The following is a 46,286-nucleotide window of genomic DNA, read 5'->3' as shown; positions in this document are numbered from 1 at the left end:
GATCGGCAGGCCGGGAAGGCGTCGGGATTCGACGCGGGAAAGTGGGGGTCTTGCTGGAAGGTCGTTTTGCTGGGTTGCCGCGGCTTCGGCGCGGGCGGGAGTTCGTGGCCGTGTCGCGATGACGCTTGGGGTTCGGGCATCCGCGGCGATGAGGTCAGGGGAGAGTTGCGAGCGAATCCGCAGGCCGCGGCGTCGTCCCGCGACCCATGCGCGTCGCTCAGCCGACGCACGCGGCCGCGGCGCCTGACTCGCCGCCGCGCTGCGCGCGGGCGCGGCCTTTCGCATCCAGGCGCGCCGCCAGCAGCGCCAGCATCAGTCCCGACACCGTCACCAGCGCCGCGACCCAGGTCACCGCGCCGAGCCCCGGGCCGCGTTCGATCACCGCGCCGCCGAGCCAGGCGCCCAGCGCATTGCCGAGGTTGAACGCGCCGATGTTGAGGCTCGACGCCAGGTTCTGTCCGGCCGCATCGGTCTTCTGCAGCACCCACAGCTGCAGCGGCGGCACCGTCGCGAACGCGGCCACGCCGAGCAGGCCGACGAACGCGACCGCGGCGATCGGCTCGCGCAACGCGAAGGTCATGACCCCCAGCACCGCCGCCAGCGCGGCCAGGGTGCCGATCAGCGCCGGCGCCAGGCGCTGGTCGGCGAAGCGTCCGCCGACCAGGTTGCCGAGGATCATGCCGCCGCCGAACACCAGCAGGATCGGCGACACCGCGGCCTCGCCGAATCCGCTGAGGCGGGTCAGAATCGGCTGGATGAAGGTGTAGACGGTGAACACGCCGGCGAAACCCAGCACCGTCATCGCCAGGCCCAGCAGCACCTGCGGATGCAGCACCGCGCGCAGTTCGCGGCGCAGCGCCACCGGCTCGGGCCTGCCGCGGTCGCGCGGCACCAGCGCGGCGATCACCGCGGTCGCGATCACGCCGATCGCGGCCACCGCCCAGAACGTCGAGCGCCAGCCGAAGTGCAGGCCCAGCCACGCGCCGGCCGGCACGCCGAGCAGGGTCGCCACGGTCAGGCCGGTGAACATGATCGAGATCGCCGAGGCCTTGCGGTCCTGCGGCACCAGCCCGGTGGCGACCACCGCGCCGACGCCGAAGAAGGTGCCGTGGGCGAGCGAGGTGATCACCCGCGCGATCATCAGCACCGTGTAGTTCGGCGCGATCGCGCAGACGATGTTGCCGACGGTGAAGATCAGCATCAGCGCCACCAGCACCGCCTTGCGCGGCATGCGCCCGGTGGCGACGGTCAGCACCGGCGCGCCGACGAACACGCCCAGCGCGTAGCCGGAGATCAGCAGCCCGGCCGCGGCCAGCCCGACCTGCAAGTCGGCGGCGACCTGCAGCAGCAGGCCCATGATCACGAACTCGGTGGTGCCGATGCCGAACGCGCCGACGGTCAGCGCGTACAGCGCCACCGGCAGGCGCGCGCGGCCGCCCGCGGCGGGCACGGCGGCGGAGGACGGGGAGGGGGCGTGCATGGGACGCATCCGGGAAGAAAGATGCGCCAGTCTGGGCCGTTGCATCTTGTCGAAAAACCAGCAGGATGGCGAATCACTTTCAATTGAAAATTGAAAATCCCATGGACCGGATCGCCGACCTGAACCTGTTCCTGCGCGTCCTCGACCTGGGCTCGATCAGCGCCGCCGCGCGCAGCCTGGACCTGTCGGCGGCGGTGGCCAGCCAGCGCCTCAAGCGCCTGGAGCGCGACCTCGGCGTGCGCCTGCTGCACCGGACCACGCGCCAGCTGCACGCCACCGCCGAGGGCCTGGCCCTGGCCGAGCGCGGCCGCGCCCTGATCGAGGAACTCGAAGGCCTGACCGACGACCTGCGCCGCGCCGGCAGCGAGCCGGCCGGGCAACTGCGGGTGACCACCTCGGCCGCGTTCGGCCGCCTGTACCTGTCGCCGTTGCTGCCCGAATTCCAGCGCCGTTATCCGCTGGTGCGGCTGAGCGTGAACCTCAGCGACGAAAACCTGGACCTGATCGCCGCCGGCATGGACCTGGCGATCCGCATCGGCAGGCTCGACGACTCCAACCTGGTCGCGCGCAAACTCGCCAACAACCGCCGGGTGCTGGCCTGCTCGCCCGACTACCTGCGCCGCCACGGCGCCCCGCGCGCGCCGCAGGACCTGACCGGGCACGAATGCCTGCTGCTGGTCGGCGCGCAAGGGCGGATGGAGAACTGGCGCGTGCTCGACGCCGCCGGGCGCGAGAGCCTGGTGCGGGTCAACGGGCGGCTGGAAAGCAATTTCGGCGAAGTCCTGCGCGACGCCGCGATCGCCGGCCTCGGCATCGCCCACTTCTCGGTCTGGCACGTGCACGAGGACTTGCGCGCCGGTCGGTTGGTGCAGATCCTGCCCAAGCACCGCCTGCCCGATACCGCGATCCACGCGGTGATGCCCCAGCGGCGTTACGTCCCGTTGCGCGTGCGCGCGTTCATCGACTTCATGGCTGAGTCTTTCGGCGAGGTGCCGCCGTGGGAGCGCGAGGTTTGAGCGCAAGTTGCGGTCGCCAATTGCGGCATGGGTATCGCTGCTGCGTGGGTCTTCGCTTTTCTGTGGAAGTTGCGGAAGCAGCGGCTGCGCATTTCCCTTCGCGCTGAAACCACCCAGCTGCCGTCATTCCAGCGAAAGCTGGAATCCATTTTGCCTTTGCCTTTGCCTTTGGCTTTGGCTTTGGCTTTGGCTTGGACGTAACTTCGCCGAAGCTCACTGTTCCGCAGACCCGGAGGGCGCGCGCATGGATGCGCGCGTGCGCCGTAGGGGCATGGATGCCCCTTACGGCGCATCCCCGCGCAAGGTGCTGGACCTAGTGGCTTGTGACCTTAAACAAGCGTTTTTCTTTGGCTGGCGGAGTCAATGTCCAAGTGCATCACCCTGCGCCCGCGGGTTTTTGAGTTCCTCATAGAGCACCTCGACGGGCGAGCGCCTGCCCAGGCTACGACGGGGGCGGTTGTTCATTTCCCACGCCACCTCCTTGAGGCGCTGCGCAGAATGCACCGACAGATCGGTGCCCTTGGGAAAGTATTGCCGCAACAAGCCGTTGGTGTTTTCGCAGGTTCCGCGTTGCCACGGGCTATGGGGGTCGGCGAAGTAGATCGCTAAACCAGTGCGTTCGCTCAACTGCCGATGCGATGCCATTTCCTTGCCCTGGTCGTAGGTCAAGGTCTTCTTCAAACTTTCCGGCACACCTTCGAACGCCGAGCTGAAGGCCTCCAGCACCGTGTGCGCGGTCGCGTCGGCGAGCTTGACCAGCTTGACGTACAAGGTGCGGCGGCAGACCAATACCCCAATCGCCGAGCGATTGTGCGCGCCCACGATCAGGTCGCCCTCCCAATGCCCCGGCATCAGGCGCTCATGCGCGGCCGGCGGCCGCAGGCGGATGTTGGGTAGATCCGGCAGATGGCCGCGGGCGTCGCTTCCCTGGCGCGTGCGGCGGCCGGACTTGCGCCCCTGCCGCAGCAGACGGGTCACCTGGCGGCGCAATTCGCCGCGCGGCATCGCATAAATCGCGGTATAGATCGTTTCGTGCGACACGCGCAGCCAGGGCCGGTCCGGGTACAGATCCCGCAGTTTGTCGGCAATCTGTTGCGGCGACCAGCACCGTTCCAGCCAATAGCGCACGCGTCGCCACAGCACGGTGTCGCGTCGCAGCTTGCGGCGCACCCGCGCCCGTCGCCGCAGCCGTTGGGCCCGCCGGCCCGCCCGGGTCGCATCGTAGCCAGGGTCGAAACGGGGGCGTCCGCGTAGCGGCGGCCCCGAATGGGACCGAAACCCATTACGGCGCAACTCGCGAGCAATGGTGCTTTGCGCCCGACCCAACGTCTGGGCGATTTGCCGTCCGCTCGCCCCTTGGGCGATCAAGACCATGATGGCCCCGCGCTCTTCTGCGCTCAGATGTGAATACTGCTGGCCCATTCACAGTGCCTCACTGAGGTGATGCACTTGAGGTTAGAGACCAGCGCTACTTTCTTTTGTCGCGCTGACAAAAGAAAGTAGCTCGGCCGCTTGCGGACGAAAGCTGTTGATGGTGGCTTGTCGTCGCGCGAGACATCAATAAGAGCGTAAACAACAGATCAAAATGGGTTCCGGCTTTCGCCGGAATGACGATCGTGAGGTTGGGTGTCCGACTGTAGGAGCGGCGCGAGCCGCGACCGCGGCAACGCAACTACGCCGAAGCTTTCGCAATCGTCACGATAGCGCGGTCGCGGCTTGCGCCGCTCCTACAGGGGGCGTGCCGCGGTGGGGTCTGCGTTTGCGTGTTTGCACGCGTGACGACAAGCGAAGATCAAGGGCTTCCGTCCGCAAGCGGCCGGGTCACTTTCTTTGTCTTAAGCCACAAAGAAAGTAACCAAAGAAAAGGCCTTATCTTTTTCGGATCAAGAGCCACTAGGGCTCGAAAGGGGCGCGGGGCCGCGCCATAAGGGGCATCCTGCCCCATGGCGCGCGTGCGCATCCATGCGCACGCCCTCCGGGGCTGCGGGACGACTGCGTCGGGCTCAGAGGCGAGCACAAGCAACAGCTACAGCAGGATCAAAATGGATTCCGGCTTTCGCCGGAATGACGAGGTGTGGTGGCGTCGTGCTCGTCTTGTCGTAGGCGCAGCTCGCGCATCGCCCAGCCGGCGACCGCAACCGCGCGGCGAACGGATGGCACGCCGGAAGCGACGCGACGCCCGCCCTCAGTCGAACGCGAACGCGTCCAGCGCCAACGAACCCATCTCGTGCGAGCGATGGATCGTGCGCACTGTCGGCTCGGCGCCGGCCGCGCCGAGGGCGACGAACAGCGGCATCAGGTGCTCCACTGTCGGATGCGCGCGGCGCGCGTGCGGCGCCTGCGCTTGCCAGTCGAGCAGGGCCTCGCGGTCGCCCGCGGCCAGCTTGGCGTGCATCCAGCCGGCGAACTCCGCCGCCCAGTCCGGCATCGGCGCGTCGCGGTGGCTCCAGTCCAGGTCGCCCAGGTTGTGCACGAAGCCGCCCGAGCCGATCACCAGCACGCCTTCGTCGCGCAACGCCGACAGCGCCCGGCCGACGGCGTAATGCTGCGCCGCCGTGCCGTAGGGCTGCACCGACAACGGCACCACCGCGATGTCGGCCTGCGGGTACATGCGCCGCAACGGCACCCACACGCCGTGGTCGAGGCCGTGGTTGTCGCGCAGCTTGGGGTTGAGCCCGGCGTCGGCCAGGCGCGCGGTCACCTGCTCGGCCAGGCGCGGCTGGCCGGGAGCGGCGTACTGGATCTGGTACAGCGGCTGCGGGAACCCGCCGAAGTCGTGCACGGTGTGCGGCCGCTCGTGGCCGCCGACCATCGGCCGGTCGGTCATGAAGTGGGCCGAGGCGATCACGATCGCGCGCGGCCACGGCAGTTGCTGGCCGAGCGCGTCGAGGAAGCGCCCGGCGGGCGAATCCTCCAGCGCCAGCATCGGCGAGCCGTGCGAAAGGAATAGGGTCGGCAGGCGGGTGGGAATGTCCATGGCGCAAGGGTGATCCTCGCTCCGGCGATTTCCAAGCCGCGCCTGCGCGCCTGATCGTTCCGCAGCCGTCGGCAATCGCGGCTGGGAAGGTCGATTGTTGACTCACGCCACATCGGAGCCGCCTCGTCGCTTCCATACCCCGGCGGTCCGCCGCGTCTTCGCGGTCTGGCAAAATAGCGGGCTCTCTCACCGCAGGCCTTTCGCCCATGAGCCACTTCGACATCCGTTCGACCGTCCGCCCCGACCCCGACAAGCCGATGGTCGACATCGCCGACTACGTCGCCGACTACCAGATCGACTCGAAGGAAGCCTACGACACCGCCCGCTACATGCTGCTGGACTCGCTGGCCTGCGCGGCGCTGGCGATGGACCACAAGGAATGCCTCAAGCACCTCGGCCCGCTGGTCCCCGGCGGCGAGATGCAGGGCGGCGCGCGGGTGCCGTTCACCGCCTACCAGCTCGACCCGGTCCAGGCCGCCTACAACATCGGCGTGCAGATCCGCTGGCTCGACTTCAACGACACCTGGCTGGCGGCCGAGTGGGGCCACCCGTCCGACAACCTCGGCGCGATCCTCGGCGTGGCCGACTACCTGGGCCGCAAGGCCGAGGCCGAAGGCGGCAAGGCCATGACCGTGCGCGACGTGCTCGGCCACGCGATCAAGGCGCATGAGATCCAGGGCGGCTACGCGCTCAAGAATTCGTTCAACCGGGTCGGCCTCGACCACGTGATCCTGGTCCGCCTGGCCTCGACCGCGGTCACCACCCAGATGCTCGGCGGCGGCAAGGACGAGATCGTCACCGCGGTCTCGCATTCGTGGATCGACAACGGCGTGCTGCGCACCTACCGCCACGCTCCGAACACCGGCCCGCGCAAGAGCTGGGCCGCCGGCGACGCCTGCCGCCGCGCCGTGACCCACGCGCTCAACGCCAACAAGGGCGTGGTCGGCTACCCGAGCGCGCTGTCGGTCAAGACCTGGGGCTTCTACGACATCGCCTTCAAGGGCAAGCAGTTCGAGTTCGAGCGTCCGTTCGGCAGCTACGTGATGGAGAACGTGCTGTTCAAGATCTCGTTCCCGGCCGAGTTCCACGCCCAGACCGCGGTCGAGTGCGCGATGAAGCTGCACGAGCAGGTCAAGGACAAGCTCGACCAGATCGAACGCGTCGAACTGGAAACCCAGGAAGCCGGCGTGCGCATCATCGACAAGACCGGCCCGCTGGCCAATTACGCCGACCGCGACCACTGCCTGCAGTACATGGTCGCCGTGCCGCTGATCTTCGGCCGCCTGACCGCCGACGACTACGTCGACGCCGTCGCCGCCGATCCGCGCATCGACGCCCTGCGCGACAAGATGGTGGTGAAGGAGAACGAGCAGTTCACCAAGGACTACTTCGACCCCGACAAGCGCTACATCGGCAACTCGGTGCAGGTGTTCTTCAAGGACGGCACCTCGACCGACAAGGTGTCGATCGACTTCCCGATCGGCCACCGCAAGCGCCGCGCCGAGGGCATCCCGGTGCTGATGGCCAAGTTCGAGGCCGCGATCCGCGCCAAGCTGCCGGCCGCCCAGGCCGAGCGCCTGCTGGCCCTGGCCAACAACCCGGCCGAGCTCGAAGCCCTGCCGGTGACCGAGTTCATGGGCCTGTTCGTGCGCCAGGGCGAGTGATCGCCGCGGGCTGATCCGGACGCCCGCCATCGGGCGCCGGATTAGCACTTCATAAGTGCAGTTCCAGCTGAATGGAACTGCACTTCTTTTATGAACGAATTGCGACCGGGTCCCGGTATTCATGGAACCGGCTCGAATGTTAGACGGTTGTTAACACCGCTTTCACGTTGGCAAACCTAACCTGCGCGGGTCGGCGTCGTCCAGGCGGCCGTCCTGAACGGTAGAAACCTCGCAGACGCGGTTTCCTTTCTAAAGAAACAGGAGCTAGAAGATGAATAAGAAACTCCTCTGCGCCGCCCTGCTGGGTGGCCTGAGCCTCGCGCAAGTCGCCAGCGCCCAGGACTTCGACGACCGTTGGTACCTCACCGGCGCTGCCGGCATGAACATCCAGGACAACGACCGCGGCACCCGCAACGCGCCGTTCGGCGCGATCGGCCTCGGCAAGTTCCTGAACAAGAATTGGTCGCTGGACGGCGAACTGAACTATCAGAACCCGAAGTTCGACGCCAACCAGGACGCCAACTGGAGCCAGTACGGCCTCTCGCTGGACCTGCGCCGCCACTTCGTCACCGACGGCCGCAACTGGAACCCGTACATCCTGATGGGCCTGGGTTACCAGCGCTCGGAAGAGGAGTACTTCATTCCGTCGCCGCTGTCGCCGGGCAACCGCAAGGACGGCAACTTCGCCGCCAAGGTCGGCGTCGGTATCCAGGGCGACCTGGGCCGCGTCGGCATCCGCACCGAGCTGGCCTACCGCGCCGACTTCGACGACCAGAGCGTCAATGCGCCGCAGGAAGACTGGTTCGGCGACGTGCTGGCCTCGGTCGGCATCGTGGTGCCGCTGGGTCCGGAACCGGCCGCTCCGGTCGTCGCGCCGCCGCCGGTGCAGGCCGGCTGCGCCGACAAGGACGACGACGGCGACGGCGTGAACAACTGCGACGACAAGTGCCCGAACTCGCAGGCTGGCCAGACCATCGGTCCGGACGGCTGCCCGGTTCCGGTCACCATCGACCTGAAGGGCGTGAACTTCGACTTCGACAAGGCGACCCTGCGTCCGGACGCCGTGGCCATCCTCAACGAGGCCACCGAAATCCTGAAGCGCTATCCCGAGCTGAAGGTCGAAGTCGCCGGCCACACCGACCTGTGCGGCAAGGACGCTTACAACCAGAAGCTGTCCGAGCGCCGCGCCAAGGCCGCCTACGACTACCTGACCAGCAACGGCGTCGATGCCGGCCGCCTCAACGGCCCGATCGGCTACGGCGAGAGCCGCCCGCTGGAGCAGACCTCGCAGACGCTGCCGGGCTGCAAGAGTGAGAAGAACCGCCGCACCGAGCTCAACGTCCAGAACTGATCGGACGCGAGTTCCGCCACGGGCCTTCCGGCCCGCGGCAGGCGATATCCGGGAGCCCGGCCCCGCGCCGGGCTCCTTATTTATGTAAGGACTGGTTTGCCGATGAGCGGCGCGAATCAGGAACTGCGCCGCAGTTTCCCCGCAATGCTCGACCGTTCGTCGGCCCGGCCACTCCGATGTGTGCGCAATAACTGTGGACGCGTTAAATCACGCACTGGTTCTGGCCCGCCTGAACTACGTTAAGTGGTATTAACAATCTTCTTGACAGTGTATGATCCCCCCGCCAGTGACCGCGGCCCTTGGCTCGTGCCAGTGCTGAAAGTGTCTCTGCCATAGAGTCAGCGCCGCAGAAGACTGTCCCGATCACACAGTCCCGATCTACCCCCCGTTCCGATCGATCTGAAGGAGTTACAAATGAAGATCCGTATGTTGAGCACCGCTTTGCTGGCGGGCTTGGCTTTCTCGCAGGTGGCCAGCGCGCAGGATTTCGATGACCGTTGGTACCTGACCGGCGCCGCCGGCATGAACATCCAGGACAACGACCGCGGCACCCGCAACGCTCCGTTCGGTGCGATCGGCCTGGGCAAGTTCCTCAACAAGAACTGGTCGCTCGACGGCGAGCTGAACTACCAGAACCCGAAGTTCGACGCCAACCAGGACGCCAACTGGAGCCAGTACGGCATCTCGCTGGACCTGCGCCGCCACTTCGTCACCGACGGCCGCAACTGGAACCCCTACCTGCTGGCCGGCATCGGCTACCAGCGTTCGGAAGAGGAATACTTCATTCCGTCGCCGAACTCGCCGGCCGACCGCAAGGACGGCAACTTCGCCGCCAAGGTCGGCGTCGGCATTCAGGGCGACCTGGGCCGCGTCGGCATCCGCACCGAGCTGGCCTACCGCGCCGACTTCGACGACCAGAGCGTCAACGCTTCGAAGGAAGACTGGTTCGGCGACGTGCTGGCTTCGGTCGGCATCGTGGTCCCGCTGGGTCCGGAGCCCGTCGCTGCGGTCGCCCCGGCTCCGGTCGTGGAGCAGGGCTGCGCCGATAAGGACGACGACGGCGACGGCGTGAACAACTGCGACGACAAGTGCCCGAACTCGCAGGCTGGCCAGACCATCGGTCCGGACGGCTGCCCGGTTCCGGTCTCGATCGACCTGAAGGGCGTGAACTTCGATTTCGACAAGGCGACCCTGCGTCCGGACGCCGTGGCCATCCTCAACGAGGCCGCCGAGATCCTGAAGCGCAACCCGAGCCTGCGCGTCGAAGTCGCCGGTCACACCGACCTGTGCGGTAAGGACGCTTACAACCAGAAGCTGTCCGAGCGCCGCGCCAAGGCCGTGTACGACTTCCTGACCAGCAACGGCGTCGACGCCGGTCGCCTGGCGGGTCCGGTCGGCTACGGCGAGAGCCGTCCGCTGGAGAACACCGCGCAGACGCTGCCGGGCTGCAAGAGCGAGAAGAATCGCCGCACCGAGCTCAACGCTCAGAACTAAGCGGCGTAGCGCGGGCCGTTCGCGGCCCGCGTAGCGATACGAAGAAGCCCGGCCTCGTGCCGGGCTTCTTTTTTGTCTGTGGGACGGGCCCTAGGTGATGGGGCCCATGAGAACGGCTTTTGTGGGAGGGGCTTCAGCCCCGATGCTCTTCGCTCTGATCGCGGCGATCTGGAACAAGAGCGTCGGGGCTGAAGCCCCTCCCACAAAAGCAGCGAGCGCCGCCGGCTCCGCGACGTTTCGCCTTAGCGACAGACGGTCCCCCCGTTGCGCCGCGCGAGCTTGCGCGCCGCAGTTCGGCCCGTTCATAAGAAAAGCCGATAAATGCCTGATTTTGCGGGTTGTCCGATCCCGCACGGCCGCCTACACTGGCGCGCACCGACGACCGCGCGGCGAGGCATTGCCTTCGCGCCGATCCCGTCCCGCGCCGACCTGGAGAGAGCCCCTCATGCGCCGACTGCTTGCCGCCACGTCCTTGATCCTGATCGCTGCGTCCGCGCAGGCCCAGACCAGCGCCGCCAACTGCGCCGCGTTGACCGCCTCGCGCGCGCAGCCGGTGCAGCCGACCCTGATCGCGCCGGTGGCGCCGGAACTGGTCGCGCCCTCGCACCAGCTCGGCGCGCCGACCGGCGTGTTGTCGCAGGCCCTGGACGAAGCGCTCTCGGTCGATCAAGTGCTGCTGCGGATGAAGCTCGACGCCTGCACCGTGGCCAAGGCCACCCCGGCCTCGACCGGCATGCCCTCGGCCAACGATCCGGCCGCGTACAAGCCGCAGACCCAGTTCGACAACACCCCGTGGCGCTTCGACATGAGCCAGGGCGGCAAGCGCATGACCGCCGACGAGTTCAGCGCGTGGATGAAGGCCAAGGGCGTGCGCGTGGCCAAGGGTGCGCCCGGCGCCGCCGCCGCCGCGGCGCCCGCGCCGGTCGCCGAAGCCGAAGCGCCGAAGGCCGAGGAAGGCAAGAAAAAGAAGTAAGCCGCGCCTCGCGCAGCGACCCACGGCCGCGGCTTCGTCCGCGGCCGTTCGTTTTGGCGCAGGCGAAGCGTTCGGCGGCTCGCGATGGGAGCTGGTCCATCGGCGGCGCCGGTAGGTAGTTGGCGCGTCGTTGTGGGAGGGGCTTTCAGCTACGACGCGGTTGTGTCGGATCGCCGCGCATGTCCGATCGCGGAGACTCGCAGCGAAGCATCGATCCACGTGGTTGGGTTTCGCGGTTGCGGAAGAGGCTTCGGCCTCGGCGTCTTGGGTCCGGTTCGCGGCGGTCTGCGACGAAAGCGTCGGGACTGAAGTCCCTCCCACAAAGCGTGCGCGGCCTGCCGGACGCGAGTGCGCGGACAAGGCCGCCGCTCCGGCGACGGCTGCGATAATGCGCGCCGCTGCCCTTCGAATCCCGGACCCGCCTTGAACAAGACCCCGCCCCGTCACGGCCTGGCCCGCGTGCTGTCCAAGCAGGGCGTGTGCTCGCGCAGCGAGGCGGCGCGCTGGGTCGCCGCCGGGCGGGTGACGGTGGACGGGCGGGTGGTGCGCGATCCCGAGTTTCCGATCGTGCAGGGCCGCCATCGCATCCTCGTCGATGGCGAGCGGTCCGGCGACGCGCGCCGGCTCTATCTGATGCTCAACAAGCCGCGCGGGCTGGTCACCACGGCCCACGACGAGCGCGGCCGCGACACCGTCTACCGCTGCTTCGACGGCGCCGAACTCGACGGCGCGCCGCTGCCGTGGCTGGCCCCGGTCGGGCGCCTGGACAAGGCCAGCGAAGGCTTGCTGCTGTTCTGCAACGACCCGCAATGGGCCGCGCGCATCACCGATCCCGAACACGGGCCGGACAAGACCTACCACGTGCAGATCGACGCGATTCCCGACGAGGCGCTGCTGCGCGCGCTGGGCGAAGGCGTCGATGCCGACGGCGAGCGCCTGCGCGCGAAGTCGGCGCGGCTGCTGCGCGCCGGCGAGAAGAACGCATGGTTGGAGATCGTGCTCGACGAAGGCCGCAATCGGCAGATCCGCCGCTTGCTGGCGGAGTTCGATCTGGAAACGCTGCGGCTGATCCGGGTCGCGATCGGCTCGCTGGCCCTGGGCGACTTGGGCAAGGGGCAGTGGCGCAGCCTCGACGAGGCGGATCTGCGCAGCTTGTCGTGAACCTTCGCGGGCCGCGCACGCGGCGCGTCTTGCGCATGCCGCGGACTGCGCCGCGCCGCGAAGAGCGCCGGTTGTGGCGGGCCCGCGGCGTGGCCGAAATCCGACTCAAGTAACAGTCGCCGCGCCGCTCTCGGGCTACAGTCGAGCAGGAGCGTCGCAAGCGCCGGTGTGTACGATCCGCCGGCGCTGCGGGAAGCGGCGCAGCCACAAGGAGGTGCCATGACGGCCCGGCCGCGCTCAGGGGACAGGCCGGACGCCACGAATCATCGCTACGCGCCCAGTGCGGACTCGGAGCCGGCGCATCGCCGTCCGTTGCCGGCGCAGGCGCGCTCGCGCGCATCGGTTCGATATGCACATGCGCCGACGCGCGCGCGCAACCTGCGCGGCCCCGCGGCCGCCCTGCGCAAGCGCTACGGCATCGCCCGGTCCGGTCCGGCCTGCCGCACCCAATCCGACGAACGAAACTCCCCGCGGCCCGGCTGCGGGCGTCCGCTACGACGTCCGCAGGCCGGGCCTGCGCCCCGCAGCACCTCAACCTTCATGGAGAACGCCATGTCCCACGCCACGCTTGCCCCCGCCACGTCCGTCCAGCGCAAACGCGCCGGCGCCCTGATTTCCAGCCTGCGCGGTGCCGCGCTGGCGACGGTGCTGTTGTTCAGCGCCGGCGCGCAGGCCGACCCCGCCGTCGCCGCGCAGATCCTGCAGACCATCCGCTACGAGCGGCAGGTGTTCGACGTGCAGATGCAACAGGTCAACTGGTATCTCGACCACGATCCGAGCCACGCCCAGACCGCGCTGATCATGGCGCGGATCGAGGCGGTCAAGATCGACGCGAAGCTGAAGCGCCTGGTGCAGGAAAACCTGGCCTCGCGCGACGCCGGCCAATACAACGACCTGCAGGCGCTGGAGCGCGCGATCGAATACGGCCGCACCGCCAGCCAGCGGATCAAGTTCGTCGAGGTCTATCTGCAGACGCTGGAGATCGAGCGGCCGCCGAGCGCGATCACCCGGCAGATGCTCAACACCCAGATCCTGTTGTTCAACATGAGCATGCAGCAACTCGAACAGGCGATGGCGCAGGCCTGAGCCGCGTCCGCGCGGCGGGGCCCTGGTGCGGCCCCGTCGCTGCGTGGACTCAATGATGCTTACCAGGAGCAAGACCATGTTCGGAACATCCCTGTCCCTGCGCGCGCCCGCGCGCGCCGGCGCGTTCGTAGCCGCCTTGCGCGCCGTCGCGCTGATGGCGGTGCTGTCGTTTTGCGCCGCCGCGCGGGCCGATCCGGTCGAGACCGAGCGGTTGATGGAGCAGGTCCGCAGCGAGCGCTCCGTACTGGAGTCGAATCTTCAGGACGCTTACGCGCACATGGACAGCGGCCGGACCGAGGAGGCGGTGGCGAGTTTCGCGTTGGCGCGCGCCAACGCCACGGCGATCGGCCTGTATCTGGGCGAGGTGCTGGTCGAGATCCGCAAGTCGCGCGAGCACGGGCAGTACACCGATGCGCGGGCCCTGGAGCGTGCGCGGCTGAGATGCGAGCGGGTCGAGGAGACCGCGGGTTTCATCGATGCCTCGCTGGCGCAGATGATCTTGCAGCCCAGCGCGTTCGGACGCGCGCTGATCGACGCCCAGCGCGTCCAGTTCGACCGCCAGCTTGCGCAACTGGAAGCGGAACTGGCGTTGAGCCAGGCCTGACGACCGCGGCGCCGACGGCCGCGGCCCGATCGGCGCCAGTCCCCGCGGCGATCATGGCCATGCCGATGCCGCGGGTCGAGTCGAACGGCATCGCCGCATGTTCCAGACCCAAGCCGCCAACCCAACCCTAGACCCCCGACCCACCGACAAGGAGAGCCCGATGTCCCACGCTATCGCTTCCACCGCCGCGCGCCGCCGCGCGAGCGCGCCGTTCGCCGCGTTTCGCGCCTTCGCGCTGACGCTGCTGATGCTGTTCGTCCACGGCGCCGGCGCCGATCCGGTCGCGGCCGATCAGCGGCTGGCGATCGTCAAGCAGAATTTCACCGCGCTCAAGCAGAACTACAGCATCGCCAAGATGCAGTTGCAGATGGGGCAGACCACGCCCGCCTCGGTGTCGTTCACCCTGGCCAGGGCGCAGTCGCAGCAGATGGTTTCGAACCTGGCGATCCTGCGCAACGACAACCAGCACACGCTCGACAACGGTCTGTACCTCAACGGCGCGGCGCAGCAGCAGGCGGTGAACTACACCGACGTGGCCAAGAGCCTGACCCAGCAATTGCAGACCCGCTTGCTGATCCTGAGCATGCAGCCGGCTTCGCAGCTCGATCTGGTGCTCGCCGACCAGAGCCTGACCCAGCTGACGCTCAAGCTGACCCAGCTCGAGCAGGCGATGATCGCGGCGCAGCAGTAAGCGCGGCGGGGTTTCGCCGGAGGTTCCGATTCGACCGGGCCGATGCGATCGGCCCGGTTCGGGCGGCGGTTTTCGAGCGCTCGGCGTCCACGCGCCGTCCGGGGCGGTCGTGGCGCGCTTCAATGGCCCGCTTCAGTCGCCCGCATCGGGTTCGCGCCAGCGCAGCAGGCGCGCGTCGAGCAGGGCGGCGACCACCTCGCGCGCGCGGGCGTCGCCCGGGCCGCGCGCGTCGTGGCTGCAGCCCTTGCCGTGGTTGCACGGCGCGCAGGCGAGGGCGAGGTTGCGCGGATCGTCGGCGTCCTCGCCGACGCGCGCGGTCAGCGCGGCCGCGGCGCGGCGGCCGAACCAGGCGCTGGGCACCACGTGTTCGAGCGAGGTCGCGCCCAGCGCTTCGCCGTCGGCGCGCACGGCCAGCGCGCGCCGGCAATGCAGGCAGCGGCTGCGCCAGGTGTCGCCGTCGAGCGTCGCCAGCGCGTCGGTGCGCGCGGCTTGCAGCAGGCGGCGGCGTAGCGCGGAGCGCATCGTCAGCGCCGCGCTGCGGCGCGAGGCCGGGCCGAGCCGCTCCCGGCCAGAACGATGCGGGCCGGGAGGCCCCGGCCCGCGATGGCGCGCTTGCGTGCCGCCATGATCGCGATCAGGCCCCGATCACGCCCAGTTCGCGGCCGATCTTGATGAAGGCGTCGATCGCGCGGTCCAGGTGTTCGCGGGTGTGCGCGGCCGACATCTGGGTGCGGATGCGCGCCTGGCCCTGCGGCACCACCGGGAAGAAGAAGCCGATCGCGTAGATGCCTTCCTCGAGCAGGCGCTCGGCGAACTTCTGCGCCAGCGGCGCGTCGTACAGCATCACCGGGCTGATCGGATGCACGCCCGGCTTCACGTCGAAACCCGCAGCGGTCATGCGCTCGCGGAAGTAGGCGGTGTTCTGCGCCAGTCGCTCGCGCAGGTCGCCGGCCGCGGCCAGCATCTGGAACGCCTTGATGCCCGCGGCGACCACGTGCGGCGGCAGCGAGTTGGAGAACAGGTAGGGACGCGAGCGCTGGCGCAGCAGCTCGATCACTTCCTTCTTCGCCGTGGTGAAGCCGCCGAGCGCGCCGCCCATGGCCTTGCCGAGGGTGCCGGTGATGATGTCGATCCGGTCGAGCACGCCCTTCACTTCGGCCGAGCCGCGGCCGTTGGCGCCGAGGAAGCCGGTGGCGTGGCATTCGTCGATGTGCACCAGCGCGCCGTACTTCTCCGCCAGCGCGACGATTTCGTCGAGCGGGGCGATGAAGCCGTCCATCGAGAACACGCCGTCGGTGGTGATCAGCTTGGTCTTGCAGCCGGCCGCGTCGGCGGCCTGCAGCTGCTTCTCCAGGTCGGCCATGTCGCAGTTGGCGTAGCGGAAGCGCTTGGCCTTGCACAGGCGCACGCCGTCGATGATCGAGGCGTGGTTGAGCGCGTCGGAGATGATCGCGTCGTTCTCGCCCAGCAGCGGCTCGAACAGACCGCCGTTGGCGTCGAAGCAGGCGGCGTAGAGGATCGTGTCCTGCTTGCCGAAGAAATCGGAGATGGTGCTTTCCAGCTGCTTGTGCAGGTCCTGGGTGCCGCAGATGAAGCGCACCGAGGCCATGCCGAAGCCGTGGCTGTCGAGCGCGTCCTTGGCCGCCTGGATGATGTCCGGATGATCGGCCAGGCCGAGGTAGTTGTTGGCGCAGAAGTTCAACACGTTGCGGCCGTCGGCGAGTTCGATCTGCGCCGACTGCGGGCTGGTGATGATGCGCTCGGACTTGAACAGGCCGGCGGCGCGGATCTCTTCGAGGGTGTCGGCGTAGTGCTGGGTCAGGGACATGGCGGGGGCGGTCGCGTGAGTGAGTGGGGGAGGCGAGAAGTGAGCGTGGAGGAGCGAGGAGTGAGCGGAAGCGGAGGAGAGCTTTCGCTCACTCCTCACTCCTCCACGCTCACTCCTGCTTCGTCAGTTCCAGCTCAGCACGACCTTGCCGGCCTTGCCCGCTTCCATCAGGTCGAAGCCCTTCTGGAATTCGTCCACCGGCAATTGATGCGTGAGCACCTTGCCGAGCGGGAAGCCCGACAGCACCAGCTGGGTCATCTTGTACCAGGTCTCGTACATCTTGCGGCCGTAGATGCCGTGCAGGGTCAGGCCCTTGAAGATGATCTTGTCCCAGTCGGCGCCGGCGCCCTTGGGCATGATGCCGAGCATGGCGATCTTGCCGCCGTGGTACATGCAGTCGAGCATGTCGTTGAACGCGCGCGGGTTGCCGCTCATTTCCAGACCGACGTCGAAGCCTTCCATGTGCAGGTCGGCCATGACGTCCTTGAGCGACTGGTTGGCGACGTTGACCACGCGGGTCGCGCCCATGTCGGCGGCGAGCTTGAGGCGGAAGTCGTTGACGTCGGTGACCACCACGTTGCGCGCGCCGATGTGCTTGCAGATGCCGGCGGCGATGATGCCGATCGGGCCGGCGCCGGTGATCAGCACGTCCTCGCCGACCACGTCGAACTCCAGCGCGCAGTGCGCGGCGTTGCCGTAGGGATCGAAGAAGGCCGCCAGTTCGCTGGGGATCTGGTCCGGGATCGGCCACAGGTTGCTGGCCGGCATGACGATGTATTCGGCGAACGCGCCGTCGCGGTTGACGCCGATGCCGGTGGTGTTCGGGCACAGGTGCTGGCGGCCGGCGCGGCAGTTGCGGCAATGGCCGCAGACGATGTGGCCTTCGGCCGAGACGCGCTGGCCGACGCGGTAGCCGGTGACGCCGGGGCCGAGCTCGGCGACGCGGCCGACGAACTCGTGGCCGATCACCAGGCCGGGCTTGATCGTGCGCTGGCTCCACTCGTCCCACAGGTAGATGTGCAGGTCGGTGCCGCAGATGGCGGTCTTCTCGAGCTTGACCAGGACCTCGTTCGGACCGGGCGTGGGCACCGGCACCTGTTCCATCCAGATGCCCTTGCCGGCTTCGCGCTTGACCAGGGCCTTCATCGTTTGCGTCATGGGATTTCGATACCTACAGGGCCGCGGCGGCGCCGGGCGGGACGGGCGGGAATGCAGGGCGGAATTATACGCCCCCGCCGCGGCCGGGCCGCCCGGGCGGGTTTGCCCGCGGCGGGCGGCTTGGCCTATCGTCGCGGCTTCCTTGCCGTACGGAATCACCATGCGCCCCCGTGTGTTAGCCCTGTCCCTGGCGCTGTGCGCCACCGCCGCCCAGGCCGACGAAGGCATGTGGATGCCCTCGCAGTTGCCCGACATCGCCCGCCAGTTGCGCGCGGCCGGATTCAAGGGCGACCCCGCCGACCTGGCCGACCTGACCCGCGCGCCGATGAACGCGGTGGTCAAGGTCGGCGGCGCGACCGGTTCGTTCGTGTCCGCCGACGGCCTGGTGCTGACCAACCATCACGTCGCGTTCGGGGTGATCCAGTACAACGCCAAGCCCGAGCGCGACCTCATCGGCAACGGCTTCGTCGCCGCCGACCGCGCCGCCGAACTGCCGGCCAATCCGGACTTCCGCGTGCTGGTGACCACCGGTTTCGACAAGGTCACCGAGCGCATCCTGCAAGACGCGCGCGGCAAGCGCGGCCGCGCCTACTACGACGCGGTCGACAGCGCGAGCAAGACCCTGGTGGCCGAGTGCGAACGCGAGCAGGGCTATCGCTGCAGCGTCGCCAACATGTACTACGGCAGCGATTTCTATTTGATCCGGCAGTTGGAGCTGCGCGACATCCGCCTGGTGTACGCGCCGCCGGACAGCATCGGCAACTACGGCGAGGAGATCGACAACTTCGTCTGGCCGCGCCACAGCGGCGATTTCACCTTGCTGCGCGCCTACGTCGGCAAGGACGGCAAGCCCGCCGACTACGCGCCCGACAACGTGCCTTACCAGCCGCCGAGCCATCTGCAGATCGCCACCGATCCGGTGCGCGAGGGCGACTACGCCATGCTCGCCGGTTACCCGGGCACGACCTTCCGCCACCGCATGGCGTCCGAATTCGTCCAGCAGGTGCAGTGGCAGCTGCCGTCGCGGGTGGCCTTGTACGGCAAGATGATCGAGACCATCGACGCCGCCGCGGCCGGCTCCGCCGACGCCAAGGTCAGCTACGCCGCGCAGGTGAAGGGGTTCAAGAACACGCTCAAGCGCGCCCAGGGCGAACTCGACGGCCTGCGCCGCAGCGACGCGGTGCGGGTGCGCGGCGAGGACGAGAAGGCGATGCTGGCGTGGCTGGACAAACAGCCCGACGCGCGTGCGATCCGCGCCGACATCGATGCGGCGCAGAAGGTCCTCGACGCCGGCGCGGCCACGCGCGAACGCGACCAGCTGCTGACCGCGATCCGCACCCAGGTACAACTGCTCAACGCCGCGCTGACCGTGCAGCGCCTGGCGCAGGAGCGCGCCAAGCCCGACGCGCAGCGCGAAACCGGCTACCAGCAGCGCGACGAGGCGCTGATCGCCGGGCGCCTCAAGCAGGTCCAGCGGCGCTACCGCGAGCCGGTGGAGAAGCAACTGCTGGCCTATCTGCTGCTGCAGTACAAGCGCGCCGCGCAGGGCGCCCAGCGCGTGGCCGAGATCGAGCGGGTGTTCCCGGGCGAGGACGAGGCCGCGCTCAAGCGCAGCATCGACGCGGTCTACGCCGGCACCGGTTTCGGCGAGGAAGCCGCGCGCCTGCAGGCGATGCAGGCCGATGCCAAGACGCTGCAGTCTTCGACGGATCCGCTGCTCAAGGCGGCCGCGGCGCTGAGCCCGGCGTTCGCGCGGATCGAGGAGGAGGGCAAGGCGCGCGAAGGCGAATTGCTGCGCCTGCGCCCGGCCTACATGCGCGCGCTGATCGGCTATCGCCAGTCGCAGGGCCGCGCGGTGTATCCCGACGCCAACTCGACCCTGCGCGTGAGCTACGGCGCGGTCAGCTCGATGGACCCGCGCGACGGCGTGCGCTACCGCCCGCTGACCACGGTCCAGGGCATCGTCGAGAAGCACACCGGCGCCCGGCCGTTCGACGCGCCGCAGGCGCTGCGCGCGGCCATCGCCAAGGGCGACTTCGGCAGCACCGCCGACCCCGAACTCAAGACCCAGACGGTCGACTTCCTGACCAACCTCGACACCACCGGCGGCAACTCCGGCTCGCCCGTGCTCGACGCCCACGGCCGCCTGATCGGCTTGAACTTCGACAGCAACTGGGAGGCGGTCAGCGCCAGCTGGATGTTCGATCCGCGCTACAAGCGCGCGATCCATGTCGACATGCGCTACATGCGCTGGCTGCTGGCGAAGGTGTATCCGGCGCCGCATTTGCTCAAGGAAATGCAGTTGCCGGCGGAATGAGGCAGTGCGTTCCCGCCCGGTTCACGGGCGGGGACGATGCGTTCCCCGAGGCGGGCGGGAACGGCCGTATCGGGGTATGGTGCGGGGTAAGGAGCAGGATGCAGCCGCGGCCCGGATGGGCCAGGACTAAGGATCAGTCATGACAGCGAGACTATGGATAGTCGTGGGCGACGCCACCTCCAGCGGCGGCCAGGTGGTGTCGGGGTCGCCGTTCACCGATATCGACGGCAAGCCGGTGGCGCGCATCGGCGACAGCGTGGTGTGCGGCCTGCATGGCCCCACGGTCATCGCCAGCGGCGATGCGACCTTCATCGTCGACGGCCAGCCGCTGGCGCGCGAGCGCGACGGCTGCGCCTGCGGCTGTTTGTTGGTTTCGGTGCGGCAAATGTCCACGTCGGTCGCGGCAGGCGGCGCCGGAGGCGGCGGCATGGCCGGCGGCGGCGAGGTTTTCGCGGCCGCCGCGGCCGCCGCGGCCGATTCGCCCGCGTTCGCGACGGACACGCGCCTGGACGACGATGCCGGCCGTTTCGACGAGCAATTGCGTTTCAGTTCGGCCGGCGGCCTGCCGCTGGCGCTGACCCGGTATGCGATCACCCTCGGCGACGGACAGGTGCTGCAAGGCACCACCGATGAGGATGGCAAGACGGCCCGCATCGTCACCGATCGGCCCCAGACCGTGATCCAGGCGAAATTCTTTCCGCCCGACCGTACTCGGACCTGCTGCGCCCAGCACGTGGGCGCTTCGGCCCCCAGCGCCACGACGGTCGCGATCGCCGGCGTGCAGACCAATGCCGTTGCCTTGGGGTCGTCGCAGGCGCAGGTCACGTTAGAGGGCGAATCGCGCGGCCTGACCGAAGGCGAGAAGCGGTTGGCGCGCAGGATCTTCAAGGACGCCATCGATTACGACAAGGTCAAGATCCACAACGACGAGTACCTGTGGTTCGGCATGCAGGACGACAACACGGCGATGACGCCGAACGGCGAGATGTGGATGCCGAAGAATTTGTTCCGCGAGGACTATTCGGTCGAAGACGACAGCATGAAGCACCTGTTCGTGCACGAGATGGTGCATGTCTGGCAGTACCAGTTGGGTTACAACGTCAAGGCGAACGGCTTGAAAATCCATGGATTGTACGAATCCGACAAGCTCGATCACCGGACCGGACCGGATTGCTGAAGAAGCGGCCGGTGTCTCCTTACGAATACTCGTTGGCGCCCAGGCGGGAACTTCCCTTGTTCCAGAAGCCGAAGTACGTGCTCAAGGACGCCGGCTACGTCGAGGTTTTCTCTTCGCTTTCGGATTTCAACATGGAGCAGCAAGGCGATATCATCGCCGACTACGCCAGTCACAAGCGTTATCTCGGGCCGACGCAGCCCATGAGCGAAAGCGGATTGAAGATTCCGCAGGCCCAGCGCGGACGGTGGCTGGAAGCGGTACTGGCCGGATTTCTGGCCATGCCTTCCAGCCGTTCCTTGGTTCCCACCACTACCAAGCGGGCAGACGAACGATGATGGCTTTCGCGATGACTCGGATTTCTCTCGTACCGGCCTTCGTCTGTCGCGCCTGGGCGGCGTCGCTTCCGGTCCTGGCGGCATTGGCGCTTCCCGCCTGCGCCGCTTCGCGCGACAGCGACGGCAAGGTGTTCGTCGAACAGCAAGGCGCCTCGATCTGTTTTCGCGTCGAGACGTTCAAGGATCCTTCTCTGTTCGCGCCGGGCGCGCAGGACGTCGATCGCGAGCGTGTGGTCGCACGCTCGCTCGAGGTGGGGCGCTACACCGAAGCCGGTTACGGCGTGGCATGGCGCGCGGCCCATCCCGTGGACGAGTACGGCCAGGGCATCCGGCTCGACCGCAAGACCCGCTGGTGTTACGGCAAGGCGCCTGACGGTTTCGTGGCGACGGTGCCGGCGCAGCCGCTTTCGGCGGGGCGCTTCCGCGTCAGGATCGATGCGTCCAATATTCTCGACCCCATCGAGAACAGCGAATCGGCCGATTTCGCCAGCGAGTTCTGCCTGGCAGGCCGCGCCGGCGAGTTGCGGTTGAGCCCGTGCGGCACGGCAGGGAAGCCGGCTTCGCCTTGATGCGTTTCGCCTGATTCGCCCGGCCCGGGCTAGTCCTCCTCTCGCGTCGCTTACGCTGGCGACCCGACATCCGGATCGCGCTCGACCCGGCGCGCTGGAGGCAGCGCTCTGCGGTGCCCGCCGGCAACGCCCCGAGGCAGGCGCACCGGCATGTCCCGGTGCCGCCGAACCTGGAGGCAAGCCGGGGGCCCACCAGCCCAGGCCCCCGGACTGCGACCGACGCCCCCGCCAGAGCCCGTCGACGGCCACCCCGCGTCATGGCGAGGCCGACCGCGCCGGGCTAGACTCTGAGACCGTTTTTCCGTACAGATCAGGGGTATACGCATGCGCTACACGGTTTTGGCCGCCGCCGTCGCGGCAGGGACGTTGAGCTTGGGGCTGCCGGCCCCGGCCGGCGCGGTGGAGGGCATGTGGGTGCCGCAGCAGTTGCCGGAGATCTCCGGCCCGCTGAAGAAGGCCGGGCTCAAGCTCGATCCCAAGCAGTTGGCCGACCTCACCGGCGACCCGATGGGCGCGGTGGTCTCGCTCGGCGGCTGCACCGCCAGCTTCGTCTCGCCGCAGGGCCTGGTGGTGACCAACCACCACTGCGCCTACGGCGCGATCCAGCTCAACTCCACCGCGCAGAAGAACCTGATGCGCGACGGCTTCAACGCCGCCGCGCCGGGCGACGAAGTCTCCGCCGGCCCGGCCTCGCGCATCTACGCGCTGGATTCGATCCGCGACGTGACCGCCGAAGTCAACGCCGCCATCGCCGGCGCCGCGACCCCGATCGAACGCACCCTCGCCGCGCAGGCCGTGGAGAAGCGTCTGGTCGCGCAGTGCGAGGCCGAGCCGGGCTACAGCTGCGAGATCTACAGCTTCTTCGGCGGCGTCACCTACCGCCTGTTCCGCAACATCGAGATCAAGGACGTGCGCCTGGTCTATGCGCCGCCGGGCAGCATCGGCAACTACGGCGGCGAAGTCGACAACTGGATGTGGCCGCGCCACACCGGCGATTTCTCGTTCTACCGCGCCTACGTCGGCAAGGACGGCAAGCCGGCCGAGTATTCCAAGGACAACGTGCCTTATCAGCCCAAGCACTGGCTGAAGATGGCCGACAAGCCGCTGGGCGAGGGCGACTTCGTCATGGTCGCCGGCTATCCGGGCCGCACCAACCGCTACGCCCTGGCCAGCGAGTTCGAGGCGACCCAGAGCTGGACCTACCCGACCATCGCCCAGCACTACAAGAACCTGGTTGCGCTGGTCGAGCGCACCGCCAAGCAGGACCCGGAAATCGGGGTGAAGTACGCCAGCACCGTGCGCGGCTGGCAGAACACGCTGAAGAACTACGACGGCCAGCTGGAAGGCTTCAAGCGCATCGACGCCGGCGCCAAGAAGCACGCCGACGAGGCCGCGGTGCTGGCGTGGCTGCGCAAGCGCGGCGAAGCCGGCAAGCCGGCGCTGGACGCGCACGCCAAGCTCGAGGAGCTGCAGGCGAAGAAGGCCGATCATCGCGCCCGCGACCTGATCTATTCGCAGCTGCGCCGCGGCGGCGCGATCGGCGCCGCCGGCACCGTGTACCGCGTGGCGGTCGAACGCGCCAAGCCCGACGCCGAGCGCGAGCCGGGCTACCAGCAGCGCGACCTGCCGGAGATCAAGGCCGGGCTGGAGCAGATGGACCGCCGCTACGATGCGCGCATGGACCGCGAGCTGCAGGCGTACTGGCTGCGCGAGTACGTCAAGCTGCCGGCCGGCGAGCGCATCGCCGAGCTCGACCGCTGGCTCGGCGGCAACGACGAGAAGGCGATCAAGCGCGCGCTCGACAAGCTGGCCAAGACCAAGCTCGGCTCGCTCAAGGAGCGCGTGGCGCTGCTCGGCGCCGACCGCGCGGCGCTGGACAAGAGCCGCGACCCGGCGATCGAGCTGGCCAAGGCGCTGCTGCCGGCGAACCTGCGCATGGAGCAGGAAGACAAGACCGCGCTCGGCGAGACCCTGGTCGCGCGTCCGGCCTACCTGCAGGGCGTGATCGACTACCGCAAGAGCCAGAAGCAGGCGGTGTATCCGGACGCCAACTCGACCCTGCGCATCACCTTCGGCAACGTCAAGGCCTACACCAAGCTCGACGGCAGCAAGCAGGCCGCGTTCACCAAGCTCGAGGAAGTCGCGGCCAAGGCCACCGGCGCCGATCCGTTCGACGCACCCGATTCGCTGCTGGAGGCCATCGCCGACAAGCGTTACGGCGGCCTGGAAGACAAGCGCCTGAAGACGGTGGCGGTGAACTTCCTGTCCGACCTGGACATCACCGGCGGCAACTCGGGTTCGCCGGTGCTCGACGGGCAGGGCAAGCTGGTCGGCCTGGCCTTCGACGGCAACTGGGAGTCGGTGAGCTCGAACTGGGTGTTCGATCCGACCATGACCCGCATGATCGCGGTCGACCAGCGCTACATGCGCTGGATCATGCAGGAGGTCTATCCGGCGCCGCAGGTGTTGCGCGAGCTGGGCGTGGCGCCGAAGGCGGCGAAGAAGAAGTAAGCGCTGTGCAGATCGCGTAACCCGGAACGCCAGCCCTCGGGCTGGCGTTCTGCTTTTGTGGCAGTGGCGCGAGCCTCGATGCTTTGCGCTGTTGTGGGAGGGGCTTCAGCCCCGATGCTCTTGTCTCAGATCGCGGCGACCTGAGCGGAAAGCATCGGGGCTGAAGCCCCTCCCACAAGAGCGACAAGCATCGGGGCTCAAGCCCCTCCCATAAGAGCGACAGGCATTGGGCTGAAGCCGCTCCCGCAAGAGCCGGCATCGCCGGGCCGTCGCGCTAACGAAAATTTTAGTTTTCGCCACGGGAAAAATTAGTACAGCGTTAAACGACACAAGCCTCTTCGCGATATTGCCGCGACGACGCTTTTGCCAATGGCCTTCACAGTTTTCCTCAGGCTAGACTCGACCTCCCTCGAACCCCGGGACGTCTTGATGCAATACGCGGTGCTGGCCAGAGCGATGGCGATGACAGGGACGTTGCTCAGCGGCTTGGCCTGGCACGGCGCGGCGCGCGCGGTGGAAGGCCTGTGGATGCCGTCGCAACTGCCCGAGCTGGCCTCGGCGCTCAAGCAATCCGGCGCGCGCGCGAACGCCAAGCAACTGGGGCAGTGGGCTGATCCCAAGGGCGATCCGCTCGGCGCGGTGGTGCCGCTCGGCGGATGCACCGCCAGCTTCGTCTCGTCCAAGGGACTGCTGCTGACCAACCACCATTGCGCGCTCGGCGCGATCGCGCTCAACTCCACCGGCCAGCGCAACCTGCTGCGCGACGGCTTCAAGACCGGCACCAACAACGAGGAAGTCTCGGCCGGGCCGAACGCGCGCATCTACGTGCTCGACTCGGTCCAGGACGTGACCGCGAAGGTGCAGTCCGCGCTGTCCGCCGCCGCCGATCCGGCCGCGCGCATGGCCGCGCTGGACGCGCTGGAAAAACAACTGGTGAGCGAGTGCGAGCGCACGCCGGGCTACGGCTGCCGGCTCTACAGCTACTTCGGCGGCAACCGCTTCGAACTGCAGCGCAGCCTGGAAATCCGCGACCTGCGCCTGGTCTACGCGCCGCCGGAGGGCATCGGCAACTTCGGCGGCGAGAACGACAACTGGATGTGGCCGCGCCACACCGGCGATTTCGCCTTCTACCGCGCCTATGTCGGCAAGGACGGGCGGCCGGCGCCGTATGCGATCGACAACATCCCCTACCAGCCCAAGCGCTGGCTCAAGATCGCCGACAAGCCTTTGGGCGCGGGCGATTTCGTCATGCTCGCCGGCTTTCCGTCGCTGACCAACCGCTACGCCATGGCCGACGATTTCCAGGCCAACGCCGAGTGGACCTATCCGACCGTGGCCGCGCACTACAAGCGCCTGGCCGCGCTGGTCGAGGCCGAAACCCGCAAGAACCCGCAGGCCCAGGCCAAGTACGCGCCGACCGTGCGCGGCTGGCTCGGCGCGGCCAAGAACTACGAAAGCCAGATCGAGAGCTTCCGCCGCGCCGGCACCGCCCAGCTCAAGCGCAACGAAGAGAACGAACTGCTGGAATGGCTGCGCGGCAAGGGCGCGGCCGGGCAGCCGGCGCTGGACGCGCATGCGCGCCTGGTCGAGCTGGGCAACCAGGCGCGCGCCGAACGCGACCGCGACCTGATCCTCGGCCAGCTCGCCGCCACCGGCGCGCTGTGGAACGCGACCCAGCTCTATCGCGGCGCGATCGAGCGGGCCAAGCCCGACGCGCAGCGAGAGAGCGGCTTCCACGACCGCGACCGCGGCGCCTACGAAAACGGATTCAAGCAATTCGACCGCCGCAGCGACGTGCGCGTGGACCGGCAGGTGCTGGGTTACTGGCTGCACGAGTACGTCAAGCTCGGCAAGGAGCACCGCGTCGCCGCGATCGACCAATGGCTCGACGGCGACGACGAGAAGGCGATCAAGCGCGCGCTCGACCGCATCGGCAAGTCGCGCCTGCTCGGAGTGGAGCAGCGCGCCGGTTGGCTCAACGCCGAGCGCGCTTCGTTCGAGAGCAAGGACTCGCTCAAGGACGGCGCGGTCGGCTTCGCGGTCGCGGCGATGCCGATCCTGCTGCAGATGGAGCAGGAGATCCGCGCGCGCGCCGGCGAGACCGTGGCCGCGCGCCCGGTCTATCTCAAGGCGCTGGCGGATTTCCGCAAGAGCGTCGGCCGCATCGCCTATCCCGACGCCAACGGCTCGCTGCGGCTGAGCTACGGCACGGTCACCGCGTACACCAAGGACAACGGCGCCAAGCAGTTGCCGTTCACCCGGGTCGAGGAGATCGCCGCGCGCCACAGCGGCGCCGCGCCGTTCGCCGCGCCGCAGCCGCTGCTCGGCGCGATCTCGGCCAAGCGCTACGGCGCGCTGGCGGACAAACGGCTGGAGTCGGTGCCGGTGAACTTCCTCGCCGACCTGGACATCAGCGGCGGTAATTCCGGCTCGCCGGTGCTCGACGGCCAGGGCAAGCTGGTCGGCATCGCCTTCGACAGCAACTGGGAGTCGGTGAGTTCGAGCTGGCTGTTCGATCCGGCCGCGACCCGCACCATTTCGGTCGACCAGCGCTACATGCGCTGGGTCATGCAGGAGGTGTTCCCGGCGCCGCGCCTGCTGGCGGAGATGGGCGTGCCGGCGTCGGGCAGGTAAGGCGAGAAGTGAGCGCAGAGGAGTGAGTAGCGCCTTGCTTTCGCTCGCTCCTCACTCCTCTGCGCTCACTCCTGTTCTGCTTTCAGCCTTGTCGGATCAATCGCGCGGCGGCGGGCACACCATATGCCCGCTGCTGTACTTGGCGGTGCGCACGCCCGATTCGGTGTACACGCCGCTGCAGCTCAGCTCGGCCTGGCCGACCACGTTGCCGGCGGCGTCGAAGTAGAAATAGAACTCGCCGATTTCGTCCGGGCCCGGCGGGCGGGCGAGGGCGGCGGTGGCGACCAGGGCGGCGCTGAGGCCGAGACCGAGGGCGAAAGACTTGCGCATGACGAACTCCTGTTGACTGTGCGGAAGATGGACGTCGGCGGCCTTGCGGCGCGGACGCTGGCGGGATCTTCGACGCGCGGTGCGCGCTCGCATCGTGACGTCGCTCGCGTCGGAGCGGGGCGTGCGCTGCGTGGGTCGGTTCGATCGTGTGTTGCGGCAGTGCGATGGTGCGGTGCGCGCGATGGCGCCGGGCGCTCGCGGCGTCTGCGGATGGCGGACGCGAGCGCGGGCGCGCCGATTACGGCTCCGGATCGCAGAGGTAGTAACCGACGTCGTAGTTCTTGGTGAACTTGCCCCAGGCCTCGGGCGTGCCGTCGCAATGGATCGACGATCGGCCGACCACCGCGCCGTTGTCGTCGTAGTACGTGTAGATCTGGCCGGGACCGGTCGGACCGATCGCCGCGACCGCGGCGCCGACCACGGCTAACGCCGCCAGGCCGAGCCCCAGAGCGAATGTCTTGCGCATGGTGAGTTCTCTCGAAGTGCCGGCAGATCGCCGGCGCCACGAAGCTAGGCTTCGCGCTCGGTTTACTCACGTGACATCTAACACCTGATCGTCGCTTTGTGACGATGGTCGTACGGACAGGCGCGCTGCGCGTTCGGAATCGGGAATTGGTCGAACGCATCGAGGCGCGCGGGTGGGGCCAATGCGTTGCGCGCCTGCCGCGATCGCGCTACGACGCTCGCGGCGGCCGTATGCGAAACGGTGAAAACGAAAACGGCGGGGTCGCCCCCGCCGTCGCGTTCGCTGTCTGCGTTCGCCGCGGTCAGATCCCGCAGACCCAGTAGCCCATGTCGTAATCGTCGGTGACTTCGCCCCATTGGCTGAGGTTGTTGTCGCAGTCGCGCGACTCGCCGCCGACGAGTTCGCCGTTGCGGTAGTAAGCCGCGTACTCGCCGCGGCCGACGAACACCGCCGAGGCGGCGGTGGCGAACAGGGTCAGGCCGAGGCCGAGGGTCAGGACCAGTGTCTTCTTGCTCATGAGGCGCTCCTTGTCGTGATGAGATCGCCGGGCCAAGCCCCGGCGCGGTGCGCCTGCGCGGACGGCGCGGGGCAGGCGGACGATGCGCGTTCGGCGCGATGCCGGGCGGGGCGTGCGAACGGTTCGCGCGACGCCTCGTCCCGGCCGACTCCGTCCCTGGTCCCCGGCGGCCGCGCCGGCGGCGGCCGCCGCGTTTCGGCCGCTCGCAAGCCAGCTTAGGAACGCACCGTGCCGGCGCGCAAGGCGCTGCGCACCGGCAGTGCGACAGGCCGCGGCCGTATGTTTATGTTCGTGCGTGCGCGGGCGCGATGCGGCCGCGGTCGCGGGCCGCGCACACGCCGCTTGCAATGCCCGCGCGGCCTGCCGTAGGCTGCGCGGGCAGTCGCGGATTCCCATGCCAGCCGGCCCCGTCTCCCGACCCGTGTCAGAAAGCCGCCCCCAGGGCGGCGCCGCCCCAGGCGGTCCCGGTTCCCGGCCCCCGATGGGCTCGCGGCGCCGGAGCACCCCAGGCGATCTTTCCCGCAGTGCCGGCTCGCAAGCGTGTCCTCGTCTGATCCCCTCACGACCTGGAGCTTGCGACGATGAAAGTACTGGCCTGCGATGGCATCCACGAAGACGGCTTGACCCTGTTCCGCGAAGCGGGCTGGGACGTCGTGGTGTCCGACCCGATCAAGGATCCCGCCGCGCTGACCGAAGCGCTCAAGGGCGTGGACGCGGTGCTGGTGCGTTCGGCGACCAAGGTCCCGGCCGAGGCGCTGGCGCAGGCCGCGAACCTGCGCGTGATCGGCCGCGCCGGCGCCGGCGTGGACACCATCGACGTCGACGCCGCCACCGCGCGCGGCATCGCGGTGATGAACGCGCCCGACGGCAACACCCTGGCCGCGGCCGAACACGCGATCTCGCTGCTGTTCGCGCTGGCCCGCCACATCCCGCGCGCCGACGCCGGCATGAAGGCCGGCGAGTGGCCGAAGAACGGCCTCACCGGCTTCGAACTGGAAGGCAAGAAGCTCGGCGTGATCGGCCTGGGCCGGATCGGCGGCACGGTCGCGCGCAAGGCCCAGGGCATCGGCATGGAAGTGGCCGCGCACGATCCGTTCCTGCCCGCGTCCGCCGCCGGCAAGGGCAGCGTGCCGCTGAAGACGCTGGAGGAGCTGCTGGCCTGGGCCGACGTGGTGACCCTGCACATCCCGCGCACCAAGGAAACCACCAACCTGCTGTCGGAAGCGAGCATGCGCTCGATGAAGAAGGGCGCCTACCTGGTCAACGCCGCGCGCGGCGGACTGGTCGACGAGGCCGCGCTGCTGACGCTGATCGAGGAAGGCCACATCGCCGGCGCCGCGCTCGACACCTTCGTCACCGAACCGCTGCCGGCCGACTCGCCGCTGCGCGCGAATCCCAAGCTGATCCTGACCCCGCACCTGGGCGCGTCCACCAGCGAAGCGCAGCAGGCGGTGAGCACGATCCTGGCGCGGCAGATCATCGATTTCGTCGCCACCGGCGCGGTCGCCGGCTGCGTCAATCTGCCGCCGCTGACCGCCGAGGCCGCGCGCGAAGTCGGCCCGTGGATGCCGCTGATGTCGGCGCTGGGCCGCCTCGCCGCGCGTCTGGTGCCGGCGCCGACGCGCTTGGAAATCACCTACGCCGGACGCACCGAGGCGCTGGATACGCGGCCGCTGTCGCGCCTGTTAGTGGCGGCGCTGCTGGGCACCGCGTCGGGCCGCGTCACCCCGGTCAACGCGCTGCAGGAAGCCGCCGCGCGCGGGCTCACCGTGTCGGAAACGCTCGGCGGCAACGGCGACGGTTTCGATCGCCTGCTCAAGCTGCGGGTGATCGGCGAGAAGCGCACGCGCGAGATCGAGGCGACCTTGCACCGCGGCCCGCGCGTGGTCCGCCTGGACGGCGTGGAGATCGAATTCGACCCGCAGGCGCACGTGCTGCTGCTGCGCAACGAAGACCGTCCCGGCATGATCGGCGCGGTCGGCTCCACCCTCGGCGCGGCCGGCGTCAACATCGTCAACTTCGCCCTCGGCGCGGCCGGCGACGGCCAGGCGCGCGCGGCGATCACGGTCGACCGTCCGGTCGACGACGCGCAACTGGCGGCGCTGCGCGCGACCCCGGGCATCCTCTCGCTGGCGCAGGTGTAAGCGCATGCGCATCCTGCTCGCCCGCCACGGAGAGACCCCCTGGAACGCGGAAGGCCGCTACCAGGGGCAGGAAGACATCGCGCTGTCGCCGGTCGGCGAAACCCAGGCGCGCGCGCTCGGCGCGCGCCTGCGCGAGGTGCCGATCACCCGCGCGGTGGCCTCGCCGCTGTCGCGCGCGCGCCGCACCGCCGAACTCGCGCTCGGCGAAGAGCGCACGCCGATGCTCAAGCTCGACCCCGGCCTGATGGAGATCGCCCACGGCACCTGGGAAGGCCTGCTCGCCAGCGAAATCCGCGAGCGCGACGGGGACCGCCTGCGCGCCTGGCGCGAGACCCCGCACGAGGTGCTGATGCCCGGCGGCGAATCGATCGTGCACGTGCTCGACCGCGCCTGGCCGGCGTTCGCGAAGGCCTGCGAAGGCCTGAAGGACGACGACACCTTGCTGGTGGTCGCCCACGACGCGGTCAACCGGGTGCTGCTGTGCCGGATCCTCGGCATCCCGCTGGCGAAGCTGTGGACGTTCCGGCAGGCGCCGACGACGCTGAACCTGCTCGAAGGCGATCATGTGGACCGGTTGGACGTGGTGCGCTTGAACGATTGCAGCCACCACACGGCGTTGTTCGGGGAGGCGGTGCATCGGGCGTTGTGAGCGCGGCCGCACGACGATTGGGCGCGGCCTCGGAGGAGGCCGCGGTTGCGGATTTCGCCGGCGTTGGAGTTTGTCGCGGTCGCGGCTCGCGCCGTCCCTAAAGGACCCTGGCTGGTTTCGTCTGCGGTTGCAGGGGCGGGCAACGCAACCACATCGTCCCTTGCCCACCGTCATTCCGGCGAAAGCCGGAATCCATTTTGATCTTGCCGTTGCCGTTGCTTGTGCTCGCCCTTAAGCCCGATGAAGTCGTCCCGCAGCCCCGGAGGGCGTGCGCATGGATGCGCACGCGCGCCATGGGGCAGGATGCCCCTTATGGCGCGGCCCCGCGCCGCTTTCGAGCCATAGTGGCTCTTGATCCAAAAAAATAAGGCCTTTTCTTTGGTTACTTTCTTTGTGGCTTCAGACAAAGAAAGTGACCCGGCCGCTTGCGGACGGAAGCCCTTGATCTTCGCTTGTCGTCACCCGAACGAACACACAAAGGCAGAACCCACCGCGGCACGCCCCCTGTAGGAGCGGCGCAAGCCGCGACCGCGCCACCGCAAACACCGTGAAAGTTACGACGTAGTTGCGTCGCCGCGGTCGCGGCTCGCGCCGCTCCTACAGTCGGATACGCAACCCCACAACCGTCATTCCGGCGAAAGCCGGAACCCACGCTGACGTTGCTGCTGCCTTCGCCGTTATCGATGTGTCGCGTGACGACAAGCCACCATCAAGAGCTTTCGTCCGCAAGCGGCCGAGCTACTTTCTTTTGTCAGCGCGACAAAAGAAAGTAGCGGCGGAGTCAATGTCCAAGTGCATCACCCTGCGCCCGCGGGTTTTTGAGTTCCTCATAGAGCACCTCGACGGGCGAGCGCCTGCCCAGGCTACGACGGGGGCGGTTGTTCATTTCCCACGCCACCTCCTTGAGGCGCTGCGCAGAATGCACCGACAGATCGGTGCCCTTGGGAAAGTATTGCCGCAACAAGCCGTTGGTGTTTTCGCAGGTTCCGCGTTGCCACGGGCTATGGGGGTCGGCGAAGTAGATCGCTAAACCAGTGCGTTCGCTCAACTGCCGATGCGATGCCATTTCCTTGCCCTGGTCGTAGGTCAAGGTCTTCTTCAAACTTTCCGGCACACCTTCGAACGCCGAGCTGAAGGCCTCCAGCACCGTGTGCGCGGTCGCGTCGGCGAGCTTGACCAGCTTGACGTACAAGGTGCGGCGGCAGACCAATACCCCAATCGCCGAGCGATTGTGCGCGCCCACGATCAGGTCGCCCTCCCAATGCCCCGGCATCAGGCGCTCATGCGCGGCCGGCGGCCGCAGGCGGATGTTGGGTAGATCCGGCAGATGGCCGCGGGCGTCGCTTCCCTGGCGCGTGCGGCGGCCGGACTTGCGCCCCTGCCGCAGCAGACGGGTCACCTGGCGGCGCAATTCGCCGCGCGGCATCGCATAAATCGCGGTATAGATCGTTTCGTGCGACACGCGCAGCCAGGGCCGGTCCGGGTACAGATCGCGCAGTTTGTCGGCAATCTGTTGCGGCGACCAGCACCGTTCCAGCCAATAGCGCACGCGTCGCCACAGCACGGTGTCGCGTCGCAGCTTGCGGCGCACCCGCGCCCGCCGACGCAGCCGTTGGGCCCGCCGGCCCGCCCGGGTCGCATCGTAGCCAGGGTCGAAACGGGGGCGTCCGCGCAGCGGCGGCCCCGAATGGGACCGAAACCCATTACGGCGCAACTCGCGAGCGATGGTGCTTTGCGCCCGACCCAACGTCTGGGCGATTTGCCGTCCGCTCGCCCCTTGGGCGATCAAGACCATGATGGCCCCGCGCTCTTCTGCGCTCAGATGTGAATACTGCTGGCCCATTCACAGTGCCTCACTGAGGTGATGCACTTGAGGTTAGAGACCAGCAGCCAAAGAAAAACGCTTGTTTAAGGTCAAAAGCCACTAGGTCCAGCTCCGGGCGCGGGGATGCGCCGTAAAGGGCATCCATGCCCCTACGGCGCACGCGCGCATCCATGCGCGCGCCCTCCGGGTCTGCGAAACAGTGGTCTTCGGTGAGGTGGCGTCCAAGCCAAGAGCAACAGTAAGAGCAACAGCAACAGCAACAGCCGATTCTCCAGACGCCGGCTGGGCCCAGGAGGATTCTGCCGTCCCGCAGCGATGACCTCGACACCGCCACGCCATCCCGAAACACCGACGCCCCGTCCCCGTGGATCCGCAACGACCCAGCCTGAGCGGCGGACCGTCCGGCCGGCGCCAGGATCGGCGACAATAGCCGCATGCAAACCCGCTCCCTCGCCGACTGGCTCTCCCACATCGAACGCATCCACCCCAAGTCCATCGACATGGGCCTGGAGCGCATCCGCGAAGTCTCCAAGCGCCTCGGCCTGACCCGCCCCGGCCGCGAAGTGATCACCGTCGGCGGCACCAACGGCAAGGGCTCCACGGTCGCCTTCATCGAGGCCATCGCCCGCGCCGACGGGCGCCGGGTCGGGGCCTACACGTCGCCGCACCTGCTGGCCTACAACGAGCGCATCCGCATCGACGGCGCCGATGCGGCCGATGCCGACATCGTCGCCGCGTTCGAGGCCATCGAGGCCGCGCGCGGCGAGGTCGCGCTGACCTATTTCGAATACGGCACCCTGGCCGCGCTGTGGCTGTTCGAGCGCGCGGGGCTGGACCTGGCGATCCTCGAAGTCGGCCTCGGCGGCCGCCTGGACGCGACCAACATCGTCGACGCCGACGTGGCGGTGATCACTACCGTCGATCTCGACCACCAGGACTACCTCGGCGACGACCGCGAAAGCATCGGTTTCGAGAAGGCCGGCATCGCCCGCGGCTTCAAGCCGTTGGTGCTCGGCGACGACGATCCGCCGTCGAGCGTGCTGCGCCACGCCTACCTGATCGGCGCCTCGGCGGTGCGCGCGGGCTGCGATTTCTTCTTCGCGCCGGCGCCGGACGACGAGGCGAGCTGGAACTGGCGCGAGGTCGGTTTTGAGGTCGAACTGCCGCGCCCGGCGTTGAGCGCGCCGGTGCAGATGCGCAACGCCGCGGTCGCCATCGCCGCGCTGCGCGCGCTGGATACCGCGCCCAGCGATGAGGCCTTGGCGCGAGGCGTGGCGCAGGCGCGCGTGGCCGGCCGCCTGCAGCGGTTCGAACGCGGCGGCACCGAGATATTGGTCGATGTCGGCCACAACCCGCAGGCCGCGCGCGAACTGGCCGCCTGGCTCGACGCGCAGCCGCCGCGGCCGACCCGGGCGGTGTTCGCCGCGCTCGGCGACAAAGACGCGGTGGGCGTGGTCGCGGCCCTGGGCGAGCGCATCGCGGCCTGGCACCTGGCCGGGCTGAGCGGCCCGCGCGGGGTGTCGGTGGAGGCGTTCGCCGAACGCCTGCGCGGCGGCGCGGCCGAAGCCGGACAGCGCCATGCCAGCGTCGCCGAGGCCCTGGCGGCGGCGCGCGCGGCGGCGGGCGAGGGCGAACGCATTCTCGTGTTCGGCTCGTTCCACACCGCGGCCGAGGCCTTGCAGGCGCTCGCCGACGGGTAGGCCGTTTGCGGTGGAAGGGTCTTCAGGCCCGATGCTTTGCTGCCTGATCGCCGCGACCGGACAGGAAAGCGTCGGGCCTGAAGGCCCTCCCACAAGAAAACCTGCTCTAAAGGCTTCTTTCTGTTCCCTGCGCACAAACCCTGTGCGCCGCGTGTTTTTCTGAATGCCCGGCCGAGCCACACCGCCCGTGCCCGGTCCTTTCGCCGCCCGGGGGTATAATTCGCGCGGCACCCCGGCCAGCGAGCGACTGAGTAGCGATGGAACCTGCCCTGAAACAGCGATTGATCGGTGCGTTGGTGTTGGTCGCACTGGCGGTGATCTTCCTGCCCATGCTGATCAAGGGCCCGGCGCCCGAAAGCGGCGCCTCCGATGTTCCGCTGACCCTGCCCGACCAGCCGCAGGGCGGCCAGGGCGAAACCCGCGAGCTGCCTCTGGTGACCCCGGGCGACGCGCCGCAGGACGGCATGGTCGGGATGGAGCGTCCGCAGCCGGAGCCTGGCGCCGCCGCGCCGGCCGGCAACGGCCAGACCCTGCCGACGGTGGACACCGCCGCCGGCCGCCAGGGCATGCAGCCGGCCGCCGCCGCCGGCGGCGACTACGCCGTCAGCTTCGGCAGCTACGCCAGCGCCGGCGACGCCGACCGGGTCATCGCCGCGCTGCAGGCCGCGCGCCTGCCGGGTTACCAGGAAACCGCGGCCGGCGCCAACGGCCGTACCGTCTACCGCGTGCGGATCGGGCCGTTCGCGACCCAGGCCGACGCCGAGGCCGCGCGCCTGAACTCGACCAAGGTGCGCAACGACATCAACGCCAAGGTCGTCGTGCTCAACGCCGACGCCGCCGACCTGGCGTCCGGCCCGGCCCCGGCGCCGGCCAAGCCGGCCAGCACGCCCGCGCCGCTCAACGACACCAAGCCGGCCAAGCCCGCGGCATTGCCGCCGGAGCCGGCCAAGCCGGTCGCGGCCAAGCCCGCCGAGCCCAAGCCCACTGAGCCTAAGCCGGCCAAGCCGGCCGACACCAAGCCGGTCGCCGCCGCCAAGCCGGTGGAGACCAAGCCGCTGGAGCCGGCCAAGCCGGTCGAGAAGCCGGCCGCCAAGCCCGAGCCGGCCAAGCCCGCCGCCGCCGGCACCGGTTTCGCCGTCCAGCTCGGCGCCTTCGGCAACGCCGAGGAAGCCAACAAGCTGCGCGACCGCGCCCGCGCGGCCGGTTTCAGCGCCTTCGTCGAACAGGTCCGCACCGACAAGGGCACGCTCAACCGCGTGCGCATCGGTCCGGTGGTCAATCGCGCCGACGCCGACAAGCTCAAGGGCCAGGTCGGGTCCAAGCTCGGCATCGGCGATGCGCTGGTCAAGCCGCATCCGTAAGGACGCGGCCGGCGCGACCGCAACCGGCTGCCAGTGAGCGGCGGCCGCAACACGCTAGGGAGTAAGGCGCAATGACGGCTCTGGACTGGGGCTTGCTGCTGATCGTGGCCTTGTCGGCGCTGCTGGGCATGGCGCGCGGGCTGATCGGCGTGGCCATGTCGCTGGCGGCCTGGCTGCTGGCCGGGCTCGGCGCGTTCCTGTTCGGCGGCGACGTCGCCCACGCGCTCGGCGACAGCGGCCTGAGCTGGGGCTCCTATGCCGCCGGCTACACGCTGTGCTTCGCCGCGATCTGGATCGGCGTGGGCATCCTCGGCTACGTGATCCGCACCGTCGCCCATTCCTACGGCCTGTCGGAGATGGACCGGTTGATGGGCCTGGGCCTGGGGACGCTGCGCGGGCTGATCTTCGCCTGCGCGCTGCTGGTGGTGCTGGGCATGACCACGCTGCCGCGCGAGCGCAGCTGGCGCGATTCGAGCCTGGCCAAGGTGCTGATGCCGGGCGCGCAGCTGATGCGCAGCGCGCTGCCGGACCCGATGGCGGCCAAGGTCGACCTGGAAGGCCGCGGCGGTTCGCTGCAGGAAACCGTGCAGACCGAGGCCGGCCAGCTGGAAAAGAACATCAAGGGCAAGATGCAGCTGCCGACCGGCGGCCTCGACAGCCTCGGCGGCGCGCTGCCGGGCGCGTTCGGCGGCCAGGGTCCCGCGCGCGGCGACCCGGCCCAGGCGCTGCCGCAGCCGCTGCCTGAACCGCAGGCCCAGCGCCGCGGCGGCGGCAGCGGCAATCCGCTGACCGACATGCTGCCCGGCGCCTTGCGCGATCTGATGCCGAAGGTACCGTCCGGACAAGGCGCGGGCCACCGCCCGCGCGCGGGCGAAGACGGCCGGATCCAGGACGATGGCCGCCCGATCGACTCGCGCAACGACGACAAGCACGTGCAATAAGGCCCGGCGCGCAACGCTGCATCGCGCGCCGCGCCGCTGATCGATGCCGGAGGCGGCGCCATCTGTGGGCATGCCTATCCGGCCGTTTCGCTTCCGCCGCGGCCGTCGCCGGCGCCGCGGCACTGCAATTGCGGCCGCCACGGGCGATAATCCGCGCCGCCGCGGCAGGCGGCCCACGACTCACCGCGTTCCCACGCGACACCACAGGCAGGACCAGCGCTATGTGCGGCATTCTCGGAATCGTCGGCAACACGGATGTCGCCGCCCAGCTCTACGACGGACTCACCGTGCTGCAGCACCGCGGCCAGGACGCGGCCGGCATCGCCACCGCCGACGGCGCGCGCCTGCGCGTGCACAAGGGCAACGGCCTGGTCAGCGACGTGTTCGACGAAGCCTCGATGCGCCTGCTCGAAGGCCGCGTCGGCATCGGCCACTGCCGCTATCCCACCGCCGGCAGCGAAGGCTCCGACGAGGCCCAGCCGTTCTACGTCAACTCGCCCTACGGGATCGCGCTGGCCCACAACGGCAATCTGATCAACACCGACACCCTGCGCCGCGAGGTGTTCGAGCAGGACCGCCGCAACATCAATACCGAGTCCGACTCGGAAGTGCTGCTCAACGTGTTCGCGCACGAGCTCGACCGCCAGCGCGCGCTGACCCCGGAGGCCGCGTTCGCCGCGATCGAGGGCGTGCACCGCCGCTGCGTCGGCGGTTACGCCGTGGTCGCCACCGTGCTCGGCCTGGGCCTGGTCGCGTTCCGCGACCCGCACGGCATCCGCCCGCTGGTGCTCGGCAAGCGCCGCATCGGCAATCAGGACGAATACGCCGTCGCCTCCGAATCGGTGGCGCTGGACCTGCTCGGCTTCGAGCGCGTGCGCGACGTGCGTCCGGGCGAAGGCATCGTGGTCACCGCGCGCGGCGAGCTGTTCTCGCGCCAGTGCGCCGAGGTGCGCAAGCACACGCCGTGCATCTTCGAATACGTCTACTTCGCCCGTCCCGACTCGATGATGGACGACGTCTCGGTGCACAAGGCGCGCATGCGCATGGGCCAGACGCTCGGCGAGAAGATCCTGCGCCTGCGCCCGGACCACGACATCGACGTGGTCATCCCGATTCCCGACACCTCGCGCGACTCGGCCCTGGAAATCGCCAACACCCTCGGCGTGAAGTACCGCGAAGGCTTCATCAAGAACCGCTACGTCGGCCGCACCTTCATCATGCCGGGGCAGGGCGAGCGGGCGAAGTCGGTGCGGCGCAAGCTCAACCCGATCCCGCTGGAGTTCCGCAACCGCGTGGTGCTGCTGGTCGACGACTCGATCGTGCGCGGCACCACCTCGCGGCAGATCGTGCAGATGGCCCGCGACGCCGGCGCGCGCAAGGTCTACCTGGCCTCCGCCGCGCCGGCGGTGCGCCATCCGAACATCTACGGCATCGACATGCCGTCGGCCGAGGAACTGGTCGCGCACGGCCGCAGCGACGAGCAGGTGCAGGAACTGCTGGGCTGCGACTGGCTGATCTACCAGGACCTCGACGCGCTGGAGCAGGCGGTGTCCGGGCCCAAGCACCGCATCGACCACTTCGATTCGTCGTGCTTCAACGGCGAATACGTGACCGGCGTGGAGCCGGGGTATTTCGAGCGCATCCAGCAGATGCGTTCGGACGACGCCAAGAAGACCCGCCGCGCTTCGTGAGCACGGCGGCGGTGCCGGGGCGGTGGGTTTTCGCTGCCGCTCCTGCTTCCGCTGCGGAGCCCGGTTTGTGCGTCTCCCCCAATCCGTCATTCCTGCGAAAGCCGGAACCCATTTTTGCCGTTGCTGTTGATGCTTTCGCCCGCACCGCACGAGCAAAATCGAAATGGGTTCCGGCTTTCGCCGGAATGACGGTGTCGGGAGGACGGGGGGTGCGAAAGATGCGCGATGATCGCGCTACCCGCATCGCCGCCCTCCGTTCGCTCCTATCGCCGCCGCCCGCATGACCGCCATTCCCGCCACCTTGTTCGACGCCGCCCGTGCCTGCCTCGACGCCGCCACGCCCGAAGCCAAAGTCGAACTGACTTTCGCTTGCGCCAGCGCGTTCGCGCGCGGCGAGCTGGCGACGCCGGACGATGCGCCGCCGCCCGAGCCGATCCGCATGCCCGGACGGCCGGCGAAACCCGCGCTGGTGCATCCGCGCGAACTGCCCAAGCGCGGCTTCGGCACCGCCGAGGGCCGCGCCGCCTTCGTCCACGCCATCGCCCACATCGAATTCAACGCCATCGACCTGGGCTGGGACGCGGTCTACCGCTTCCGCGGCCTGCCGGCGCAGTTCTACGCCGACTGGGTCGGCGTGGCCAACGACGAGGCGCGCCACTTCCAGCTGCTGCGCGACCGCCTGCGCGAGCTGGGTTACGACTACGGCGATTTCGACGCCCACAACGGCCTGTGGGAGATGGCCGAGAAGACCGCGCACGACGGCCTGGCGCGCATGGCCCTGGTGCCGCGGGTGCTGGAGGCGCGCGGCCTGGACGTGACCCCGGGCATGATCGTCAAACTGCGCTCGATCGGCGACGAAGCCACCGTCGCGATCCTGGACACCATCCTGCGCGAGGAAGTCGGCCACGTCGCCGCCGGCTCGCGCTGGTTCCGCTGGTACTGCGCGCGCGCCGGCGTCGATCCGAACCCGCGTTTCCGCGAATTGCTCGCCGAGTACGCGCGCGCCGTGCTGTACGGCCCGTTCAATTTCGATGCGCGCAGCGCCGCCGGTTTCGACGACGAAGAGCTGCGCATGCTGGAAGCCTTCGCCAACACGCGCGACTGAGCCGACCGGCGCTGAACGCTTTTGCAGGAGGGACTTCAGTCCCGACGCTTTCCGGTCCGATCGCCGCGCACCGAGCCTAACGCATCGGGACTGAAGTCCCTCCCACAAAAAAACACACCTGCGCGCGTTCGCTGCGCCGCATCACCCCGCCACCCGCGCGCGCAAAGCGCGGCCGCGGCGGATATGCCATGGTCGTCGTTCCACAGACAGGGAAGGGGAGACTGTGAGAACGACGATTACGCTGATCGCCGCATCGCTGTTGGCCTGCGCGCCGTTGCACGCGCACGCCGCCGGCCCCGGCGCGGACGACTACGCCCGCGCCGAGAAAGTGCTCGATTACAACCTCAAGGGCAAAGTGCGCAACGCCAAGGTCGATCCGAACTGGCTCGCCGACGGCCGCTTCTGGTATCGCCGCGACGGCGCGGCGGGCGCCGAGTACGTGTTGGTCGATCCGGCCGGGCGCAGCCGCGCGCCCTTGTTCGATCCGGCGCGCCTGCGCCAGGCGCTGGCCGCGGTCGCGGCGGACGCCGACCCGGCGCCGCGCGCGGTGTGGATCGAAGACGGTGCGCTGCGCGGCCGTTTCGCCGCCGGCGCGGTCGCGCTGTCGTGCGACCTGTCGGCCTACCGCTGCGAGAAATCCGCGTTGGCCGTGGCCGATCCGCTGTGGCTGGCCTCGCCCGACGGTACCCGCGCGTTGCTGGTGCGCGAGCACAACCTGTGGCTGCGCGACCTGCGCAGCGGCGCCGAACGCCAGCTCACCCGCGACGGCGAGGAGCATTACGGCTACGGCGTTCTGCCCGATTTCGCCCTGCACGCGGTGCCGCGACAGCAGGGCAAATGGAAATCGGCGCCGATGACGGTGAGCTGGTCGCCCGACGGCAAGCGGGTGTTCGGCACCCGCTACGACGAGCGCAAGGTGCAGCCGTACCCGATGGTGGCGATGGCGCCCGAGGACGGCTGGAAGCCCAAGGTCTACGACATCCGCCTGGGCCTGCTCGGCGAGGCCGAAACCGCGCGCGACGAGTGGTATTCGATCGATGTCGATGCCGGCAAGGTCCACCGCATCGCGATCCCGGAGGGCTGGAACCACGCGATCGAATCCGACCTGCTGGGTTGGTCGGCCGACGGCCGCCGCGCGTATGCGCCGATCGCGCGCTACGACCGCCCGGCGCGCATGCAGCTGACCGAGATCGAGCTCGACAGCGGCAAGACCCGCGCGTTGCTGGAAGAGCGTTCCGACACCCGCATCCAGCTCAACGACTTCCTCTACAGCCGCCCGGCGGTGGCGGTGCTGGGCGCGCGCGACCAGATCGTGTGGTTCTCCGAGCGCGACGGCTGGGGCCATCTCTACCTCTACGATCTGCGCGACGGCCGATTGATCCGGCAGATCACCTCGGGCAAGTGGCTGGTGCGCGACGTCATCGGCGTCGATGAAGCGCGCGGCGAAGTGTTCTTCACCGCCGGCGGGCGCGAGCCCGGCGATCCCTACCAGCGCCGGCTGTACCGGGTGTCGCTCGACGGCGGCGAGCCGACCTTGCTGACGCCCGAAGCGGCCGACCACGCCATCGAGGCCGGCGCCAGCGCGATCCTCGGCGGCCCGCCGAACGACCAGCTCTCGCCCGACCGCGCTTACGTCGTCGACAGCTATTCCACCCTCGACGCCGCGCCGCGCACGGTGCTGCGCTCCACCCGCGACGGCGCGATCGCGCTGGAACTCGAACGCGCCGACGACAGCGCCGTGCGCGCAGCCGGATGGGTGCCGCCGCAGCGGCTCAAGTTCACCGCCGCCGACGGCCGCAGCGAGATCTGGGCCACGGCGTATTTTCCGCCGGATTACTCGCAGGAGAAGGCCCGGCCCAAGCAGTATCCGGTGATCGACGCGTACTACGGCGGCCCGCAGATCAACAACGCGCCGGTCGGTTTCGTCGATGCCACCGCGACCACCAATCCGATCTCGCGCTCGGCGCTGGCGCGGCTGGGCTTCGTGACGATCACCATCGACGCGCGCGGCACGCCCGGCCGTTCGCAGGCGTTCCACGACGTCAGCTTCGGCGATTTCGCCGATCCGCAGATCGACGACCATGTCGCGGCGATCAAGCAATTGGCCGAACGCTTCCCCGGCACCGACACCGGTCGCGTCGGCGTCTACGGCCATTCCTTCGGCGGCTACACCTCGACCCGGGCGATGCTGTACCGGCCGGATTTCTACAAAGTCGCGGTGTCCTCGGCCGGCCCGCACAACTACCAGGGCATGTACGGCGGCGGCGTCAACGGCCTGGAGCGCCTGCTTGGGGGGCCGCCGGACTACGGCAATGGCCGCCACGTCCAGCCCACGCCCGGCGCGATACCGGAAAATTACCGCAAGCTCGACAACGCCGCCCTGGCCGACAAGCTGCAAGGCAAGCTGATGCTGGTGCTCGGCGATCTCGACGAGAACGCGCTGCCGGCGGTGACGTTGCAGTTCTCCGCGGCGTTGATCCGCGCCAATAAGGACTTCGACCTGCTGTACCTGCCGAACCAGAACCACGAACTGTTCCGCAACGACGCGTATTACACCCGGCGGATGTGGGATTACTTCGTCGAGCACCTGGGCGGGACCAAGCCGCCGGTCGGATACAAGCTGGCGCCGCCGCCGGGCAAGCCGACCGGGCAGGTGTTCTGAAGCGGGGTTCCCCGCAGGGGCGGTAGTCCGACGAGTCCCCGCGCCGCCGCTGTGGCGCGGCGCGGGGCGGTTTCGGCGATACTGGCCGCGCTTCGGCAAGCACGTTGCGATGAGGACGGGGATGCAAGGATGAGATACCGAGCGCTGCCGCGCGCGCAGGCGATCGCCTTGGCGGGTTACCTGCGCCATGTCGATCTGTCCCTGCATCGAGCTACCTGGATATCCCGCGGCGAGGTCGCGCAGTACTTCGTCGAACGCAGCGCCGGGCTGGCGCAGGTGATCGATCATCTGGCCGCGATGCCGCAGGTACCGGCGGCGCAGCCGTTGTCGCGTTGGGCGCGCACGGCGCTGCGCCTGTGCAACTGCGTGCGCAGGGACCCGTTGGTCGACTATTCGCTGCTGGCGCGTGCGCACGGCGCCCTGCGCGATATCGCCGATTACCTCGACGAAGCCGCCGCGCCGACCGACGGGCGCATTTACCCGCTAAGCTACCAGCTGCGCCTGCCGTGCTTCGAGTTGTACGACGTGCTTTGCCCTTCCGACGTCGAGCGCTGCGGTATGCCGGAGCATCTGCACCAGAACCCGATCCTCGACCACAGGGTCCAGCCGATGCGCTCGATCATCGGCGAGGGCTGGCCTGGTTGAACGTAGGGGGCGGCGGACCGCGCGCCCGCCGGCGGCAGGCGATGATCGATGATGCGGCCTTGTGCCGCGCGAGGCAGACAAGGACATGGACAAGTATTCGTTGAATTTTCCCGGTGATTGCGCGGCCGACGCGCCGGCGCGAACACCGGATCGGGAATCGCCATGAACCTGCAGGAGTATCCGCACGCCGTGGACTGCGCCTGGATCGGTTCGGATCGCCACGATCGTCCCGCGGTATTCGTCACCGCGGGCGAAGGCCCGATCCCCGCCGCTGCGTTGCGCGCCGATTTCTTCCCGGTGGTAGAGGTCGAAGCGCGCGTGCTGCGCATGGGCGAGCGCCTCAACCAGGGCGTGCGGGTATTGGCCAAGGTTCCGGACCCGGGTTCTTACATCCGTCTGGCCCGGCGCGGCTTGTTCGTCTACGACTGGAGCGATGTCACCCGCCATGTCGGACATACCGACGCCTACGAACTGATGGCGGCGCCTCTGAATCCGATCCTATGTTCGCAGCTGCCCGAGGACCTGCGCACGGTGGCCCGGGCGGTGAATTTCCCCGGGCTGGCATTCGCCGATTCGCTGCAGGTAAAGGTGGAATAAAGCGTTTCCCTGCACCGGACCGCCCCGCTGCGCCGTCCAGGCCGGCCGTGGTCGAGCGGATGCTTGCGGCCGCGAACCCGTCGCATCGCGACGATAGCGACTGTCATCGAACATCGAACGGCGCGACCACGTCTGCGTCGTGATGGCAACGCGCGCACATCGATTGCGCCGAGTCGATCAAATGACGCCGATCTGAAATACCCCTTTCACACGTACCGAACAGACTTTCGGCCGTCGCTCCCCGCCGCCCGGAGCGAATGACGCGAGGGATCGCGCCAGTGGCGGTCCCCCATAAAAATCGGAAGTCCCATGACGACGAAGACGACGCTCCTCGCCGCCTCGATCCTGCTGTGCCTGCATGCCGGCGCCACGTTCGCCGCCGAAGCGTCCGCGGCCGATGCCGCGCCCGCCGATGCCGCCGCCGATGCCGGCCGCGACGCCACCACGCTCGATGCGGTCTCGGTGGTCGGCACCGGCCAGACCCGCCAGGTGCAGGCGCTGGGCCGCGCCGAGTTGCAGCGCGAGGCCGCCGGCACCAACCCGCTCAAGGTGATGGCCAAGCTGCCGGGCGTGCACTTCCAGAGCTCCGATCCGTGGGGCAACTACGAGTGGTCGAGCAAGCTCAGCATCCGCGGCTTCTCGCAGCAGCAGCTCGGCTTCACCCTCGACGGCGTGCCGCTCGGCGACATGAGCTACGGCAACCACAACGGCCTGCACATCGGCCGCGCGATCTCCTCGGAGAATCTGTCCGGCGCCGAACTCTCGCAAGGCTCGGGCGCGATCGACACCGCGTCCTCGGGCAACCTCGGCGGCACCCTGCGCTTCTTCAGCGCCGATCCTTCGGTCGAGTTCGGCGTGCGCCTGGCCCAGACCCTGGGCAGCGATTCCACCAGCCGCAGCTTCGTGCGCATGGACACCGGCGACCACAACGGTTTCAGCGCGTATCTCAGCGGCGTGTTCCACACCACCGACAAGTGGAAGGGCGACGGCCCGCAGCGCAACAGCCAATTCAACGGCAAGTTCGTCTACGCCGGTGAGGACTTCAAAATCACCGGCTTCGTCGATTCCTCGCGCCGCCGCGAGACCGACTACGCCGACCTGTCGCTGGAATCGGCCCAGCGCCTGGGCATGGACTGGGACAACTACGCCAAGGACTGGCAGCGCGCGATCGACGCGGCGGGCGGGATCTTCCGCGGCGGCGTGACCAGCGTGGACGATGCGTACTACATCGCCCGCGGCGTGCGCGACGACGATCTGGTCTACTTCAGCGCCGAGTGGAACGCCACGCCCGACCTGACCCTGGCGGCGACCGCCTACTACCACACTAACGAAGGCCAGGGCCATTGGGCCACGCCGTACTCGACCTCGCCGACGGTGCCGCTGCGCATGCGCACCACCGAGTACGACATCGAGCGCACCGGCATCATGCCGAGCCTGAGCTGGCAGATCGGCAACCATCGCCTGCAGGCCGGCCTGTGGCTGGAGAAGAACGACCACGGCGTGCAGCGCAACTTCTACGACCTCAAGCGGACCGAGCCGCCGAACGAGATCTTCTTCTACCGCAACCCGTCCGAGCGCGTGTTCCGCCAGCGCTTCGACACCGACACGCGCATGTACTACGTGCTCGACCACATGGAGTTCGCCGACGGCCGCCTGGCCGTGGACGCGGGCTTCAAGGGCCTGCGCGTGGAGACCGACGGAAAGACCCTGATCGGCGGCGCCAGCCGCGCCAGCGGCAAGCTGGTGTCGGAAGACAACTTCCTGCCGCAGATCGGCGCGCGCTGGCAGCTCGGCGAGCACGAAGAGATCTTCGGTTCGTATAGCGAAAACCTGTCGGCGTTCCGCACCGGCGTCAACGGCCCGCATTCGACCTCGCAGGCGGCGTTCGACGCGGCCGTGGCCACGCTGGAGCCGGAAAGCTCCAAGACTTTCGAAGCCGGCCTGCGCACCAGCCGCGATCGGATCGAAGCTTCGGTGGCGGTGTACCGGGTCAACTTCGAGAACCGGCTGCTGGCGATCGCGCGTTGCGCCGGCATCGTCGGCTGCGCGTCGAGCTTCGCCAACGTCGGCGACGTGGACAGCCGCGGCGCCGAAGTCACGGTGCTGTGGAAGCCGGTCGCCGGGCTGAGCTGGTACCACTCGCTGGCGTTCAACGATTCGCAGTACGAATCCGACTACCTCGACGGCGTCACCCTGGTGCGGACCAAGGGCAAGCAGGCGGTGGACGCGCCCAAGCGCCTGTACGCGACCGAGCTGCGCTGGGAGCGCGACGGCCTGGCCCTGCAACTGGGCGCCAAGTACACCGACAAGCGTTACCTGACCTACCTCAACGACTCCAAGGTCGACGGGTTCTGGGTGGTGGACGCGGCCGCGTCGTACGAATGGAAGGAGCTGTCGTGGGCGGACGCGTTCAAGCTGCAGTTGAACGCGACCAACCTGTTCGACAAGGAGTACTTCGGCAGCATCGGCACCAACGGCTTCGTGGCGTCGGACCCGAAGGGCCTGAACTACACGCTGCAGTCGGGCGCGCCGCGGCAGGTGTTCGTGACGGCGGAAGTGCGGTTCTGATCGACGTCGACCGCGCCTGAGAGGGCGGCGGATAAGCGAACGCCCGCGTAATCGCGGGC

At 68.7% G+C, this 46,286-nt stretch carries 37 protein-coding genes and 3 pseudogenes; 27 read left to right on the top strand and 13 right to left on the bottom strand.

Features of this window, described 5'->3' with window-relative positions:
- Positions 1–217: 217 nt before the first annotated feature.
- Positions 218–1,480, bottom strand: coding sequence for an MFS transporter (locus RDV84_RS25525; RefSeq protein ID WP_309152053.1), 1,263 nt, complete (start codon positions 1,478–1,480; stop codon positions 218–220).
- A gap of 101 nt (positions 1,481–1,581) precedes the next feature.
- Between RDV84_RS25525 and RDV84_RS25520 the strand changes: the two genes are divergently transcribed.
- Positions 1,582–2,496, top strand: coding sequence for a LysR family transcriptional regulator (locus RDV84_RS25520; RefSeq protein WP_309152052.1), 915 nt, complete (start codon positions 1,582–1,584; stop codon positions 2,494–2,496).
- Positions 2,497–2,856: 360 nt separating this feature from the next.
- Here the strand turns inward: RDV84_RS25520 and RDV84_RS25515 are convergent, their stop codons facing one another.
- Together RDV84_RS25515 and RDV84_RS25510 are read right to left on the bottom strand one after the other, a co-directional pair.
- Positions 2,857–3,918, bottom strand: coding sequence for an IS30 family transposase (locus RDV84_RS25515; protein ID WP_057945874.1), 1,062 nt, complete (start codon positions 3,916–3,918; stop codon positions 2,857–2,859).
- Positions 3,919–4,681: 763 nt separating this feature from the next.
- Entirely contained in the window at positions 4,682–5,473 is a 792-nt protein-coding gene (locus RDV84_RS25510; RefSeq protein WP_057946675.1) for a DODA-type extradiol aromatic ring-opening family dioxygenase, read from the bottom strand.
- A gap of 206 nt (positions 5,474–5,679) precedes the next feature.
- Here RDV84_RS25510 and RDV84_RS25505 point away from each other — a divergent pair, with 206 nt between their 5' ends.
- The 3 genes from RDV84_RS25505 (at position 5,680) to RDV84_RS25495 (ending at position 9,982) form a co-directional block, all read left to right on the top strand.
- On the top strand, positions 5,680–7,137 hold the full coding sequence (locus RDV84_RS25505) for a bifunctional 2-methylcitrate dehydratase/aconitate hydratase (RefSeq protein ID WP_057946676.1): 1,458 nt from the start codon (positions 5,680–5,682) through the stop codon (positions 7,135–7,137).
- A gap of 271 nt (positions 7,138–7,408) precedes the next feature.
- A complete protein-coding gene (locus tag RDV84_RS25500; RefSeq protein ID WP_078999852.1) occupies positions 7,409–8,488 on the top strand; it encodes an OmpA family protein in 1,080 nt (359 codons plus the stop codon).
- A 414-nt stretch (positions 8,489–8,902) separates the two neighbouring features.
- Positions 8,903–9,982 carry an OmpA family protein gene (locus tag RDV84_RS25495; RefSeq protein WP_057946678.1) on the top strand — a complete coding sequence of 360 codons (1,080 nt, stop codon included), beginning with the start codon at positions 8,903–8,905 and terminating at the stop codon, positions 9,980–9,982.
- Between the two features lie 90 nt (positions 9,983–10,072).
- On the opposite strand, the gene RDV84_RS27240 is transcribed toward RDV84_RS25495, so the two are convergent.
- Positions 10,073–10,288 (bottom strand): DUF6053 domain-containing protein, encoded by a 216-nt coding sequence (locus RDV84_RS27240; protein WP_425606180.1) that lies wholly within the window; start codon positions 10,286–10,288, stop codon positions 10,073–10,075.
- A gap of 139 nt (positions 10,289–10,427) precedes the next feature.
- Here RDV84_RS27240 and RDV84_RS25490 point away from each other — a divergent pair, with 139 nt between their 5' ends.
- The 5 genes from RDV84_RS25490 to RDV84_RS25470 all read left to right on the top strand — a co-directional run bounded on the left by RDV84_RS25490 (position 10,428) and on the right by RDV84_RS25470 (position 14,497).
- Positions 10,428–10,955, top strand: a complete 528-nt coding sequence (locus tag RDV84_RS25490) for a hypothetical protein (protein ID WP_309152051.1) — start codon at positions 10,428–10,430, stop codon at positions 10,953–10,955.
- Positions 10,956–11,303: 348 nt separating this feature from the next.
- Complete coding sequence (locus tag RDV84_RS25485) at positions 11,304–12,116, top strand: pseudouridine synthase (protein WP_425606182.1); 813 nt, start codon at positions 11,304–11,306, stop codon at positions 12,114–12,116.
- A gap of 552 nt (positions 12,117–12,668) precedes the next feature.
- On the top strand, positions 12,669–13,202 hold the full coding sequence (locus RDV84_RS25480; RefSeq protein ID WP_309152049.1) for a hypothetical protein: 534 nt from the start codon (positions 12,669–12,671) through the stop codon (positions 13,200–13,202).
- 76 nt (positions 13,203–13,278) lie between these two features.
- Complete coding sequence (locus RDV84_RS25475; protein ID WP_309152048.1) at positions 13,279–13,806, top strand: hypothetical protein; 528 nt, start codon at positions 13,279–13,281, stop codon at positions 13,804–13,806.
- Positions 13,807–13,966: 160 nt separating this feature from the next.
- The gene (locus RDV84_RS25470) at positions 13,967–14,497 is read left to right on the top strand and encodes a hypothetical protein (RefSeq protein WP_078999857.1); all 531 of its coding nucleotides are present in this window, start codon (positions 13,967–13,969) and stop codon (positions 14,495–14,497) included.
- Between the two features lie 132 nt (positions 14,498–14,629).
- Here the strand turns inward: RDV84_RS25470 and RDV84_RS25465 are convergent, their stop codons facing one another.
- From RDV84_RS25465 to tdh, 3 genes are all read right to left on the bottom strand, one after another.
- A complete protein-coding gene (locus RDV84_RS25465) occupies positions 14,630–15,019 on the bottom strand; it encodes an HNH endonuclease (protein WP_078999858.1) in 390 nt (129 codons plus the stop codon).
- Between the two features lie 112 nt (positions 15,020–15,131).
- On the bottom strand, positions 15,132–16,325 hold the full coding sequence (gene kbl, locus RDV84_RS25460; RefSeq protein ID WP_057946684.1) for a glycine C-acetyltransferase: 1,194 nt from the start codon (positions 16,323–16,325) through the stop codon (positions 15,132–15,134).
- 123 nt (positions 16,326–16,448) lie between these two features.
- The gene (tdh, locus tag RDV84_RS25455; RefSeq protein WP_205757570.1) at positions 16,449–17,483 is read right to left on the bottom strand and encodes an L-threonine 3-dehydrogenase; all 1,035 of its coding nucleotides are present in this window, start codon (positions 17,481–17,483) and stop codon (positions 16,449–16,451) included.
- A 160-nt stretch (positions 17,484–17,643) separates the two neighbouring features.
- Here tdh and RDV84_RS25450 point away from each other — a divergent pair, with 160 nt between their 5' ends.
- The 5 genes from RDV84_RS25450 to RDV84_RS25430 all read left to right on the top strand — a co-directional run bounded on the left by RDV84_RS25450 (position 17,644) and on the right by RDV84_RS25430 (position 24,392).
- Positions 17,644–19,800, top strand: coding sequence for a S46 family peptidase (locus tag RDV84_RS25450; RefSeq protein ID WP_309152047.1), 2,157 nt, complete (start codon positions 17,644–17,646; stop codon positions 19,798–19,800).
- Between the two features lie 163 nt (positions 19,801–19,963).
- Positions 19,964–20,977 carry a PAAR domain-containing protein gene (locus RDV84_RS25445; RefSeq protein WP_309152046.1) on the top strand — a complete coding sequence of 338 codons (1,014 nt, stop codon included), beginning with the start codon at positions 19,964–19,966 and terminating at the stop codon, positions 20,975–20,977.
- Between the two features lie 56 nt (positions 20,978–21,033).
- The gene (locus tag RDV84_RS25440; RefSeq protein WP_309152045.1) at positions 21,034–21,312 is read left to right on the top strand and encodes a hypothetical protein; all 279 of its coding nucleotides are present in this window, start codon (positions 21,034–21,036) and stop codon (positions 21,310–21,312) included.
- Entirely contained in the window at positions 21,312–21,881 is a 570-nt protein-coding gene (locus RDV84_RS25435) for a hypothetical protein (protein ID WP_309152044.1), read from the top strand. Before RDV84_RS25440 ends, RDV84_RS25435 begins: the two co-directional genes overlap by 1 nt.
- Positions 21,882–22,289: 408 nt before the next feature.
- Positions 22,290–24,392, top strand: coding sequence for a S46 family peptidase (locus RDV84_RS25430; protein WP_309153778.1), 2,103 nt, complete (start codon positions 22,290–22,292; stop codon positions 24,390–24,392).
- A 125-nt stretch (positions 24,393–24,517) separates the two neighbouring features.
- Here RDV84_RS25430 and RDV84_RS27230 read toward each other — a convergent pair whose 3' ends face one another.
- Positions 24,518–24,583, bottom strand: coding sequence for a DUF6053 domain-containing protein (locus RDV84_RS27230; protein ID WP_425606339.1), 66 nt, complete (start codon positions 24,581–24,583; stop codon positions 24,518–24,520).
- 331 nt (positions 24,584–24,914) lie between these two features.
- Here RDV84_RS27230 and RDV84_RS25425 point away from each other — a divergent pair, with 331 nt between their 5' ends.
- A complete protein-coding gene (locus RDV84_RS25425) occupies positions 24,915–27,026 on the top strand; it encodes a S46 family peptidase (protein WP_309153777.1) in 2,112 nt (703 codons plus the stop codon).
- Positions 27,027–27,122: 96 nt separating this feature from the next.
- Here RDV84_RS25425 and RDV84_RS25420 read toward each other — a convergent pair whose 3' ends face one another.
- The 3 genes from RDV84_RS25420 to RDV84_RS25410 form a co-directional block, all read right to left on the bottom strand.
- Complete coding sequence (locus RDV84_RS25420) at positions 27,123–27,356, bottom strand: DUF6289 family protein (protein WP_057946691.1); 234 nt, start codon at positions 27,354–27,356, stop codon at positions 27,123–27,125.
- Between the two features lie 238 nt (positions 27,357–27,594).
- Positions 27,595–27,822: a DUF6289 family protein gene (locus tag RDV84_RS25415; protein WP_309152043.1), complete on the bottom strand. Its 228-nt coding sequence runs from the start codon at positions 27,820–27,822 to the stop codon at positions 27,595–27,597.
- 301 nt (positions 27,823–28,123) lie between these two features.
- A complete protein-coding gene (locus RDV84_RS25410; protein ID WP_309152042.1) occupies positions 28,124–28,339 on the bottom strand; it encodes a DUF6289 family protein in 216 nt (71 codons plus the stop codon).
- Positions 28,340–28,920: 581 nt separating this feature from the next.
- Between RDV84_RS25410 and serA the strand changes: the two genes are divergently transcribed.
- Together serA and RDV84_RS25400 are read left to right on the top strand one after the other, a co-directional pair.
- The gene (gene serA, locus RDV84_RS25405) at positions 28,921–30,483 is read left to right on the top strand and encodes a phosphoglycerate dehydrogenase (RefSeq protein WP_057946694.1); all 1,563 of its coding nucleotides are present in this window, start codon (positions 28,921–28,923) and stop codon (positions 30,481–30,483) included.
- Positions 30,484–30,487: 4 nt separating this feature from the next.
- Positions 30,488–31,132 (top strand): histidine phosphatase family protein, encoded by a 645-nt coding sequence (locus RDV84_RS25400; RefSeq protein WP_309152041.1) that lies wholly within the window; start codon positions 30,488–30,490, stop codon positions 31,130–31,132.
- Positions 31,133–31,913: 781 nt separating this feature from the next.
- Here the strand turns inward: RDV84_RS25400 and RDV84_RS25395 are convergent.
- Complete coding sequence (locus RDV84_RS25395) at positions 31,914–32,975, bottom strand: IS30 family transposase (protein ID WP_057945874.1); 1,062 nt, start codon at positions 32,973–32,975, stop codon at positions 31,914–31,916.
- Positions 32,976–33,391: 416 nt separating this feature from the next.
- On the opposite strand from RDV84_RS25395, the pseudogene folC reads away from it, so the two are divergent.
- Together folC and RDV84_RS27225 are read left to right on the top strand one after the other, a co-directional pair.
- Positions 33,392–34,633: pseudogene (gene folC / locus RDV84_RS25390) on the top strand (bifunctional tetrahydrofolate synthase/dihydrofolate synthase); the annotation flags it as partial.
- Positions 34,536–34,742 (top strand): annotated as a pseudogene (locus RDV84_RS27225) (DUF6053 domain-containing protein); the annotation flags it as partial. The pseudogenes folC and RDV84_RS27225, both read left to right, overlap by 98 nt.
- Here RDV84_RS27225 and RDV84_RS27220 read toward each other — a convergent pair.
- Positions 34,676–34,837: pseudogene (locus RDV84_RS27220) on the bottom strand (DUF6053 domain-containing protein); the annotation flags it as partial. The pseudogenes RDV84_RS27225 and RDV84_RS27220 overlap by 67 nt on opposite strands.
- A 77-nt stretch (positions 34,838–34,914) precedes the next feature.
- On the opposite strand from RDV84_RS27220, the gene RDV84_RS25385 reads away from it, so the two are divergent.
- The 8 genes from RDV84_RS25385 to RDV84_RS25350 all read left to right on the top strand — a co-directional run bounded on the left by RDV84_RS25385 (position 34,915) and on the right by RDV84_RS25350 (position 46,227).
- Positions 34,915–36,018, top strand: coding sequence for an SPOR domain-containing protein (locus RDV84_RS25385; RefSeq protein ID WP_057946697.1), 1,104 nt, complete (start codon positions 34,915–34,917; stop codon positions 36,016–36,018).
- A 71-nt stretch (positions 36,019–36,089) separates the two neighbouring features.
- Positions 36,090–36,959, top strand: a complete 870-nt coding sequence (locus tag RDV84_RS25380) for a CvpA family protein (RefSeq protein WP_057946698.1) — start codon at positions 36,090–36,092, stop codon at positions 36,957–36,959.
- A 221-nt stretch (positions 36,960–37,180) separates the two neighbouring features.
- Positions 37,181–38,650 (top strand): amidophosphoribosyltransferase, encoded by a 1,470-nt coding sequence (purF, locus tag RDV84_RS25375; protein WP_057946699.1) that lies wholly within the window; start codon positions 37,181–37,183, stop codon positions 38,648–38,650.
- 280 nt (positions 38,651–38,930) lie between these two features.
- Positions 38,931–39,755 (top strand): ferritin-like domain-containing protein, encoded by an 825-nt coding sequence (locus tag RDV84_RS25370; RefSeq protein WP_057946700.1) that lies wholly within the window; start codon positions 38,931–38,933, stop codon positions 39,753–39,755.
- Positions 39,756–39,978: 223 nt separating this feature from the next.
- Positions 39,979–42,417: a S9 family peptidase gene (locus tag RDV84_RS25365; protein ID WP_309152039.1), complete on the top strand. Its 2,439-nt coding sequence runs from the start codon at positions 39,979–39,981 to the stop codon at positions 42,415–42,417.
- 129 nt (positions 42,418–42,546) lie between these two features.
- A complete protein-coding gene (locus RDV84_RS25360) occupies positions 42,547–43,062 on the top strand; it encodes a hypothetical protein (RefSeq protein ID WP_309152038.1) in 516 nt (171 codons plus the stop codon).
- Positions 43,063–43,224: 162 nt separating this feature from the next.
- Complete coding sequence (locus RDV84_RS25355; protein ID WP_309152037.1) at positions 43,225–43,659, top strand: hypothetical protein; 435 nt, start codon at positions 43,225–43,227, stop codon at positions 43,657–43,659.
- Positions 43,660–43,968: 309 nt separating this feature from the next.
- Positions 43,969–46,227: a TonB-dependent receptor gene (locus tag RDV84_RS25350; RefSeq protein ID WP_309152036.1), complete on the top strand. Its 2,259-nt coding sequence runs from the start codon at positions 43,969–43,971 to the stop codon at positions 46,225–46,227.
- The last annotated feature ends 59 nt before the right edge of the window (positions 46,228–46,286 follow it).

This window comes from Lysobacter yananisis (genome assembly GCF_031199375.1).
Classification (GTDB): Bacteria; Pseudomonadota; Gammaproteobacteria; order Xanthomonadales; family Xanthomonadaceae; genus Lysobacter; species Lysobacter yananisis.
Note: the sequence above shows the minus strand (reverse complement) of the source record. Positions and strands in the feature narration are given on the sequence as shown.

Excerpts from the sequence above, each read along its gene's own strand:
- RDV84_RS25525 (WP_309152053.1), bottom strand. The coding sequence starts at position 1,480 with ATGCACGCCCCCTCCCCGTCCTCCGCCGCCGTGCCCGCCGCGGGCGGC.
- RDV84_RS25520 (WP_309152052.1), top strand. The coding sequence starts at position 1,582 with ATGGACCGGATCGCCGACCTGAACCTGTTCCTGCGCGTCCTCGACCTG.
- RDV84_RS25515 (WP_057945874.1), bottom strand. The coding sequence starts at position 3,918 with ATGGGCCAGCAGTATTCACATCTGAGCGCAGAAGAGCGCGGGGCCATC.
- RDV84_RS25510 (WP_057946675.1), bottom strand. The coding sequence starts at position 5,473 with ATGGACATTCCCACCCGCCTGCCGACCCTATTCCTTTCGCACGGCTCG.
- RDV84_RS25505 (WP_057946676.1), top strand. The coding sequence starts at position 5,680 with ATGAGCCACTTCGACATCCGTTCGACCGTCCGCCCCGACCCCGACAAG.
- RDV84_RS25500 (WP_078999852.1), top strand. The coding sequence starts at position 7,409 with ATGAATAAGAAACTCCTCTGCGCCGCCCTGCTGGGTGGCCTGAGCCTC.
- RDV84_RS25495 (WP_057946678.1), top strand. The coding sequence starts at position 8,903 with ATGAAGATCCGTATGTTGAGCACCGCTTTGCTGGCGGGCTTGGCTTTC.
- RDV84_RS27240 (WP_425606180.1), bottom strand. The coding sequence starts at position 10,288 with ATGAACGGGCCGAACTGCGGCGCGCAAGCTCGCGCGGCGCAACGGGGG.
- RDV84_RS25490 (WP_309152051.1), top strand. The coding sequence starts at position 10,428 with ATGCGCCGACTGCTTGCCGCCACGTCCTTGATCCTGATCGCTGCGTCC.
- RDV84_RS25480 (WP_309152049.1), top strand. The coding sequence starts at position 12,669 with ATGTCCCACGCCACGCTTGCCCCCGCCACGTCCGTCCAGCGCAAACGC.
- RDV84_RS25475 (WP_309152048.1), top strand. The coding sequence starts at position 13,279 with ATGTTCGGAACATCCCTGTCCCTGCGCGCGCCCGCGCGCGCCGGCGCG.
- RDV84_RS25470 (WP_078999857.1), top strand. The coding sequence starts at position 13,967 with ATGTCCCACGCTATCGCTTCCACCGCCGCGCGCCGCCGCGCGAGCGCG.
- RDV84_RS25465 (WP_078999858.1), bottom strand. The coding sequence starts at position 15,019 with ATGCGCTCCGCGCTACGCCGCCGCCTGCTGCAAGCCGCGCGCACCGAC.
- kbl (WP_057946684.1), bottom strand. The coding sequence starts at position 16,325 with ATGTCCCTGACCCAGCACTACGCCGACACCCTCGAAGAGATCCGCGCC.
- tdh (WP_205757570.1), bottom strand. The coding sequence starts at position 17,483 with ATGACGCAAACGATGAAGGCCCTGGTCAAGCGCGAAGCCGGCAAGGGC.
- RDV84_RS25450 (WP_309152047.1), top strand. The coding sequence starts at position 17,644 with ATGCGCCCCCGTGTGTTAGCCCTGTCCCTGGCGCTGTGCGCCACCGCC.
- RDV84_RS25435 (WP_309152044.1), top strand. The coding sequence starts at position 21,312 with ATGGCTTTCGCGATGACTCGGATTTCTCTCGTACCGGCCTTCGTCTGT.
- RDV84_RS25430 (WP_309153778.1), top strand. The coding sequence starts at position 22,290 with ATGTGGGTGCCGCAGCAGTTGCCGGAGATCTCCGGCCCGCTGAAGAAG.
- RDV84_RS25420 (WP_057946691.1), bottom strand. The coding sequence starts at position 27,356 with ATGCGCAAGTCTTTCGCCCTCGGTCTCGGCCTCAGCGCCGCCCTGGTC.
- RDV84_RS25415 (WP_309152043.1), bottom strand. The coding sequence starts at position 27,822 with ATGCGCAAGACATTCGCTCTGGGGCTCGGCCTGGCGGCGTTAGCCGTG.
- RDV84_RS25410 (WP_309152042.1), bottom strand. The coding sequence starts at position 28,339 with ATGAGCAAGAAGACACTGGTCCTGACCCTCGGCCTCGGCCTGACCCTG.
- serA (WP_057946694.1), top strand. The coding sequence starts at position 28,921 with ATGAAAGTACTGGCCTGCGATGGCATCCACGAAGACGGCTTGACCCTG.
- RDV84_RS25400 (WP_309152041.1), top strand. The coding sequence starts at position 30,488 with ATGCGCATCCTGCTCGCCCGCCACGGAGAGACCCCCTGGAACGCGGAA.
- RDV84_RS25395 (WP_057945874.1), bottom strand. The coding sequence starts at position 32,975 with ATGGGCCAGCAGTATTCACATCTGAGCGCAGAAGAGCGCGGGGCCATC.
- RDV84_RS25385 (WP_057946697.1), top strand. The coding sequence starts at position 34,915 with ATGGAACCTGCCCTGAAACAGCGATTGATCGGTGCGTTGGTGTTGGTC.
- RDV84_RS25380 (WP_057946698.1), top strand. The coding sequence starts at position 36,090 with ATGACGGCTCTGGACTGGGGCTTGCTGCTGATCGTGGCCTTGTCGGCG.
- purF (WP_057946699.1), top strand. The coding sequence starts at position 37,181 with ATGTGCGGCATTCTCGGAATCGTCGGCAACACGGATGTCGCCGCCCAG.
- RDV84_RS25370 (WP_057946700.1), top strand. The coding sequence starts at position 38,931 with ATGACCGCCATTCCCGCCACCTTGTTCGACGCCGCCCGTGCCTGCCTC.
- RDV84_RS25360 (WP_309152038.1), top strand. The coding sequence starts at position 42,547 with ATGAGATACCGAGCGCTGCCGCGCGCGCAGGCGATCGCCTTGGCGGGT.
- RDV84_RS25355 (WP_309152037.1), top strand. The coding sequence starts at position 43,225 with ATGAACCTGCAGGAGTATCCGCACGCCGTGGACTGCGCCTGGATCGGT.
- RDV84_RS25350 (WP_309152036.1), top strand. The coding sequence starts at position 43,969 with ATGACGACGAAGACGACGCTCCTCGCCGCCTCGATCCTGCTGTGCCTG.